The organism is Hamadaea sp. NPDC050747 (assembly GCF_040654195.1).
Taxonomy (GTDB): Bacteria; Actinomycetota; Actinomycetes; order Mycobacteriales; family Micromonosporaceae; genus Hamadaea.
The window spans coordinates 298,781-356,088 of sequence record NZ_JBFAHM010000003.1 but is presented as its reverse complement, the minus strand read 5'-3'; the positions used below and the strand labels follow the sequence as shown (position 1 = coordinate 356,088).

The following is a 57,308-nucleotide window of genomic DNA, read 5'->3' as shown; positions in this document are numbered from 1 at the left end:
GAATCCGTGCCCGGCAGCAGCGCCCGGAAGGCGTCGAGACCGGCCAGGAACAGCCGGTACGCGATCGGTCGCGCGACGAAGACGTCCCAGACGCTCACCCCGCCCCGGCCGGCCGCCTCGAGCCCGCCGACGGCGTACGCCACGTCGCCGTTGAGCGGCAGCCACAGGGTCAGCAGCAGGGCAGGCAGCAGCACCAGCGCGGGTAGCCACCGCGTTGCCCGGTTCTTCGTCTCGCCCGTACGCACCGGCTGAGTCTCGGCCGTCCGCACCGGCTCCGGTAATGACACAATGAGAGCATTATTCACCGTTTTGACCGATGTGACGGGGATAACGGGATGACTTCGCGGGGGCGAGACGTTAGTCTTGACGAAGTCGTTCACCCGAACGGCGCCCTTACGGGGGTGACAGGTTTCGACCGCGTACGTTGCGGCAGGAGAAGCGAGCCGAGGAAGTCGACGCCGTCTCGTTAATCGACGTCGAAAACCAATAAGCGCCAAGGTTAATCGCGCTGACCTCGCTCTCGCCGCCTGAGGCGAGTAGCAGGTCTGTCGGTCTAGGGACGCCTACGCCCTAGTTCACCGGCATCAGTTAGTAGGCTGGCCAATCCGGTCCTGTCGCGGGGCTGGTGCGGTGAGATCAATCGCGACTGGGCCCGCCACACCGACTCGCTCGCGTGATCGGAGGGGCCGAGAGAGGCACAGCGAGCTGCGCTCGGAGAAGCCCTGCCAAGGCGGCGAGGGACCGGGGTTCGATTCCCCGCACCTCCACTTGGCGAACGGCCCCGGACTTCGGTCCGGGGCCGTTCTCATGCCCGCGCCTGATCCGTCGCGCCCGATCCCTTTCGCGCCGGATCACGGATCCAGGTCGAATCATGCGTCAAGATTCGACCGAGAACCCTGATCCAGCGCCCGGAGGGCAAGTGCAGCGCCCGGAGGGCAAGTGCAGCGCCCGGAGGGGGCAGGTGACAGGGGGTCAGGCTTTGGTGCAGGAGGTGCCGTCGACGGTGCAGGCGGTCACTCCCCCGCTGCCGATCCCGAGCAGCGCGCCACCGCTGAAGGTCACGATGAACGCGACGTCGCTGCCCGAGTTCACGACCTTGCTCGCGTCCTTGGGCGTGATCGTGACCGTCCCTCCCGACTTCGCGACCTGCACCGAGGCCGAGTTCGAGTCCACGGTGGCCCCCGACGGGACGGTGAGGACGACGGTCCAGCCGCTGTGCGGCGAGGTGCCCGGGTTGTGCACAGTGACCGTCACCGCGACCTGGTAGCCGAGCAGGCCGGTGGAGCTCTGGGTGGCGTACTCGGCGGTGAGGGCGGGCTGTGCGAGCGGCGTACCGGTGGCCGACGTCTCCAGGCTCGGCGAGCCCGAGACGCCGCCGGAGGCGCCGGGCGACGGGACGCCGCTGGGCGTAGCGGTGCCCGGCCCGGTGGTACCGCCGGTGGGCAGGACGAACGGCGACTGCGCGGGCAGGCTGAACGCCGGGTCGTGCGTGGCCACCGGGTAGGACGCGGGCGGTCCGTCCACATGCACCGGCCGGGTGAGCCACAGCCAGCCCACGGTCACCACGATCATCGCGACGGTCACCGTGATCGCCGCTGCGCGTACCCGCTCGTGCAACGGGAACGCGGTGGCGAGCCGGCCCGCGAAGCCGTGGGGCGGCGGGGTGATCTCGGAGCTTTCCTCGTCGAGTGGCACCGGGCGGTGACCCACCCCGGCCGTGACCGCCGGGTCGCTGAGCGCCCACGGGTCGGACGGGTCGCCCAGGTCGTCGCGCGGCGCGGCCGAGGGCAGCTCGTTCTCGACGCCCACCGCCGCGACCACCGGTCGCTGCACGCGCTGGCGCGGGACCGAGCGGGGCTCGCCCGTCGCGGCCCGGTCCAGGACCGCGGGCAGTTCTTCCCCGAAGAGCTGCTGGTACGCACGACGCAGCTCGCGCCGCCGGAGCGTGCCGTTCACCCCGAGGAAGCCGGTCTGGCTGACCCGCAACCGGGTGCCACCGGTGAGCTCCTCCAGCTCCCAGCGCACCTCCGCGTGCAGCTGGTCGCCGCGCCACCGCATGACCAGCAGCCGCTCCGGGCCGACCGAGACGACCTCGATGTCGAACGGCCCGGTGAATCCGGCGATGCCGCTCGGAAAGGCGCGGCCGACCGCGCCGGGCAGCGGCTCCAGGTCGGTCTGCATGAACCAGGTGGCGAGGACGCGACGATCTGTCAGCGCCCGCCACACGCGGTGCGGTGGGTGCGGAAGATCGACATCAACGCTTATCTCGCTCACGAGCTGAAATATATTCCGTCTTCGGCCAGGGGCGCTGTCCGGCATTCGCCGGATGTCGCGTCACGCCGACGGGCAGGGAAACTGCTTTCCGTCGATGGTGCAGGTGACCGGAACGGCAGGGGTACGTCCGTCGTAGAACGCCCGGATGCCGAAGCCGACACTCTGGCCCGGCGCCAGATCCTGCACGGACGAGAACACGGCGTGAGTCTGCGTGGTGGTCTTCATCGAGGCGTTCCAGACCTGGTCGATCCGCACCGGCTTGGCGAACTCGACCTCCACCGTCCAGCGAGCCGCCGTCTTGCCGGTGTTGGTGACCACGAACTGGGCGACGTAGCCGCCGGCCCAGTCGTTGAGCGGCATCGCGGTGGCGGTCATCGTGGTGGCCGCCACCGACTCCGTCGACCGGCTGACCGACACCGTCGGGCTGGGGCTGGCCGACCGGCTCCGGGTCGGCCGAGGGCTGGCGACACTGGGGCTCGGCGTCGCGGCGTCGCTGGGCGACGGGAGCACCGTCGGCTCCAGACTGATCGAGACGTCGATCGGGCCGGGAGTGTCCGAACTCCACGGGAAGACCAGTGGATCACCGCCACCCTGCCCGCCCGCGAGCGCCCAGCCGCCGACGACCATGACGAGGGTCAGGGCGACCCCGCCCGCGCCCAAGAGCAGCGGGCTGACGGTACGGCCGCCGCGGCGCCGGCCGGCCGGTGGAACGTCGGCGAAGTCCTCGGCGTCCTCGTCAGCCGAAGCGTCACTCGCGGCGACGGCCGGCAACACCACCGTCGGATCCGCCGCGGCGAACTCGTCGTCACGCCGGTGCCTAGCCACTGCGCACGTCCTCCCAAGACCCGAGGGGATGAAGCCTCAGCGGAGATTACCGTCTGAGCGCGCCGCGAACCCTTGCCCGGTCGGCTATTCGATTCCCTTGTTCCGGCGGCCCAGCGCCCGCTGGATCTCTCGGTTGGCGTCCCGGGTCGCGAGATCCTGCCGCTTGTCGTAGGACTTCTTACCGCGGGCGAGGCCGAGTTCCACCTTGGCCCAGCCGTCGGCGAAGTAGAGGCTGAGCGGAATCAGCGTCAGCCCCGACTCGGACAGCTTCCCGAGGAGCTTCTGGATCTCGGTGCGGTGCATCAGCAGCTTCCGCGTACGCCGGGGCTCGTGATTGGTCCACGTGCCCTGCGTGTACTCCGGGATGTGCAGCTGATGCAGGTAGATCTCGCCGTCCCGCTCCTGGGCGAACGCGTCGACCAGCGACGCCCGGCCCATCCGCAACGACTTGACCTCGGTGCCGGTCAGTACGATCCCGGCCTCGAACGTGTCGAGGATGGCGAAGTCGTGGCGGGCCTTGCGGTTCGTCGCGACGACCTTGCGGCCCTTCTCCCGTGGCACGGCTGCTCATCCTCCTGCTGCTTCATCAACCGTGCGAGTCTACTCGGGCGCTAGCAGAGACACCCAGGCAAATACGGGAGCGGGTTCACCGGGCGGCCGTCAAGGCGTACCTCGAAGTGAAGGTGGTTGCCGGTGGAGGCGCCGGTGGTGCCGACCCGGCCGATGAGCTGCCCCTGGCGTACGCGTTGCCCGTCGGACACGAGGATCCGGGACTGGTGGCCATAGCAGGTGCTCATAGTCTTCCCGCCCGACCGCCCATGGCGTACGCAGGTGTAGTTGCCGTACCCCCCGGCCCAGCCGGCGTAGGAGACCACCCCGTCCGCCGCGGCGTAGATCGGCGTACCGCCGTCGGCGGCCAGGTCGACCCCGGCGTGCAACTGCCACACGTGGTAGTACGGGTCGTACCGCATCCCGAAGTCGCTGGACTTCCAGGCGTTGCGGACCGGCAGCAGCAGCCGGGCGCCCGGTCGCAGCACCGGTCCGCGATTCCGCTGCGCCGCCTCCCAGGAGCGCAGCCGAGCCGAGATCCGGTCGGACTCCTCCTGTTGTTCGCGGTACTGGCGCAGGACGGTCGCGCGCTCGGAGTCGGCGATGTCCTTGGCGGCCTTCCGCTCGGCGACCAACTGCACGAGGGCGGCCTGCGCGTCGGCCGCCTCCTGCTCGGCCGCCCGTGCCTCGGCGAGCCGGTCGTGGGCCGCCTTCTCGGCGTCGGCGGCCGCCCGCCGGGCCAGCTCGGCCTCGTTGGCGGCCTCCCGGGCGGCCAACCGCGCCGCGCGGGCCCGCCCGATCGCGGCCTGCTCGTGCTCGGTGATCCGCTGGAGGTAGCCGACCCGCTGCACCATCTCCTCGGGTGAGCGCACCTCCAGGAGCATGTTGAACTCGGCCACCGCGCTGCCGGTGTACGCCGCCACCGCGAAGGCGCTGAGTCGCTCCCGGGCCGCCGCCACCGCCTGTGTCCTCGCCTGCACGGCCGCCTCGGCCGCCTGCTGTGTCCGCGCCGCCTCGGCGGCCTTCCGCTCGGCCGTCCCCGCCTGCACCGTCGCGGCCGTCACCGACCCTTTCGCGACGGCGATCCGGTCCTCGGCCGCCGGTAGCGCCGCGACGGCCGCCTGATAACGGGTCACGGCGTCGGCGGCCCGCTGGGTGGCGCCTTCGAGAGCCGCGCCGGTCCGCTTGAGTTCGGCCTGAATCCGGCTGTAGTCCCCGCGCGGGTCGTCGGGTCTCGCGTACGCGGACGGCATGCCGCTCAGCAGGGCGACCGCCATGGCCACGAGCGCGATGACCGGCCGGTAGAACCGGTTGCGGCGTCGCATATCGGCAGCTTACCGATATACGACGCCGCAACGGCGAAATACCCCTAAAAGGGAGCTACTTCTTGATGTACGCCCGCAGCGTCACCCAGCCGGTGGCCGCGCTGATCAGGGCGCCGATGCCGGCCAGGACCGGCAGCATCAGCAACACCGTGCCCCACTTGATCGGCGTGATGATCTGTTGCAGCTCCTTGAGCGAGCTGTCCATGAGGAAGACCTTGCCGCAGACCAGGAGGAGGAAGGCTATGAGCGCGCCGAGCACCGCCGCGAAGACCGCCTCGAGCACGAACGGCGCCTGGATGAACCAGTTCGACGCGCCGACGAGCTTCATGACGGCGACTTCTCGCCGTTTGCTGTATGCCGCGACCTGGATCGTGTTCGCCACCAGCAACAGTGCCGCGATGCCCATGACGACGGAGACGATCAGGGACATGCTCTGGATCGAGCCGATGATCCCGAATATCTTCTCCAGCAGCTTCTTCTGGTCGACCACCTGTTTGATCCCGGCTATGGGCTGATCAGCCCCGGCCGCGGTGGTCGTGGTGTCGGTCGTGCCGGCGCTGGCCGCCGGGGAAGCGCCCGCGGAGGTGCTAGCCGACGGGGCCGGAGTCGCTCCCGTGGTGTCGGAGTCGCCCTGGTCGAGGCCGGCTGCCTGCTCCAGGGCCGCCGCGAACTGGGCCGACTTCTCGGGGTCCTTGAGGGTGACCCGGAACGAGGCCGGCAGCGACGCGGGCTCGACCGACTTGACCAGGTCGGGCAGGTCCTTGAACTGCTCCTTGAAGCGGTTGTACGCGGTGTCCTGGTCCTCGTAGAAGACCTTCTCGACCGCGGGGTCCTGCTCCAGCCGGGTCTTGAGGTCGGCCCGCTGCTGATCGGTGATCTCCGGGGTGAGGAAGACGGAGACCTGGACTCGGGCGTAGTACCAGTCCTTCATCTCGCCGACCTGCCAGTACAGCATCAGGCTGGCGCCGAGCATCGTCAGCGACACCGCCATCGTGATGATCATGGCGATCGTCATCGTCACGTTGCGCCACAGACCGACGAAGACCTCGGTCAGGACGTATTTCGCGCGCATCGGGGATATTCCTCCGCCAGGTTAGGGGGTTCGGATCGGTCTGCGGGTCAGGCTCAGCCGTAAACGCCTCTGGCCTGGTCACGAACGATCCGGCCGCCCTCGATCTCGATCACTCGGCGGCGCATCTGGTTCACGATGTTGGAGTCGTGGGTCACCATCACCACGGTGGTCCCGGTCCGGTTGATGCGATCGAGCAACCGCATGATCTCGATCGACGTGTCCGGGTCCAGGTTACCGGTGGGCTCGTCGGCCAGCAGGATCAGCGGCCGGTTGACGAACGCCCGCGCCACCGCGACACGCTGCTGCTCACCACCGGAGAGTTCATGGGGGTACCGGTGCTCCTTGCCGCCGAGGCCGACCAGCTCCAGCACCTCGGGCACGACGCGCCGGGCGACGGCCTTCGACTTGCCGATCACCTCGAGGGCGAACGCGACGTTCTCGTACGCCGTGCGGTTGGGCAGCAGCCGGAAGTCCTGGAAGACACAGCCGATGGAACGGCGGAACTTGGAGATGCTCCAGCCCCGGATGGAGGTCACGTCCTTGTTGTTCACGTAGACCTTGCCCCGGTTGGGGGCGATCTCGTGCAACAACATCTTGATGATGGACGACTTGCCTGAGCCGGACGGACCGATGAAGAAGACGAACTCGCCCTTCTCGATCGAGACCGACACGTCGTCCAGTGAGGGCCGGGACGCCTTCGGATAGGTCTTGGTCACATGCTCGAGCCGAATCACGGGACGAGAGTCTAGCCGGTCATCCTCGGCTGTGAACCGCCGCGGCCACTCCGCCGAGGACAAACCTTCACCCTTTCGAACAGACCTCGCTGTCCGATCAGCTGGCGGCGGCCTCCATCTGCTGCTGTTTGCGCCACCGGATGCCCGCCTCGATGAACTCGTCGAGGTCGCCGTCGAAGACCGCCGTCGGGTTGCCCGTCTCCTGCTCCGTCCGGAGGTCCTTGACCAACTGGTAGGGGTGCAGGACGTAGTTGCGCATCTGGTCGCCCCAGGACCCGGCGGCGTCCGCCTTCAGGCCCTGCAGCTTCGCCTGCTCCTCCTGCCGCTTGCGTTCGAGCAACCGGGCCTGGAGGACGCGCAGCGCCGCCGCCTTGTTCTGGAGCTGCGACTTCTCGTTCTGACAGGTGACGACGATCCCGGTCGGGATGTGCGTGATGCGTACCGCCGAGTCGGTGGTGTTGACCGACTGACCGCCCGGACCGGAGGACCGGTAGACGTCGACCCGCATCTCGTTCTCGGGGATGTCGATGTGGTCGGTCTGCTCCACGACCGGCAGCACCTCGACGCCGGCGAAGCTCGTCTGCCGGCGCCCCTGATTGTCGAACGGGCTGATCCGGACCAGCCGGTGCGTGCCCGCCTCGACACTGAGCGTGCCGTACGCGTACGGCGCCTTGACGGCGAAGGTGGCCGACTTCAGGCCAGCCTCTTCGGCGTAGGAGGTGTCGTAGACCTCGGTCGGGTAACCGTGGCGCTCGGACCACCGCAGATACATCCGCAGGAGCATCTCGGCGAAGTCGGCGGCGTCGACGCCACCCGCCCCGGCCCGGATGTTGACCAGGGCCTCCCGGGCGTCGTACTCCCCGGACAGCAGGGTCCGGACCTCGATCTCCTCGATCGCCTTGGCGAGCCCGGCCAGTTCGGTGCCCACCTCGGCGACCGCCGACGGGTCGGCCTCGGCCTCGGCCAGCTCGAGCAGCACCTGGGCGTCGTCGAGCCGGCGGCGCAGGCCCTCGATCCGGGCGATCTCGCTGTTGACATAGGAAAGCTGGGACGTCACCTGCTGCGCCCGAGCCTGGTCGTCCCACAGGTCGGGGGCGGACGCCTGCTCCTCCAGCGCTACCTTGTCCCGGCGCAACCGGTCGAGGTCGAGCACCTGCTCGACATTGCGCAGCGTGGAGTCAAGCTGCTTGAACTGATCGGCGTAGTCGGCGACTGTCACGTCAAACAAGACTACGCGGACTCGCAATCAGAAATACCTCGGTGTGGGCAGTCCGCAACCGCCCACACCGAATTAACCATGTTTACCTGGTTTTGCCGGATCGAGTCCCTACTTCGTGGGAGCCGTCTTCAACCAGGTGAGGGCGGCCTTGTGATAGGCGACGGCGAAGTCCAGCGCCGCGGCGCCGTACTCGTCCCCCTCCTTCTTCGCCTCCTTGGCCTGTTCCCTGGCGGTCGCCAGAGCCTCGGTGTGGTAGTCGTTCGCGCCCGCCATCAGCTCCTTGAGCTGACCGGCGCTGTGCTGCGACCCGAAGGCCACCCGCAGAGCGGTGGGGTTGCGCAGCAGATCGCGCCCGGGCGGCTCGGCGAGCCAGCGGGTGAACGCCCGCTTGCCGGCCGCGGTGATCGCGTAGGGCTGGCTGGCCCGGGGACCGGGCTTGCCCAGCTTGACGTAGCCCAGCTCGGCCAGAGCGGGCAGCTCGCGATAGACCTGGCTGCGAGTCATCGACCAGTATGCGCCGAGGCGCCGGTCCGCGGCGGCCATGAGCTGGCCGCCTGTCATGGGTCCCTCGTGCAGCAAGCCGAGAACGGCTGCTGCGGTTGCGTTGATTCCTGCTTCCGCCATGCCTCTACGCTGCCACTTTGTCGGTCCTCTGTCCACTATTTCCGCTCATTCCACTGTGCACTGTCTTGCGGAGACAGTCCAGGACGGACCGGACGTCCGGACGATCCGCTTGTCACGGTGTCCGATTTATCCTCTTGACGGCGCCATCCTGCTCGTTTACTCTGCCGCTATAGTTAGTCAGTTTGCCTAACAGTTCGGATCCACTAGGATCGCGCACAGCACGCCGTAGCACGCATGCCACTGCGCGAGGCGAGAGCGAGGGAGCTGGAGATGCTGCGCCACCAGCCACGGACCGAGTCCGCGGGGCGATTGGCCGGTTCGTCCAAGCTCCTGCGCGCCATGAACGAGAGCGCCACGCTCGCCCACCTGCTCGACCGAGGGACCCTCACCCGGGGTGACCTGCGCGAGCTCACCGGCCTGTCCAAGCCGACCACCTCCGACGTCCTCCGCCGGCTCACCGACGCCGGTCTGGCCATCGTGGTGGGTCATACCCGGGGCGGTCCAGGTCCCAACGCCGAGATCTACGCGGCGAACCCCGCCGCGGCATACGCGGTGGCCGTCTCCGTCAAAGAGACGACCGACCTGGCCCGACCGGAGTTCACCGCCGCCCTCGTCGACCTCGCCGGTACGGTGCACGCCCGCGTACACGACCGAGTCGACCTGGTAAAGGCGGATCCGCTGGCCGCGATCGAGGAGATCGTCGGACGGCTGACCGCGCTGGCCGGTCTGGACCGGACCGGCGTCTCGCACGTCCACCTCGGAGTGCCCGGCTCCTACGACGCCGACGGGGGCGTCATCCGGCACATCGACATCGCCGGGTTCGACCGGGCCGGGCTCGTCGCCCAGCTCGGCGAACGACTCGGCGCCTCGGTCGCGGTGGAGAACGACGTCAACCTCGCCGCGATCGCCGAACGCGGCCGCGGCGTGGCCGCCGGACTGCGTACGCCCGACCGCGGGGACCGGACCGGCGGCGATCCCGCGAGCAGCTTCGCCCTGCTCTGGTTCGGCGAAGGCCTCGGTCTGGCCATCGACCTGGGCGGCAGCCTGCTGCGCGGTGCCCGGGGCGGGGCGGGCGAGATCGGCTACGTCCCGGTCGGGCTCCCCGGTCAGGGTCCCCGGGACATGCAAGAACTCGTCGGCGGCCCGGCCGTCGTCGAGCTGGCCGCGGCGCACGGGCTCACCGCGACCGGGGCGGCCGACGCCGTCGCCGCCGCGGTCGACACCGGCACAGCCGAGGCGGAGAAGTTCCTCGACGAACTGGCCTGCCGCATGGGCCAGTGCGTCGGCGCGGTGGCCGGCGTACTCGATCCCCCGTTGATCGTCCTCGCCGGCGAGGTCGCCCAGGCGGGCGGCGAAGAACTGGCGCGCCGGGTCCGCGCCGCCATCTCCAGCACCATCCCCCTCGACATCACCATCGCGGTCACCGGCATCGCCGACGACGCGGTGCTGCTCGGCGCCGTCGACGCCGGGCTGCGTACCGTGCGGGACTCGCTGATCAACGCTCTGCGCGCCAACGTTCCGGCCGGCTGACCGGCCGGGACTCAGCACTTCAGCACCTCACCGCCTCCGGCGAGGCCATCGGGCCGTCGCCGCGGTCACCCATACCTTCTTCAGGGTTCTTCCGAGAGGAGCACCTTCGATGCGTCGTACCCGGATTCTGGCCGGGCTCGCCGCGCTGCTCGCCGTCACCGCGGCCTGCACGCCGGCGCCCGAGCCGAAGCCGATCGCCACCCCGGGCGTCGAACCGTCCGGCGAGATCGAGCTGTGGCACTTCTTCACCGACCGTGAGGCCAAGGCGATCGACGGGATCATCGCCGACTTCCAGGCCAAGTACCCGAAGGTCAAGGTGACCGTCAAAGGCGGTCAGGACGACAGCAAGGTGGTCCAGGCGATCGGCGCCGGGACCGGCCCGGACGTCGCCATCAGCTACTCCACCGACATCGTCGGCAAATTCTGCGCCACCGGCGGCTGGGTCGACCTGACGCCCTACGTCCAACGCGACGGCGTGGACCTCAAGGTCATGCCCGAGGTCGTCCGGTCCTACACCGAGTTCCGCGGCAAGCGGTGCGCGATGCCGTTCCTCGCCGACGCGTACGGCTTCTACTTCAACAAGAAGATGCTCGCCGACGCGGGCATCGCCAACCCGCCCAAGACCCTCGATGAGCTGACCGAGGCCGCGAAGAAGCTGACGGTACGCAAGCCGGACGGGACCATCGAGCGCGCGGGTTTCCTGCCGTTGTTCGGGTTCTACGAGAACTCGCCGTCGCACCTCGGTCCGATGGTCGGCGCGCAGTGGCTCAAGCCGGACGGCACCTCGGCGATCGGCGGCGACCCGCAGTGGCAGGCGCTGCTGAAGTGGCAGAAGGACCTCGTCGACTGGTACGGCTACGACAAGCTGGAGAAATTCCGGGCGAGCCTCGGTGACGAGTGGTCGGCCGACAACGCCTTCCAGAAGGGCCAGGTCGCGATGGCCGTAGACGGCGAATGGCGACTGGCGTTCCTGAAGGATCAGGCGCCGGGCGTCGACTTCGGGGTCAGCCCGCTGCCGGTCGCCGACCCGAGCCGGTACGGTGCCGGCTACATCTCCGGCAACGTCATCGGCGTCTCGCGTACGGCGAAGAACCCGGAGGCCGCCTGGGCGCTGGTGAAGTATCTGACCCTCGACCAGGGCGCGCAGGTCAAGCTCGGCAACGGCATCCGCAACGTGCCGACGCTGACCTCCGCGCTGACCGCGCCCGACCTTCAGGTCGACGCCAACTTCAAGGTCTTCCTGGACATCTTCGCCAACACCAACAGCGGCACCACTCCCCCGAGCGCCGTCGGCCCGGCGTACCAGGAGACCTTCGGAACCTTCGTCGACGCCTGGCAATCGGGGCAGAAGAAGGATCTGACCGCCGGTCTGTCCGAGGTGGACAAGCAGATCAACGACGTCGTCAAGCTGGCCGGTTGACCATGGCCACCGTCACTCTGGCGGAGGGCCGCGACACCGCGGCCCTCCGGCGGGGTGCGCGCGGGTCGCGCCGCCCCCGTCTGGTCGTGCTCACCTTCATCGGGCCGGCCCTGCTCGGCCTGATCGTGTTCCTCGCCTATCCGCTGGCCGCCGCGGTCTACTTCTCGTTCACCAGGTTCACCCTCATCAACCCGCCCGAGTGGGTCGGCCTCGCCAACTGGCGGTACCTCCTCCAAGACCCGCTCGTCGGGATCGCCGCCAAGAACACGTTGTGGCTGACGGCCGCCATGGTCCCCGCCCGCATCATCGGCGCCCTGCTCACGGCGATGCTGCTCAACGCCATGAAACGGTCGCGGAGTGCGTACCGGACGCTGTTCTATCTGCCCGCGCTCGCGCCGCCGGTGACCGCGACGATCGCCTTCGTCCTGCTGCTGAAGCCGCAGACCGGGCCGTTGGACACCATGCTGCGGTGGCTCGGGATCGACGGACCGCGCTGGTTCAACGATCCGGCGTGGGCCAAGCCCGCGCTGGTCCTGCTGAGCTTGTGGGCGGTCGGCGACCTGATGATCATCTTCGTCGCCGCGCTGCTGGATGTGCCGGTGGACCTCTACGAGGCCGCGTCGCTGGACGGTGCGAACAGCTGGCAGAAGTTCCGCTACGTGACCCTGCCGACCATCCGGCCCGTCCTCGTCTTCGCGACGATCACCGGAGTCATCGGCTGCGCCCAGTACTTCACCCAGGCCGCGGTGGCCTCGAGCGTCGCGTCCAACCAGGTCACCGGGGGAGGCGGCGTCTCGGGCACGTTCGGCTACCCGCAGAACTCCACGCTCACCTACCCGATGTGGCTCTACACCGAGGGCTTCCGCTACAACCTCTTCGGGTACGCCAACGTCCTGGCGCTGTTGTTGTTCGTCGTCTCGATGAGCATCACCGTCATCCTCATTCGCCGGTTCAAGGCGTTCACCGGAGGCGACCGATGAACCGGGCGCTGATCTTCGTGGCCAAGCACAGCATCGCGCTCGCCCTGTCGGCGATGTTCCTCGCGCCGGTGCTCTTCCTGGCCCTCACCTCGATGATGACCAGCAACCAGACCTTCACCGCCGATCTGTGGCCGCACTCCTGGCATCCCGAGAACTACGCGGAGGTCTTCTCGAAGACGCCGCTGCTGAAGTACCTCGGGAACACGGCGATGTACGCCGGGCTCGCCACCGGCGCGATGTTGCTCTCCAGCGTTCCGGCGGCGTACGCCTTGGCGAAGCTGCGCTGGCGCGGCCGCAACCTGATGATGACCCTGATCATCTGCATGATGATGCTGCCGCCGCAGGTGACGACGGTCCCGGTGTACATGCTCTGGGCCAACGGGCATCTCACCGGCACGCTGTGGCCGTTGATCCTGCCGATGCTGCTGGGCGACGCCTTCTCCATCTTCCTGCTGCGGCAGTTCCTCGTGACGATCCCGGACGAGTACCTCGACGCGGCCCGGATCGACGGCTGCGGCGAGTGGCGCACCCTGCTGAGGGTGGTGCTCCCGATGGCCCGTCCGGGCATCGCCGCCGCCGCGATGTTCCAGTTCTTCTACGCCTGGAACGACTACTACGGCCCGTTGCTCTACACCAACGAGAACGAGGAGAACTGGACCATCTCGCTGGCGCTGGCCTCCTTCCGGACGCTGCACCACGTGGAATGGCACCTCGTCAGCGCCGCCACTCTCGTCACGATGGTTCCGGTCATCGTGCTGTTCTTCTTCGCGCAGAAGGCGTTCGTGCAAGGCGTGACGCTCACCGGAGTGAAAGGTTGACATGAAGATCGCAGTGGTCGGCGGAGGATCGACCTATACCCCGGAGCTGGTCGACGGGGTGGCCCGGATCGGGCTGCCCGTCACCGAACTGGCGCTTGTCGACCCGGCCGCGGACCGGCTCGACGTGGTGGGCGCGTTCGCCGCGCGCATCTTCGCCCACCTGGGCCATCCGGGCCGGGTGACGTGGACGAGCGATCCGGTCGCCGGGCTCAGCGACGCCGACGCGGTGCTCATCCAGCTCCGCGTTGGCGGTCAGGCCGCCCGGACCAGCGACGAGACCTTCCCGCTGGAGTGCGGATGCGTCGGCCAGGAGACCACCGGCGCGGGCGGGCTGGCGAAGGCGTTGCGTACCGTGCCGGTGGTCCTCGACGTCGCGGAACAAGCCCGGCGGCTGGCCCGGCCCGGCGCGTGGATCGTCAACTTCACCAACCCGGTGGGCATCATGACGCGGGCGCTGCTCGACGCCGGCCACCGTGCGGTCGGCCTGTGCAACGTCGCCATCGGCCTCCAGCGCCGGATCGCCGCCCAGTACGCCGTCGACCCGGACGCGGTACGCCTGGACCACGTCGGCCTGAACCACCTGACCTGGGAGCGGGCCGTTCACATCGACGGGGTCGACGTGCTGCCCGGGATGCTCGACGAGAAGCTCGACGTCGACTTTCCCACCGAGGTGATCACGGCACAGCGGGCGATCCCGTCCTACTACCTGCGGTACTTCTACCACCACGACGAGGAGGTGGCGAAGGAGCGCGGCGCGCAGACCCGCGGCCAGGCGGTCGCCGAGATCGAGCGCGAACTGCTCGCCATGTACGCCGACCCGGCGCTCGTCACAAAGCCGGAGCTGCTGGCCAAACGGGGTGGCGCGTTCTACTCCGAGGCCGCCCTCGGGCTGCTGAGCTCGCTGCACGGCGTACCGGGGTTTCATTCCGTCAACGTCCGCAACCGGGGAACACTGCCGTTCCTGCCGGACGAGGCCGTCGTCGAGGTGACCGCGCCGGTGACCCCGGCCGGTCCCGCGCCCGACCCGCGTGGCTGGCTCGAACCGTCGCAGCGCGGGCTCATCTCGCACGTCAGCGCGTACGAGGAGCTGGCCGTCGAGGCTGCCGTCCATGGTGGACGCAGCCGGGTCTACCACGCACTGCTGGCGCATCCGCTCGTCGGCCAGCACGACCTCGCCGACCAGCTCACCGATCGGCTGCTCGCGGCGAACAGCGCGTACCTCCCGTGGATCCACGCGTGAGCGCGCCGATCCTGGTCGCGATCGACGGCGGCAACTCGAAGACCGACGTCGTCCTCGCCGACGGGGACGGCGCCGTCCTCGCGGCGGTACGCGGCACGACGTCGTCCCCGCACAACATCGGCGTACCGGGGACGATCGCGTTGCTGGGCGACCTGATCCACCGCGTACGCAAAGAGGCCGGACTCGGCCCGGAGGTTCCGCTCGACCGGGCGGAGATCTATCTGGCCGGGGCCGACCTGCCGATCGAGGTCGCCACATTGACGGCGGCCGTCGGCGAGGCGGGCTGGGCGCTCGACCACCGGGTCGACAACGACCTGTTCGCCCTGCTGCGGGCGGGCACCGACAATCCCGACGCCATCGCCGTGGTCTGCGGGGCCGGGATCAACTGCCTCGGCCGCACCGAAGCCGGGGCGTACGCCCGGTTTCCGGCGCTGGGCGTGGTCACCGGCGACTGGGGCGGCGGCCATCACCTGGCCCAGCTCGCCCTGTGGCACGCCGTACGCGGCGAGGACGGCCGAGGTCCGGGCACCGCGCTGACAGCGGCCATCGCAGCGCACTACGGACTACCCACAGTGGAGGATGTCGGGATCGCCCTGCACTTCGGCGACATCCCGGGCGATCGGCTCGCCGAGCTGACCCCGATCCTGTTCGAGGTCGCAGCCGCCGGCGACGGCGTCGCGGCCTGCGTGGTGCAGCGTCAGGCCGACGAAATCGTGTCGCTGGCCTCGGTCGCGGCCGGTCGGCTCCGGCTGCGCAATCGGCCGGTCGACGTGGTCCTGGGCGGCGGCGTCCTCCGAGCTCGGCATCCGCTGCTGCACGACGCCGTCGTGGCGGGGCTGGCCCAGGAGGTGCCGCGCGCCCGGCCGGTTGTGCTGGACGCGCCCCCGGTGACGGGTGCGGTCCTGCTGGGGCTGGACGCGCTGGGCGCACCTCCGCAGGCCAAGGCGGCCGCCCGTCACTCCATCTTGAACAGCCGCTCCAGGTAGGCGATCTCGGCCAGATCGTCCGCCTGGGGACGGCGCGCCTGATGCCGATGGCCCTCGGCGGAGCCGGTGGGCGGTTGGGTCAGCAACCGTTCCGCCAGCTCCTCCGGATCGGCCAGGCTCCAGCTCGCCATCTCCGGCAACTCCAGCGCGGCGGCGGCCATCCGCTCCGGGGCGGTGGCGCGGCGTACGGCGCGGTGACTCACCATGACCTCGCCGTGCAGCCCTTCCTCCACCGGGGCGAACCCAGCCTCACGCAACCGCCGCAACGTCTCGTCGGCCGCCACCGACGAGATGAGAACGCCCGCTGCGGGCTGCCAGAGGCCCAGGTCCCGCAGCCGGGTCGTCGCCGCCACCTCGGCCAGCAACGCGTCGTCGGCCGACCGGATGACGCAGCCCGCCGCGCGTACGCGCACCGCGCCGTGCCGGCGCGCCAGATCGCCGATCAGGTAGCGCAGCGGCTGTGGCAGCTCACCGGACTGGGACACCTCCGCCAACGCCTTCTCCAGCTCCGCCGGGCTCATCCCGCCGTCCAACGCCCGCCGCACCGACCCGGCGCTGAACCGCCAGACCGACGCCGCACCCCGGCCTTCGCGGTCGGCGGTGGCGTCGAGCAGATCGGCCAGGGCCGCCGACGGGCTGCCCGGGACCACGACCGTCAGATCGGCCTGGAAGATCCCGGCCGCGCTGGCCGGGCTCAACAACCGCTCCGCGGCCACCCGGACCGGGCAGTCGGGCTCCGCCGCCGCCAGGACGGCCAGCCCCACCGACGTCGGGGCGTTGTGGGCGACGAGGCCGAGCGACCGCGCCTCCGACCACAGCGACTCGAGTACGCCCTCGGCGAGGTCGGTCGCGAGCACGGGAGCGAACCACCGCACCGCACCGGCCAGGTCGGCGAATTCGGATAGCCCTCGGGGCTCGCCGTCCACGCCGACGAGGGTCTGCGCGGCGACCCCGAGAACGGTCAGCCGCAGAGCCGGCAACGGACCACCGGCGAAATAGGACAGCGGCGGCTCCTGCTTGCCTTCCGGCGGCACCCAGGTCGGCAGGGCCCCGACGGTCAGCCAGGCGTGCACGATACGGTCGGCCTGCTCGGCCGGCGGCAACGTGCGGAAGGCGTCGAACTCCTCCGTGACGAGGACGGCGGTCTCAGCGGCGTCCATGGCGAGGATCAGGCCCAGCTCCCCGGCGATCTCCAGCCACAGCCGCGCCTCCTGCTCCGGGACGTCCAGGCGTTTGGCGAGCCGCCGCACCTCGCGTACGCCGACGCCGCCCGCCTTGAGCAGGGCCACGGGATGCTGATCGCAGGCGTCGACGACGCCGATCACGTGGCCGACCGCGGCGGTCAGCGCGGCAGCGCTCTCCCGCTCGGCCAATCCGGCCGGAACCTCCACAGTGGGCACCAACGGCGGTTCGGCCGAGAAGGGCGCCTGATAGTCCGGTCCCCGTAGGGCCAGCCCGACCTCCGACGGCATCTGCAGGGCGTAACCCCAGCCGTGCCGCCGGGACAGCAGCCCACGCTCCTCCGCCCAGATGACCTCGCGGGCCGCCGAGGCGTACGCGTCGAGCAGCACCCCGTAGGGCGGGTGCACCCCACGGACGGCGATGCCTTCGAGGAGGAGCTTCGTCGCCTCCGGCGCTTGCTCGACGAGCGCCCGGATCCGGTCGGGATCACCGAAGAAGTCCAGCAGCGACGCCATCGTCTCGGCCCGCGTACGCCGGGCGGACGGCAACCCGAGCGCGTGCGCGACGGCGGTCAGCTGCGCTGCGGTGAGCGGATGCAGCACCTCGGCGGCGGGCGGGCCGAGCCGCAACGGCTCCCGGAACACCAGTCGCAGGTCGGCCGGGGCCAGCAGCACGCCGCCGGCCGGCACCAGTACGCCGATCTGCTCCAACCGCTCCAGTGCCGTGGCCAGCCCGGGGTCGTCGTCGGCCAGCCCGAGTAGCGTCGTCAGCCGGTCGCGGGCGACCGGCCCGGGACCCAGCACGGCCGCCGCCTCCGCCACCTGCAGCACGGGCGTCGGCATGCCGGATAGCGCCTCGCTCGCCGACTCGGGTTCGGTCAGCCGGCCGGCCAACTCCGCCAGCGAGGCCACCACGCCCGACGGATCGAGTCCGAGCAGCCCCGGCCGGCCCCGCAGCAGCCCGGCCAGCCGGTCGCGATCCATCTCCGTGAGCCAGTGCAGCAGAACGTCATCGGTCACGCCGCTCACTTTCACGGCACAGCCCTCGCCGGTCAATCGCCCGGCGAGGGCTGTGGACAACATCGGGGGTGACGTCACCCCGGCGGACCTGCGCGATCGCTCAGCGTAGCCCCGAGGAGGCGACGCCAGAGGTCACCCCATGTGGGGATAGCGGTAGTCCGTCGGCGGGACGAACGTCTCCTTGATCGTGCGGGGCGACATCCACCGCACGAGGTTCTGCCAGGACCCCGCCTTGTCGTTGGTGCCCGACGCCCGGGCGCCGCCGAACGGCTGCTGCCCGACGACCGCGCCGGTCGGCTTGTCGTTGATGTAGAAGTTGCCCGCGGCGAACCGCAGCTCCTTCGAGGCCCACTCGATCACCCGGCGGTCGGTCGCGAAGATCGAACCCGTGAGCGCGTAGGGCGCGACGTTCTCGGCCTGGCGTACGGTCGCCTCGAAGTCGGCGTCGTCGTAGACGTAGACCGCCAAGATCGGGCCGAAGTACTCGGTCGTGAAGATCTCGTGCGCCGGGTCGCTGCACTCCACGACAGTCGGCCGCACGAAGTAGCCGACGCTGTCGTCGCAGGTGCCACCGGCGATGACGGTGCACGCGTCGTCCTTGCCCACCAGCTCCAGCACGTTCTTGTGCTTGGCGAAGGCCCGCGCGTCGATCACGGCGCCGCCGAAGTTGCTCAGGTCGGTGACGTCGCCATAGGTCAACGCGTCGGCGGTGGCGGCCACTTCGTCGCGTACGCCCGCCTCCCACAGCGACCGCGGCACGTAGGCCCGCGACGCCGCCGAGCACTTCTGCCCCTGGTATTCGAAGGCCCCCCGGACGAGGGCCGTGACCAGCGCCTTCGGGTCGGCGCTCGGGTGCGCCACGACGAAGTCCTTGCCGCCGGTCTCGCCGACGATCCGCGGGTAGGACCGGTACTTCTCGATGTTCTCGCCGACCGTCCGCCACAGGTGCTGGAACACCCGGGTCGAGCCGGTGAAGTGGATGCCGGCCAGATCGGGGTCGCTGAGCGTCACGTCGGAGACGGCGATCCCGTCGCCGGTCACCATGTTGATCACGCCGGGCGGCAGGCCGGCCGCCTCGAACAGGCGCATGATGTAGTGGGCGGCGAACTGCTGGGTGTGGGCGGGCTTCCAGACCACCGTGTTGCCCATCAGCGCCGGCGACATCGGCAGGTTGCCCGCGATCGCGGTGAAGTTGAACGGCGTCACGGCGTAGACGAAGCCCTCGAGCGGGCGGTGGTCGAAGCGGTTCCAGATTCCGGCCGACGAGTTCGGCTGCTCACCGAGGAGCTTGTGCCCGAAGTGGACGTTGAACCGCAGGAAGTCGATCAGCTCGCAGGCCGAGTCGATCTCGGCCTGGTAGGCCGTCTTCGACTGGCCGAGCATCGTCGCCGCGTTGAGCGTGCTGCGCCAGGGTCCGGCCAGCAGCTCCGCCGCCTTCAGGAAGATCCCGGCGCGGTCTTCGAAGGGAAGTTCCCGCCACATGGGGGCGGCCTTCTTCGCCGCCGTCACCGCCGCCACCGCGTCGGCGTTAGTCGCATTGTGGGTGACTCCCAGCACGTGCGCATGCTTGTGCGGCTGGACGACCTCGATGGCCTCGCCGCCCGCCATACGCTGCTGCCCGTCGACGGTCATCGTCAGGTCTACGCGGTCGGCGGCCAGTTCGGCCAGCCGGCCTTCGAGGGCGGCCCGTTCGGGGCTGCCGGGGGCGTAGTCGCGTACCGGTTCGTTCCGGGGTTCCGGCGTGACGAACAGGGCATCCATGGTGTGCTCCCAGACGTTGGCTGCGGTGGCAAGGTCTCGCATACATCCTTGCATGCCCGTTCGTTCCTGACATCGGGTCCCGGATCCCCGTGTGACAACCGCCATCCGTCTCTCCCAGCCCGGGTCGATACGCTTGGGCCGCCCCTCATCAAGGAGATTCCATGACCAAGACCGGTATCGCCGACCGTGCCCCCGCTTCGAGCGCGCAGGACACCCCCGCGATCAAGACCGGCGTACCCACGGCGATCGCCGCCGTCGGCCTGGTCTGGCTCGCGGTCACCCTCGCGGTCGCGCGCGGGACGCTGCACGGCAGCTCCGGCGACGTCGCCCTGAGCACGGCAGCCCTCTCGCTCCCGGCCCTCGTGCAGGCGGCGCTGTTCGCCGGGATCGCCGCCGGCTTCGCGGTGACCCTCGGGATCGCCCGGACGCGTACGCGGATCCTCGCGGGCTTCGGGACCGGCCTGGTCGTCGGCGCCCTCGCGTTCGGCACAGTTCTCCTCGGCTACGGGCTGCAGCGCGGGCTGGAGACGGCGGTGGCCGCCGCGATCGGCGTCGCGGCTCTCCTGGGCGGGGGCATCGGCACCCTCCGGCCGGCCAGGATGCTGCAAGCCGGGCTGACCGCGACGCTGCCCGTCATCGTCCTGGGTTACCTCGTCGGCCACTTCTCCGAGCCGCTGCTCAAGCTGTTCGGCGACGACGGCACGGTCGCCGCCCGCTACAGCGCCTCGGGCTACATCGGCATGACGGAAGCGCTCGTCCAGGGCCTCGTCGCCGGGATCGTGGCCTTCATCCTGCTGCGCCGAGGCGGCCCGATCCGGGTCAAGGACAACCGGCTCGTCTTCGCGGCGTACGCCTTCGCCGGAGCGCTACCGGGGCTGATCATCGGCCTGGCGGAGATCTTCACGCGCGTCGGTGCGGCCCGCCTGATCGACCTGACGACCGCGTTCAGCGACTACGACAAGGTCCTCTTCGGCTGGGGCAACGGCAACCGCACGAACCAGGCACTCGTGGTCTTCTTCATCGGTGCGCTGGCAGCGCTGATTCTCTACGGCCGGACCATCAAGAAGCCGGCCGCCTGAGGCCTGCGGACCAGGCGGGGCGGATCAGAGAAGGACGGCGGCGGTCGCCAGCCAGGCCCCGTCGTCCTGCCGCTCGATGCGGAAGGCGAAGGCGATCACCGTGCCGTGCGCGTTGAGTACCACCGCGGCCTCGCCGATGCCCGGACGCGGCTCGCAGACGCGCAGGCGGCGGGGCTTCACGGCGGCACCCCGGGCGGCGTTACGCGGGCGCAGCTCGCCGACGCGCTTGGCCAGGCGGGAGATCTCCTCGGTGATCTGCACGGCTTCGGCCGGACGGCAGATCCGGGCCAGCTGGGCGCTGGGCCGGAAGCCCTGGCACACCTCGAGGCAGAGCATCAGGAAACGACGGGCGGCGGTCTGGCAGACTCCAGAGGCGCCGACGAGCGCGGCCAGGGGCAGCGCCTCCTCGGGCGCGGCGATGGCGACCGTCGCGGGTGCGATCTCGTCCGCGCAGGGTGGCTCGTGGGCCGGTGCCGGGAGCAGCCGGTGCACGGAAGTCATCGCAGACCCTCCGTTTCGCTTGAGTCGGCGACCGAGTTCCTCACTTCGCGAGTTCCCTCAGTTTGCCTCGGTTTGCCTTTACCACGATGTGGTGTAGACAGACTAGCGCGGTTTGTCAAGCTCCGGTAGATCGCCGCCCACAAATGGATTGTCGCGGATGAAATCGGCGGTCTCCGCGTACATCCTGGAGATGAAGTCTTCGAGCTTGGCGCGCTCCACGCGCCACTGACCGCGCCCACCGATCTTGATCGCGGGCAGGTCCCCTCGCCGCACGAGCGCGTAGACCTGGGCGAAGGAGATGTTCAGCTCCTCGGCCACGTCGTTCAGTTCGAGGAAACGGCGTTGTTCCATCCGGAAGACCTCACCAGCCTGCGTTTGCCTAAGTTTGCCACGCGACGGTAAGGATGCAAGCCGGTCGTGCCCGCGACGCGCGGCGGCGAGGTGTATGAAGAGCGGGGTGCAACAGACGACGTGGAGGAGGCAGGGTGGCCGAGGGCAAGGTCCGGGTCTACCTGGCGGCGACGCTGCCGATGCTCGCCGAGGCGCGCACGGCCGGGGAGGTGGCGCCGGTGGCGGCGCACGCCGTCACACCGGCGCTGCGCGAGTGGTATGTGGAAGGCGATGAGGAGGAGCTGGAGTACGTCGCGTTCACCCGCGCGGCCCAGGACGCCCTCCGGCTGCTGCACGCGGACGCCGCGGCGGCCCGCCGCCGGGTGGTGGTCTCGGCCGACGTGGCCGCCGGCGCGGTCCGGCAGCAGGACGGCGAGCTCGGCTCCAGCGCGATCCAGGTCTCGGCGGCGGTGCGGCTCACCGACGTGGCCGCGATCCACGTGGACGACGCCGACGCCGAGTCCGCCGTCGCGGCGGCCGCCGAGGTCGTCGATCAGGCGGCCGCCGGCGATCCGGACGCTCAGTTCACTGTGGACAGCGCCGAGGATCACGAACTGCTCTGGTACGCCCCCAGCGAATTGGCCGACGTCCTGGACCAGTGACGCGAAACGACCCCGCTCCGAAGTGGAGCGGGGTTGTTCGGCGTTCGATCAGGAAGCCGCGCCGTGGCAGCGCTTGTACTTCTTGCCGCTGCCGCACGGGCACGGCGCGTTGCGCGACGTGGCGACCACGGAGTCACCCGAAACGGCCTGAGCCCGCGCGCCACCTCGCGGTGACGGCTTGCGTCCCGCGGCCGCGGCCGTCCCGAGGCCGAGCGCCGGCGCCTGCTCCACCTTGGTCCCGCCGCCTTCGGACGGGGAGGTGTAGCTGAGGTTCCGGGGCTGCGAGCTGCCGCCGAGGCCCTTGGCCTTGATCTCGACGTTCGACTCGGGCATCGGCACCGCAAGGCCGGGCTGCACGGGCTCGGCCGCGGCCGGCTGCTCCTCCTGCACCTGGACCTCGAGGTTGAAGAGGAAGCCGACCGCCTCCTCCTTGATGCCCTCCATCATCTGGGCGAACATGTCGAAGCCCTCGCGCTGGTACTCCACCAGCGGGTCGCGCTGGGCGTACGCCCGCAGACCGACACCTTCCTGGAGGTAGTCCATCTCGTAGAGGTGCTCGCGCCACTTCCGGTCGATGACGGCCAGCAGGACCTGGCGCTCCAGCTCCCGCAGCGCCTCGGTGCCGAGCTGCTCCTCGCGCTTGTCGTACGCCTCGTGGACGTCCGCCTTGAGCTGCTCGAGCATGAAGTCGGGGTCGAGGTTGGACTTCTCGCCGCCCGACTCCTCCACCAGCTCGTCGACGGTGATCCCGACCGGGTACAGCTGCTTGAGGCTGGACCAGAGCTGGTCGAGGTCCCAGTCGTCGGCGTAGCCCTCGGCGGTGGCGCCCTGGACGTAGCCGGTCACGACGTCGTCGAGCATGTTGCGGACCTGGTCGTTCAGGTCCTCGCCGTCGAGGACGCGCTTGCGCTCGGCGTAGACCACCTGGCGCTGCTTGTTCATGACCTCGTCGTACTTGAGGACGTTCTTGCGGATCTCGGCGTTCTGCGCCTCGATCTGGGTCTGCGCGCCCTTGATCTGACGGCTGACCATCTTGGACTCGATCGGCACGTCGTCGGGCAGGCCCAGCCGGTCCATGACCGCCTCGACCGCACCCGACCGGAACCGGCGCATCAGCTCGTCCTGGAGCGACAGGTAGAACCGGGACTCGCCCGGGTCGCCCTGACGACCGGACCGGCCACGGAGCTGGTTGTCGATGCGGCGGGACTCGTGCCGCTCGGTGCCGAGGACGTAGAGACCACCGGCGGCGGCGACCTCCTCGGCCTCCGCGGCACAGGTCTCCTCCCAGACCGGGAGGATCTCCTCCAGGGCCTTGAGGTACTCGTCCCCGTGCTCCTCCTCGGTCAGGCCGCGCTGGCGCAGCTCGGCCGCGGCGAGGAACTCGGGGTTGCCGCCGAGCAGGACGTCGGTGCCTCGACCGGCCATGTTGGTGGCGACCGTGACCGCGCCCCGGCGACCGGCCTGGGCGACGATCTCGGCTTCCTTCGCGTGGTACTTCGCGTTCAGGACCGAGTGCGGCACACCCCGCCGGCGCAGCATCTGGGAGAGGATCTCGGAGTTCTCGACCGAGACCGTGCCGACCAGGACCGGCTGGCCCTTGTCGTGCCGCTCGGCGATGTCCTCGACGACCGCCTCGAACTTCGCCTTCTCCGACTTGTAGATGACGTCGGGCTGGTCCTTGCGGATCATCGGGCGGTGGGTCGGGATGGAGACCACGCCGACGTTGTAGACCTTGTTGAACTCGGCCGCCTCGGTCTGCGCCGTACCGGTCATGCCGGAGAGCTTCTCGTAGAGGCGGAAGTAGTTCTGCAGGGTGATCGTCGCGAGGGTCTGGTTCTCCTGCTTGATCTCGACGTTTTCCTTCGCCTCGATCGCCTGGTGCATGCCCTCGTTGTAGCGGCGCCCGTGCAGGATGCGGCCGGTGAACTCGTCGACGATCAGGACCTCGCCGTCGTTGACGATGTAGTCCTTGTCGCGCTTGTAGAGCTCCTTGGCCTTGATCGCGTTGTTGAGGTAACCGACCAGCGGGGTGTTCACCGACTCGTAGAGGTTGTCGATGCCGAGGCGGTCCTCGACGCGGCCGATGCCGCGCTCGGTGATCGCGACGGTGCGCTTGGACTCGTCGACCTCGTAGTCGCCCTCGCCGTCGACGCCGCGCTCCAGCCGGGCGACGACCTTGGAGAACTCCTGGTACCACCGGGCCGACTGCTCGGCCGGGCCGGAGATGATCAGCGGCGTCCGCGCCTCATCGATCAGGATCGAGTCGACCTCGTCCACGATCGCGAAGTTGTGGCCGCGCTGCACCAGTTCGTCCTGCGACCAGGCCATGTTGTCGCGCAGGTAGTCGAAGCCGAACTCGTTGTTCGTGCCGTAGGTGATGTCGCACTCGTACGCCGCGCGGTGCTCGGCGGCCGGCCGGTTCGGCAGGATCACGCCGACGGTCAGGCCGAGGAAGCGGTGCACCCGCCCCATCCACTCGGCGTCCCGCTGAGCGAGGTAGTCGTTCACGGTGATGATGTGCACGCCCTTGCCGGACAGGGCGTTCAGGTATGCCGGGAGCAGCGCGGTCTGCGTCTTGCCCTCACCGGTCTTCATCTCGGCGATGTTGCCGAAGTGCAGGGCGGCCCCACCCATGATCTGCACGTCGTAGTGCCGCTTGTGCAGGACCCGGCGGGCGGCCTCGCGAACCGTGGCGAATGCCTCCGGCAGCAGGTCGTCGAGGGTCTCCCCGTCGGCCAGTCGCTCCCGGTACTGGACCGTCAGCTCGCGCAGCTCGTCGTCGGTGAGGTCGGTGTAATTCTCCTCGATCGAGTTGACGGCGGTCGCGATCGCCTGAAGGCGGCGCACCATGCGACCCTCGCCGGCGCGGAGGATCTTCTCAAAAATCGACACGGGTCAGCGCTCCCCTAGATGGTCTGCCGACCCATCCTAGGCGGAGTTTCGCCGTTCACCCACCCCCGCCCGGCCGGGTGCCCCTAAAGCGGCATAAACCTCGCGTCTGGGCACACACTTATCCGCTTGCCCGAGCTGGCAGACTCGACCCATGAGCAGCCCCTACGACCAGCCGCAACCGGTGCTCGGCGCGATCACCGACCGCGGCGAGAAGATCATGTTACGGGCGGCCGAGATGCGCGACGTGGACGCCATTCTCACCGCCTGCACCGACCCCGAGAGCCAGCGGTGGACCACGCTGACCCCCGGCTATGACCGCGACCGCGCGATCGGCTTCATCACCGGCTACGCCCCCGGCTGGTGGGCCGGAGCGAAGGGCGCCGCCTGGGTGATCGCGGACGCCGACGGGGCGTACGCCGGGCAGATCGACCTCCGCGTGCTGGCCGACCCGCAGATCGCCGACGTCGGCTTCCTCACCGGACCGGCCGCCCGGGGCAAGGGGTACATGACCGCCGCGCTCCGGACGGCGGCCGCGTACGGGCTGCTGCACCTGGGACTCGAACGGGTCGAGTGGAAGGCCCACGTCGGCAACGTCGCGAGCCGCCGGGTCGCCGAGAAGGCCGGCTTCACCTTCGAGGGGACGCTGCGGGCGTACGGGAGCAAGGACGGGCGCCGGGTCGACGAGTGGATCGCCTCGCTCCTCCCGGCCGACCTGGCCGACGGCACGACGGTGGAGGTTCTCGCGTGACGTTCGCCTATCCGGAGGTCCTCGAGGCCGGCGATCTTGTCCTCCGCCGTCCCCGGGCGGCCGACGCCCCCGACGTCGCCCGGGCGCTCGACGACCCCGAAGCCGTGCGCTTCCTGCCCAACGTGCCGATGCCCATGACCGCCGAGTTCGCCGAGGACTGGGCGAGCCCGGAGAGCAACGCCCAGCTGGCCGCGGCGGGCGGCGTACGCTTCGTCGCCACCGATCGGCGTACGGGTGATCTCCTCGGCGCGGTGAGCCTCCAGCGGGCGCAGGCCGACCGGGCACAGGCCGAGACCGGCTACTGGGTGGCTCCCTGGGCTCGTGGCAAAGGCGTCGCCACCACCGCCGTACGCGCGCTGGCAGCCGGCGCGTTCGAGGCCGGGCTGGCCCGGATCGAACTCTGCACCGAATGGGAGAACGTCGGTTCCCAGAAGGTGGCGCTGGCGGCGGGCTTCCGGCGGGAAGGCGTACGCCGGTCGGCCGCCCCCGCCCGCGACGGCGGACGGCACGACCTGGTCACCTTCGTACGCCTCGCGTCCGACAGCGGCGATCCGGTCCCGCCGGGACTGCCGCCGTTGCCGGGCGGGCAGCTCACCGACGGGGTCGTGACCCTGCGGCCGCAGCGTACGCAGGACGCGGACGACCTGATGGCGCTGTTCAGCCTGCCCGAGGTGGCCGAAACGAACTTTGGCGACAGCGAGCTGACGCTGGCGAATTTGACGGCCAAGGCGGCCCGGGTGGGTTCTCTGTGGCTGGCCGGGGACCGCGCCGACATGACCATCCTGGACGCCGCGACCGGCGAGTTCGCCGGGGACATCGGCTTCTACTACTTCATGCGCGGGCTGCAGGAGGGCATGATCGGCTACAGCCTGCGCCGGGAGTTCCGGGGTCGCGGCTTCGCGACGCGGGCCGCCGACCTGGTCGCCCGCTGGGCGTTCGAGCAGGCCGGCGTGGCCCGGGTCATCGCGGGGACGGATCCGCGGAACGTCGCGTCGCAGAAGGTGCTGGAGCGGGCCGGCTTCGAGCGGGAGGCGCTCATGCGTCACCGCTTGCCCGGCCCGGACGGCACCCGGCTCGACGACATCCAATGGGTTCGCCTGCCGTGAACGGCCGCCCCACCGCGTTGATCATGGAGTTCCCGTCGCGACACACCGGCGACACCACGGTCAACTCCATGATCAACGTGGTGGGGGTGCGAGCGGCGGAGAGGTGGAGCTAGGGCGCGAGCGTGATCACGCCGTAGTCGTAGGCCTTACGCCGGTAGACGACGCTCGGCCGGCCCGATTCCTTGTCGTGGAACAGGAAGAAGTCGTGCCCGATCAGCTCCATCTGGTAGAGGGCGTCGTCGATCGTCATCGGCTCGGACGAGAACTCCTTCTCACGCACGATGTGCCACGGCTCGTCGTCCTGCTGCTCGGCGGCGCCGTCGAGGACGGCGGACTCCAGCGGCGGCGGCTCGACGAAACCGAGCCCGGCGGTCGCGGCGGCGACCGAGACCGGCGCCCGGCGCCCGCGATGCACGCGGCGGCGGTCGGCCGCCCGGCGCAGGCGCTGCTCCAGCTTGGTGCTCGCGAGGTCCAGCGCGCTGTAGAAGTCCCCCGAGATCGCCTCGGCCCGCACGACCGGCCCCCGGCTCACACAAGTGATCTCGACATGCTGGCAGCGCTCCGCCTGCCGCGGATTGCGCTCGTGGAATAGTTCGACATCGATTCGCTGGATCTTCTGGTCATATCGCTCGACCTTGCTCAGCTTGTCGGCGACATGCACCCGGTAGTGATCGGGCACCTCGACGTTGCGTCCCTTGACGACGATGTCCACGCCTGACCTCCCACGGTCTACCTGTGGTGGCGCCCCGGCGTCGCGCTCGGGGCGATGTGCTCTAAACCCCTCCCGCTGGTCCCTCACCCTCTCGGGTGGAACTGCTCTGGCCTCTGACGCTAGCTGTTCGTCGCCTTCTCGTCATCCCTTGTCTCAAGACCGTTTTACTGGGATTCGCCCGTTGGGGTCGGCACCTCCCATACCCCATGATTCGGCCGATTCTCGCCGTAGTTCGGTAGCCGCCAATGTCACCCCCGCCGCGACCTCGACATCCACCTCCGCCAGCCGCTCGGAGACGACGGCGAGCGTCGATCCCGTCGTGAGCACGTCGTCCACCAAAAAGATCAACCGGCCGCGGGCGGCTGCGCGCAAACTTTTCACTCGCGCGTCGCGTACCGCGAACGCGCTCTGCGCGGTTCTCGCCCGGTCCGAGGCGGACAGATGCGCCGAGTCCGCGCGGGGCATCGCTTTCAAGGGGTACGCGACCACGGCGGCCGTCCCGGCAGCGCGCAGTCGCCGGGCGGCCACCCGGGTCAGCCGGGCCATGTGATCGCCGTGTCGTTCCCGGGCCGCGCCCGGCGTGTCGGGCACCGGGACGAGCAGCACCGGCCGACCGGCCGCGACCTCGGCCACCACCGCCCCGAGCAGCGCACCGAGCGGCTTGGCCAGCCGATGCCGGCCCCGGTCCTTGTAGCTGACGATCATCGAGCTCAGCGGGTCGGCGTACGGGCCGAGGGTGACGCACAGCGGCAACCCGGGCGGCGCGGGCGTGGGCCGGGTCTCGTGCGGTCGCATCGCAGCTACGGTCGCGACGCAGTCGCCGCAGACTCCACTACGCAGCGCGACTCCGCCAGCACCACACCCGGCGCACGAGGTGGGGAGGATCAGGTCCGCCAATGCCTCGTACGCCCGCATGCGTCACTCCAGGAAGAAGGGGTTGATCACTTTGCCCTCGGGCTTCGGCCCGATCACATCTGCCGAGAGGGAGATCGTGTTCGTCTCGTACGCGCTGTTGTTCGCGGTGTAGACGACGCGGCCGACCCCGCCGCCACGCTCGGGATCCGGATTGTCCGGGTACGCCATGAGCGAGGTGATCGACGGAAAATTTCGATACGTCAGCCAGAACTGCCCGCCGGACCGGCCGATGAGGCCACCGTCCAGCGAGATCTCCATGATGATGGCCGCGTTGCCCCGGTGAAGGCCCGAGATGGCCAGCCAGGCCTCACCAGTGAACCCCACACCGGTGAGGTTGGTCGGCACGGTCGGCACTCGGCGGATGTCCGCCGCGCTGATCTTGTCGCCCTCGAGCTCCCGGTTCAGCGCAACCAAGAACAGCCGGTCGGCGGCGATCACCGCCAGTCGGCGGCCCTCTGGCGACAGTGCGAAAGCTGTGATCGGACCCGAGATGCCCGGAATCACGATCCGCTGCGGGCCGGTGTCGACGGTGGTCCGCACGTGGTAGAGCGCACCGTCCGCGACGGCCAGCAGGTTCTCGCGGTCGACGAAGATCGGCCGGAGGATCTTCTCCGGCTGCGAACCGAATCTGATCTGCCGTCCCTCCGAAGAGGAGTCCGTCCTCGGGTAGGTGATGAGCTTCGGTCGGCCGTTCTCGATCCGCACGACGGCGAGCGCGCCGATGTCCTCCGGGGCGTTCTTGGAGGCCAGGCAGGCGGCCCATTCGATGCCCTGGTTCTGGTTGGGCGTAGTGCCGTCGAGGAAGGTGACCGCGGGATCGACGTCCTCACGGAGACGGATCCGGCGCACTTTCCCGTCGGCCACCGCGAACAGCCGGTTGGCCGAATGCCGCGCCGCCGCCGCGTTGTAGGACTTGTACGGCTTGCCGGCATCCGCCTTGACGACGCTCTCGACCTTGATCTGGATCGGAGACGCGTCGCGCGTCGTGATCGTCTTGACCTCGGGCAGCAGGGCCCAGCTCAGCTGCGCGACCAAGGGATCGAAGAGATCGGGGTCCTTGATGTCGAACTGGCTGAGGTTGACGACGATCTTGCCGTCGTCGGTGGTCGGACTGTCCTTGAGCTTCATGTCCAAGGGCTGGGTGACGATGTCGGCCAGCCAGTCGGACGGCCCCGCGGCCAGCAGCTCGACGGTCTTCCGGTGCAACGGCCCGTCGGGTGACTTGTAGACGTAGCGGGCGTCGGGGACGAGTTCCTTGGTCGCGGTCGCCGAGAAGAAGTACAGCGTCCGGTAGTCGTAGAGCTGCGAGAGCGCGAACGAGGACAACAGCATGGTGTTCTTGATGTCCCCGGTGTCGCCCGACTTGTACTCGATCTTCGTGATGACCTTGTCGTTGCCGTTCTTCGAACGCGGCGTCACCCAGAAGTCCGCGGTGATCAGCTGGGTCGTCGGCAGCGCCGTGAGGCCCTTGGCGGTCAGCCGCCCGAGCGCGTAGAACTCGACCCGAACCACGACCGAGTCGTCCCTGCTGATCGGGCTCGCGGCGTCGAACTGCTCCTGATCCAGCCAGACGACGGTGATCTCGTTGCCCGGCTTCCAGGTCGACCGCATCTCGCCGCCGAGGTAGTTCCGGCACCGCGCGCGGGCCGGCTCCGGTCCGTCGTCGCCGGCCGGCTGGTAGAAGAAGTCCCGGATGAGCGCCTTCTCGTCCAGTCCGGGGCTCCAGGTGGGTCGCCGTACCGGCGTACCGCTCGCCGCACCGACCGGAGCCGGACCGGCGCCGTCCACGACGATGCCGTCGTGCGAGGCGATCCCGCACGCGCTCAGTCCGCCGGTGACCGCGCCCAGCCCGGCCAGGCGCAGCAGGGTACGGCGATCCATCAGGCGACTCCGGCGGGGTGAGCGGGGGTGGTCGGCTCCGCCGGGGACGGCGGCTGCGGTGTGACGACGTCGAGCAGCCCGGCGACGGCGGCGTCGGCCGAGGGCATCAGCGGCAGCGGCGACGAGGTCAGTCGGTCGCCCGCGCGCACCGGCACGGTGAGCCGGAACTGCGCGCCGTTGCCGGGCTCTCCCCAGGCCTCCAGCCAGCCACCGTGCAGCCGGGCGTCTTCCAGCGCGATCGACAGGCCGAGTCCGGTGCCGCCGGTCTGCCGGGCCCGGGACGGGTCGGCCCGCCAGAAGCGGTTGAAGACCAGCTTCTCCTCGCCGGGCTTGAGCCCGATGCCGTGGTCGCGCACCGTGACGGCGGCGGCCTGCTCGTCGATGCCGAGGGCGACCAGGACCGGCCGGCCTTCGGCGTGCTCGACCGCGTTGCCGACCAGGTTGCGGAGCACCCGTTCGATCCGGCGCGGGTCCACTTCGGCGATGACCGGCGTCTCGGGCACGACGATCTCCACCTCGACTCCGGCCCGCTCGGCGACCGATTCCAGGCGGTCGACCACGCGCCGGACGATCGGGCCGAGGTCGGTCGGCTCGGCGTCGAGCATGGCGAATCCCGCGTCGAACCGGCTGATCTCCAGCAGGTCGCTGAGCAGGTTCTCGAACCGGTCGAGCTCGTGCTGGAGCAGCTCGGCGCTGCGGGCGACCGCGGGATCGAAGGTGTCGCGTTCACTGTGGATCAGGTCGGCGGCCATCCGCACCGTGGTCAGCGGCGTACGCAGCTCGTGGGAGACGTCGGAGGTGAAGCGACGCTGCAGCCGGGACATCTCTTCCAGGCGCACGATCTGGCGCTGAAGGCTGGCGGCCATCTGGTTGAACGAGGACGCCAGCATGGCCAGGTCGTCCTCGCCGCGGACTTCCATCCGCTGGTCGAGCAGTCCGGCCGACAGCCGCTGCGCGGTCCGCGCCGCGATCCGGATGGGGTTCACGACCAGCCGGGTCACCAGCATGACGACCAGGACGAGCAAGGCCACCAGCAGGACGCCGAGCAACGCCATCGACGTCCGGAAGTCGCTGGTGATGCTCTCGGCGTTGTCCATGGGCTGGAAGTAGTAGAGCTGCAGGTAACCCCAGCCCGTGGGCACCGGGGTGCCGTAGACGAGGTAGGTGCGGGTGCCGTTCTGGCCGATGTCGGCCGAGACGATCTGACTGGCGACCTTGTGGTTGACCGCCACCTCGCGGCGCAGCCCGGGACTGATCGCGGTGCCGACCGAGGCCTTGTCCGGATAGACGGCGTTGGCGGCCTCGCCGGTGTCGTCCAGCAGGGCGATGACCACGCCGCCCCCCTGCTCGGGCGTGATCTTCAGCTGGTTCACGATCGCGGTGATCTGCCGGTCGGCCGCGGTGCCCCGATACGGGTAGTTGGACAACTGGTCGCGGGCGTACTCGGCGCCGAGGCGCAGCTGCTCACGGGTGGCCTGCCGGACGCCGTCGAGCTGGGCCGTGGTGTTCCGGTCGGCGACGAGGAGCCCGAATCCGGCCACCAGCGAGCCGGACAGGACGAGGGTGATCAACCCCATCCGCAGCTGCAGCGACCGACGCCAAACCCGATGGGCCGCCGTCAGGGCTCTCGCCGTCCGCCGACCGGCCGGCCCGGCCGCGCGCAGCGCCCGTTTGACGGCCACGACGACGGCCCGGCGCACCTGCTGGGCCGGGCTGGACTCGGTCACGGTCGAGGGGTTGTCCATGGGGCACCCAGCCTAGTTCCGTTTCCGCGCCGAGCCACCTGGACATTTGGGTGAATCTTCGCGTAGCTGGCGCGATCAAGGGGTGGAACCGGACTTTCAGCTTGTTCCGGCCTTGTAACCCACGCCGCGGACGGTGAGGATGATCTCCGGTCGCTCCGGATCGGGCTCGATCTTGGCCCGCAGCCGCTGCACATGCACGTTGACCAGGCGGGTGTCGGCGGCGTGCCGATAACCCCAGACCTGCTCCAGCAGCACCTCGCGGGTGAAGACCTGGCGCGGCTTCCGGGCGAGCGCCACCAGCAGGTCGAACTCCAGTGGAGTCAGCTTGACCTCTTCGCCGTCCCGGGTGACGGTGTGCGCCGGGACATCGATGGTGATCTGGTTCCCGGGCGGCCCGATGGTGAGCAGCTCGGGCGCCGAGTCCTCACCCCGGCGCAGCCGCGCCCGTACTCGCGCGACCAGCTCCTTCGGCTTGAATGGCTTGACGACGTAGTCGTCGGCGCCGGATTCGAGGCCGAGCACCACGTCGACGGTGTCGCTCTTGGCGGTCAGCATCACGATCGGGATCCCCGATTCGGCCCGGATCGCGCGGCACACGTCGATGCCGCTCATGCCCGGCAGCATCAGGTCCAACAGCACGATGTCGGGCCTGGCCTCGCGGAACGCGGCAAGCGCCCGCTCGCCGTCGGCTACGAAGGCGGGCAGGAATCCCTCGCTGCGCAACACGATGCCGAGCATCTCGGCGAGCGCGGGATCGTCGTCGACTACCAGGACCCGGGGTCTCATGGCGTCCAATATTGCACCCTGGCGTGCCAATCCCGCAGCCGCCGGGCGGATCTTCCGCATCGGCCGATCGATATTTCCGGCATTTCACCCAGAAATAGAGCGCGGACCCCCACGACTGGCGCCATCGTGCCACGATGTCCGCCGTGCGCTCCCCCTCCCTGCCTCTTCGCCCGTTGACCGTGGGCGAGCTTCTGGACGCCGCCATGGAGGTGACCCGCGGCGCCGGCCGGGCGCTGTTGCCGGTCGCCTTCGCGCTGGCCGTCCTGGAGCAGCTGGCGATGGTGTGGATCCGGGTGGCCTTCTTCGACGGCTCGACCTTCCCGTGGATCGGCGACATCGTCGGCCCGGCCTGGCTCGGGGTCGCCCTCGGCACCGGCATGGAGGCGGCCGTCATCGCGTTCCTCGGCGTACCGGCGGCTCGGGCGGTCGCGGCGGCCGCCGCCGGCGTCCCGGTTCGGGCCCGGGACCTGCTCCGGCTGCGCCGCATCGGCTCCGCCGCGTTCCTCGTGCTCCTGACCTTCGTGGTGACCTGCGCTCTCACTCTGCTGCCCCTGGGATGGCTTCCGGCGTACCCCTTGTTCGGACTGGCCGTCGCGGCGCTCGTGATCGACGGAGTCGGACCACTGCGGGCAGTGGGCCGGGGCGTCAAGATGGTCCTGCGAGTGGGCGCCCGCGCGGCCGCGGTCCGCCTGGTGGGGTATTTCGCCTGGCTGTTGCTGCGCCTCGGGTTCGGGTTCGGCGCAGCGAGCGCGCTCGGCCTCGTCGGGGCCGACGGGCTGTGGGCCACCGCGGCCTGTTTCGCGCTCGTCAACACCGTCGCGTACGCGAACCTCGCGAGTCTGGACGCGGTCCTGCACCTGGAGACGCGGATCCGGACCGAGGGTCTGGACATCGCGCTGACCCGGGTGCCGGACGCCCTGACGCCTCAGCACCTGGTGGTGGCCCGGTGAGCCGGAGCTGGACGGAGTTCGTCGCCCTGCTGAGCGACTGGCTGTCGCTGCCGCTGATCCTGCTGATCCTGCTGGTCACGGCGGCTGTGGTCGCACTGCTCTGGTACTTCTACCCGGCCTGGCTGCCGCGGCGGCGCCGAGGCGACAAGCGGCGCTGGCGGCTGCGCTGGCCCAAGTGGCGCTGGCGCTGGCGGCGCCCCAAGTTCCGCTGGCCGTGGCGGCGCAAGCGCAAGACGAAGTCCGTCAACGTCGAGCAGCAGATCGATGAGCTGATCGCGTCCGAGGAGGAGCTGCCCGAGGTGCCGCCCGCCGTCTACCAGACGCTGGCCGACCGGCTCGCCGCCGAGGGCCGGTACGCCGAGGCGCTGCGCGAGCGGTACCGATCGGCCGTCCGCGACCTCGTGCAGCACGGCGTGATCGACAACCGTCCGGGATGGACGGTGACCGAACTGGCCCAGGCGGCCGGATCGGCCCGGCCACAGGTCGACGGGTCGCTGCGGTCGGCGACGACGCTGTTCAGCGAGGTCTGGTACGCCGAACGCCCCGCCACCTCCGCGCACGACGAACGCATGCGGACGCTGGCCGACGAAGTGCACCAGACTCTGGTGGCGCCGCGATGACCGTTCTCGAGAAGCCGGTTCCGGCAGCGGCGAAGCCGGTGACCAAGCGGAAGCGTCGCTGGCACCGGATCGCCGTCCCGTTCGGCGTCGTCCTGGCGTTGATCGTGGCGACCCTGGTCTTCCACGCGCTCAACGAACCGGACACCGACGACCCGGACTTCCTGTCCCCGATCAGTTCGGCCGCGCTCGGCTCGGCCACCCTCGCCGACCGGCTCGTCGAGCGTGGCGTACGCGTGGAGCGACAGACCCGTACGTCGGACGCGCTCCTGTCGGCGTACCAGGGGAATGCGACTCTGCTGATTCCGGTGCCCGCGTTGATGCATCGCGACTATCTGCGGATGCTGCGATCGATGCCGCCGTCGACCCGAGTCGTCCTGGTGGAGCCGGGCAACGGAGTGCTGGCCCGCTCCGGCGCGCCGCTCGAACAGGTCGACCGCCGCTGGGCGACCGCCGCCGTGCCGCCCGGGAGCTGTCCGATCACCGGTCTGCAGCAGGCCGGGCCGGCCGCGGTCCGGCACTCGGCATACGCCCCGTATGACGAGGGGCGCTCCTGCTACGAGCAGGGTGTGCTGCAGGTTCGCTGGCAGCTCGCCGAGGTGATCGCGGTGGGCTCGGCCGAGCCGTTCCGCAACGACCGCCTCACCGAGCACGACAATCTCGGCTTCGCCCTCGGCCTGCTCAGCCAGCAGCCGCGCCTCGTCTGGCTCGACGTGCACGAGACCGAGCCCGGCCCGAAGGTCGACCCCAACGCCACGCCCGGCTCGGACGGCGTACCGCCGTCGCTGGCCCCGGGCGGAGACGGGTCCGGTGAGGGCGAGGGATCCGGCGACGGCCAGGGCTCAGGCTCGGGCTCCGGATCGGGAACCGGATCGGGAGAGACCGACGAAAGTTCCGGCGAGCCGTCCGGTCAGCCGGGAGGCAGTGCGTCCCAACCCGATCCGCCGACCCTGTTCGACGCCCTGCCACCGTGGTTCTGGGCGACCCTGGCCGGCTTGGCCGTTCTCGTCGTGCTGCTCGCGGTGGCGGCCGCCCGACGCCTCGGCCCACCCGTCCCCGAGCCGCTGCCGTTCCGCGTACGCGGAGCCGAGACGGTGCTCGGCCGGGCCCGGCTCTATCAACGGGCCGGCGCCATGCTGAGCGGCGTACAGACCCTCCGGCGTACCGTCGGGCCGCAGATCGCGGTCGCCGTCGGCCTGCCGCCGACCGCGGAGGCCGAGGAACTGGCCGCCGCCATCGCCGCCCGCCACGGTGGCGATCCCGCCGACTACCTGGCCGTCCTGTCCGACGACCTGCCCAAGAAGGACGCCGAGCTGGTGGCGCTGGCCGCCCGGCTCGACGCCCTGCTGGCCCTGGTGACCGCACCACCCCGAGGAGAGAACCGTGGTTGAGCTGAACACCGCCGAACCGGCCACCGCCCCGGTGGACGCGGCCCGAGCCGCCTTCGCGAGGCTGCGCGGCGAGGTCGGCAAGGCCGTCGTCGGGCAGGACGGCACCGTCGCGGGTCTGGCGATCGCGCTGCTCTGCGGTGGGCACGTGCTGCTGGAAGGCCCGCCCGGAGTGGCCAAGACGCTGCTGGTGCGGTCGTTCGCGGCGGCGTTGTCGCTGGACTTCAAGCGGGTGCAGTTCACCCCCGACCTGATGCCCGGCGATGTCACCGGCTCGCTGATCTACGACCCGCGGGGCGCGAACTTCCAGTTCCGCGAGGGCCCGGTCTTCACCAACCTGCTGCTCGCCGACGAGATCAACCGGACGCCGCCCAAGACGCAGGCCGCCATGATGGAGGTCATGGAGGAACGGCAGGTCTCCGTCGACGGCCTCGCCCGAAAGCTGCCCGACCCCTTTCTGGTCGCGGCGACCCAGAACCCGATCGAGCACGAGGGCACCTATCCCCTCCCGGAGGCGCAGCTCGACCGGTTCCTGCTCAAGCTGACCGTGCCGCTGCCCACGCGTGAGGAGGAGCTGGGCGTCGTCCGCAATCACCACCTCGGATTCGATCCCCGCGACCTCGGCGGCGCCGGGCTCACCGCCGTGGCAGGCGCGGCCGACCTGGCCGGCGCGCGGGACGCGGTGCGCAAGGTGACCGTGGCCGACGGCGTCCTGGCGTACCTCGTCGACCTGTGCCGGGCCACACGCGTGACGCCGAGCGTCGAGCTGGGCGCGTCGCCGCGTGGTGCGACGAGTCTCATGAACACGGCCAAGGCCTGGGCCTGGCTCTCCGGCCGGGACCACGTCACCCCCGACGACGTCAAGATCATGGCTCGGCCAACCCTGCGGCACCGGCTCCGGTTGCGGCCCGAGGCCGAGCTGGAGGGCGTCACCCCGGACGCGGTGCTCGACACCGTCCTCGCCGGAGTGCCGACGCCGCGATGATCACCTGGCGGCCCGCGCTGTTGTTCGGGCTGGGACTGGCCACTGTGTGGATCTGGCCCTGGCCCTGGCTCGCCCTGCTCGGCGTCCTCGTCGTGGTGGCCGGCGTGTGCCTGCTGGACCTGCTGCTCACCGCCGATCCCGGCGCGATCCGGCTCAGCCGGGCGGGAACGACCGTCTTGCGCCTCGGCGAGACCGGCGAAGTCCAGCTCCTCCTGCACAACCCGACCGGGGACGCGTACCGGCTCGACGTCCGCGACGCGTGGACCCCGTCTGCGGGCGCCACGCCCTACTCGCATCGGGTCGAGCTGACCGGCCAGGCCACCGCGGCGGTCACGACCGTGGTCACGCCCACGCGCCGCGGTGACCGCCCGGCGGTCCGCGTGACACTGCGCTCCTACGGGCCCTTGGGCCTCGCCTTCCGACAGGTACGCCACGCGCGGGCGGATGCGATGACTCCACCTTGGACGGTACGCGTCCTGCCCCGGTTCGAGTCCCGCAAACACCTGCCGGAGAAGCTGGCCAAACTGCGTACGCTCGACGGGGCCACCGCCGTTCGCGGGCGCGGCCAGGGCACGGAGTTCGACGCCCTGCGCGAGTACGTCGTCGGCGACGACGTCCGATCGATCGACTGGCGCGCGACGGCCCGGCGCAGTGACCTGGTGGTGCGTACGTGGCGGCCGGAGCGGTCCCGCCGAGTGGTCTGCGTCCTGGACACCGGGCGTACCAGCGCGGTCCGCATCGGCGACGAGCCCCGGATCGAGCACGCGATCGAGGCGGCGTTGCTGCTCGCCACCGTCGCCCAGCACGCCGGCGACCAGGTGGACCTCATCGCCGCCGACGAACGCGTACGCGCCCAGGTGACCCGGTCGACCGGGCGTACGCTGCTGCCCCGGTTGGTCGACGCGCTGGCGCCACTGCACCCCGCGACCGCCGAGACGGACTTCGAACTGGTCATCAGCGAGGTGCTGCGGACCGAACGCAAACGCAGCCTCATCGTGCTGTTCACGGCGCTGGAACCGGGTGCGCTCGGCGAAGGACTGCTGCCGGTGCTGCCCCGGCTGGCCGCCCGGCACACCGTGCTGGTCGCCGCGCTCCACGACCCGATCATCAGCGAACTGGTCGCCACGGCCCCGGCCGACGCCACCTCCGTCTACCGTCGCGTCGCCGGACTGCGGGCGAAGGAGGACCGCGACCGCGTCGTCCGCTCGCTCACCCGGCACGGCGTACGCGTCCTCGACGCCGCGGCGGACGTCTTCCCGTCCCGGGTCACCGACGCGTACCTGGAGCTGAAGGCGACCGGCAAGCTCTGACCTAGCTACCGGTGTCGACGTCGGCGTCGAAGGACTCCGCCTCGGCCGCCCGGCCCCGGATCGTGACGTACGCGAAGAAGCCGAGCAGCACCACGACGCCGATCGCGTCCTTGACGATCAGCGGCAGCGGCGACGGCGTGACGAAGGCTTCGAGCGAGGCGGCGACGGCGAACACGGCCACCAGCCCCAGGACGCCGACCATGCCCGTTCGGGCGGCTTGGGCGACGGCGGCGCCCCGGCTCAGCTCCGGCCCGGGGGCGATCGCGGACCAGCCGATGCGCAGGCCGAGTCCGGCCGCGACAAAGATGGCGGTCATCTCCAGGAGGCCGTGCGGTGCGATGAGCCCGAAGAAGAGGTCGCCTCGGCCGCGGCTGACCATGAGGCCGCCCATCAGGCCCAGATTCAGCGCGTTCTGGAAGAGCACGTACGCCGCCGGCAGCAACAGGATGCCCCCGGCGAACGACTGCGCGCCGACCCAGGCGTTGTTGGACCAGACCTGGGCCGCGAAGTTCGGTGCGGCGTAAGTGCTGTAGTAGTTCTCGAACTCGTCGTCCACGACCGCCTGGGCGGTGTCGTCGGACATGAGGACGGCCAACGCCTCGGGATGGGTGCCGAACCAGAAGCCGAAGAACCCGGCCACCGCGACGAAGATCAGCGCGACGCTGATCCACCAGCGGCGGGACCGGTAGACGACCAACGGGAAGCCGTGGGTGAAGAACCGGCCGACCGAACGCCAGGAGAACGCCGAGCCCCCGGTCACCGCCGCCCGCGCGGCGAGCACCAGGCGGGAGAGCCGGGCGACGAGCGACGGATCGGGCAGCCTGCTGCGAACGACCGACAGATGGGTGGCGGCGCGCTGGTAGAGCACCACGAGCTCGTCGGCTTCCCGAGCGGACAGCCGACGCCGCCGGCTGAGCACCTCCAGTCGCCGCCACTCGGCCGCGTGCTCCGCGACGAACGCGTCAAGATCCACTTGTCCTCCCCGAGTTTGGCAGGCACAGCGTAGACTGCGGCTGCTCGCTCGGCAGACCCTCGCGGTTGGTCTGCGTACGACATGGGGAGACGGATGACCACGGCGATCGCCGAGCCGCCCACGGACGGCTTGGTCAGCGGCGAGGCGGTGCACCTGGACATCCGGGTGGCGCGCGCCGGATCGCGTGTGCTGGCCCTGCTCATCGACATGATCTCGCAGTTCGCGACGTTCGTCGTGCTGTCGTTCGTGGCGCTGATCGCCCTGTCCGCGTCCGGGCTGGGCGACCCGGCGCTGGGCGGCACCGCTTGGGTGCTGATCGTCGTCACCGTCTTCGTCGGGCATCAGGCCGTGTGGGAGACGCTGACGCAGGGCCGGACGCCCGGCAAGCTCGTGATGGGACTCCGCGTCGTCCGCGACGACGGCGGGCCGATCAGATTCCGGCACGCGGTCGTCCGGGCGCTGATCGGCGCGGCGGTCGAATGGCCCGGCCTGCTGATGCCGCTGGTGACCTGGGCCGCCAGCCTCATCACGATGGCGACGAACCCGCAGAGCAAACGCCTGGGCGACCTGGCCGCCGGGACCCTCGTCATCCACGAACGATCCCCGGCGACCTGGGGCTGGATCCCCGTCACGCCGCCGCCGCTGGCCGCCTGGGCCGCCACCCTGGACCTGACCGGGCTCGACGACGAGCTGGCCCTGTCGGTACGCCACTTCCTGGCCCGCAGCCGGGAACTGCGCGAACCGTTCCGCACCAAGCTCGGCATGCGCCTGGCCGGCGAAGTGCTCGCCAAGACGAACCCGCCGCCCCCGCCGAACACGCCAGGCTGGGCGTACCTGGCCGCGGTGCTGGGTGAACGGCATCGCCGGACCGCTGCGCGGCTCTCGGCCGCCCGAGCCGCCCACGCGACCCTGTGGCCCGAACTGTTCCCCCAGCTCAATGCGGTCGTGCAGCAACCATGGACGGCACCGGCCCCGTGGCCGACGGCATACCCGACCAGCGCCCCGGTCGCGGGCGTACCCGGACCGCGCCCAGCCGCGCCCCGCTCCTAACCCGCGCCCCCCACTCGCCCCGCCCCCTCACCGCGCCCCGCTCACCGCTGCGTTTTCGGCGCTGGATCAGGGATCCGGGTCGAATCTTGGAGCAAGATTCGACCGAGAACCCTGATCCACCGCGGGGAACCGAGCGGCCGGTGCCGACGCGAGCCGGTCAGGCGAACAGCGTCCGGCCCCAGAAGTCCTGCGGTCCGGTGACCCCGGGCGGACAGGCCCACACCGCGCTGGACTCGTGCCGGATGTACTCGTTGAGCGTGTCCGACTTGGCCAGGTTGCGCTGCACCGCGACGAACTGCTTACGCGGATCCCGCTGGTACGCGATGAAGAACAAACCCGCGTCCAACCGGCCGAGTCCGTCCGACCCGTCCACGAAGTTGTAGCCGCGCCGGAGCAGGCGTACGCCGTTGTTCTGTTCGGGGTGGGCGAGCCGGACGTGCGCGTCCATCGGAATGGCCGGGGCGCCGTCGGGTCCCTTGCGCGCGAAGTCGATCTGGTCGAACTCCTTCGCGTGGCCGAGTGCTGCGCCTTCGCCCTTGTTCCGGCCGATGATCGCCTCCTGCTCGCCGAGCGAGGTGCGGTCCCAGGTCTCGATGACCATCCGGATCTTGCGAGTGACCAGGTAGCTGCCGCCGGTCATCCAGTCCGCGCCGTCCGAGGACGCCGCCCACAGGTGCTCCGTGAGCAGGTCGCCGTCTTCCGCCTTGAGATTGTTCGTGCCGTCCTTGAAGCCCATGAGGTTGCGCGGGGTCGCCTGGCTGCGCGACGTCGACGACGTACGCCCGAAGCCGAGCTGCGAGTAACGCACGGTCACCTTGCCGAAGCCGATCCGGGCGAGGTTGCGGATGGCGTGCACGGCGACCTGCGGATCGTTGGCGCAGGCCTGGATGCACAGGTCACCCCCGGAGATCTCCGGCTTCAGCGCGTCGCCCCGGAACGCGGGCAGGTCGGCGAGGGCGGCCGGACGCCGGGCGGCGAGGCCGAAGCGGTCCACCCCGTCGGCCGTCCGGAACAGGCTCGGGCCGAACCCGATGGTCAGCGTGAGCCCACTGGCCGGCAGGCCGAGCGCCTCGCCGGTGTCGTCCGGCGGGGCCTCGGCGATCCCGCTGACCGCGCCGATGACCCCGGCGTCGTGGCCCGCGGTCATCCGGGCCGCCGCCGCCGTCCACTTCTGCAGGAGTTCGATGAGGTCGGCGCGATCCTTGGTGATCACGTCGAACGCCACGAAGTGCAGCCGGTCCTGCGCAGGGGTGACGATGCCGGCTTGATGTTCGCCGTAGAACTCGATCGCGTCCGCCGCCGTGCCGGACGCGGTCGCGGACTCACCGCCGCCGCTGAGGACCGACGCGGTGGCGGCCACGCCGGCCGCGCCCGCGACGCCGACACCGGCCAGGGTCAGGGCCTTCCGTCGAGAAACCATGCCGACTCCCCCGCTTACTTGATCGCGCCCGCGACCTGGCTGATCGGCTCGGCCAAGGCGTTGATCACGTCCGACAGTTCCTTCAACTCGGCCTGGCTGAGCTGGTTGTGCAGCTTCCAGCCGTCGCCCGCGCGGTGCTTGGCCAGGGTCGTCTCCACCGTCTTGAACGCGGCGTCCAGCTTGGTGACCAGATCGGGGCTGCGCTCCTCCAGCGCCGGGCGCAACGCGGCGACGGCCGCCTTCGACCCCTCGACGTTGGCGGCGAAGTCCCACAGGTCGGTATGCGAGTAGCGGTCCTCCTCGCCGGTGATCTTCCCGGTGGCCACCTCGTCCAGCAGCTCCTTCGCGCCGTTGGCGAGCTGGAGCGGGGAGAGCTTCTCGGCGTTGGCCTTGGTCACGATCTCCTTGACGTCGGTCAGCAGCTGGTCGGCGATCGGGCCGTCCTTGCTGATGTCGCCGGTGGTCCAGAGGTCCTTCTCGATCCGGTGGAACCCGGTGAAGGCCATGCCCTCGGCGACCACGTCCTCCCGGCCGTCGATCTTCGGGTCGAGGTCGCCGAAGATCTCCGCCACCGGCTCGATGCGCTCCCAGTACGTGCGGGCCACCGGGAACAGCGCCTTGGCCTTGGCGACGTCGCCGGCCTTGACGGCGTTGACGAACTCCTCGGTCTTGACCAGGAGGGCGTCGGTCTGGCTCTTGACGTACCGCTGGTAGCTCGTGGTCGCGTCGGCGAGCTTCTGGTCCGAGGTCAGCGGCGCGGCCGACCCGGTCACGGTGAACTTGCTGCGGATGCCGTCGCCGACCATGCCCGGCTTGCAGGCCGCCTCATAAGTCCCGGCCGGCAGCTCGACGTGCAGTTCCACCGGTACGCCCGGCAGGATGTTCTCCTTCTCGCCCATCACCCGGTCGCCGGAGGCGTAGATGTAGAACTCGTTGACCTTCGAGCCGGTGTTGCTGATCTTGAAGCTGACCGTCCCGGCGGCGCTCTCCGACCGGGCCACCTCACAGGCGGAGTCGCTGGCGGTGACCGCGATCGGACCGTCGGCCCCGGTCGCGGCGGGCTCGTCCTTGCCGCACCCGGTCAGGCCGAACGCGGTCAGGCCCAGCAGGGCGGCCGGTACGAGGAGGTGCTTGCGCATGATCGGTCTCTCCAGAGATCAACGAGCGGACGTGGGAGCGGCTCCGGCGGGCTGCCCGGCGGGGGCAGGCCGCTTGGCCCGGGTGGGGAGCAGGAACAGGATCAGCACCGGGATCACGTAGGCGATCCAGGCGACGACCTCGAGCACGGTCGGCTCCGGGGTGATGTTGAACATTCCGGAGAGCAACGAGGCGTACCAGGTGGTGGGGTCGAGCACGCCGCTGATGTCGAACGCCTTGGCCGACAGCCCCGGCAGGACGCCGGCCTCCTGGAAGTCGTGGACGCCGTACTTGAAGATGCCGGCGGCGACCAGGATCAGCAGCAGCCCGGTCCAGGTGAAGAACTTGGTCAGGTTGATCCGCAGGATGCTGGCGTACAGGCCGAAGCCGAGCGCCGCCGCGGTGAGGAGTCCGCCGGTGATGCCCAGGACCGGCCACACGGTCGGCGACTGCTGGACGATGCCCATGAAGATGACGGCCGTCTCCACGCCTTCCCGGGCGACCGCGAGGAAGGCGACGACCACCACGGCGATCGGGCCGAGGTTGATCGCGTCGGTGAGCTTGGCGCGCAGCTGACCGGCGATCGACCGGGCGGCCTTGCGCATCCAGAAGATCATCCAGGTCACGAAGACGACGGCGACGACCGAGGTGATCGCCTCGAACAGCTCCCGGCCCGGCCCGGTCAGCACTTCGGAGGCGTAGCCGAGGGCCAGCACGACACCGACGGACAACGCGGCGGCGACCCCGACGCCGGCCCAGACGAGCGGCAACTGGCGACGGCGGTCGGACTTGACGAGGAAGCCGACGAGGATCGTGACGACCAGCGCGGCCTCCAGCCCCTCACGCAGACCCGTGAGGTACGCCGGAAGGAAGACGTTGCCGGACATGGCGCACTCCGGAAGATCGAGGGACGTTAGCTGAACCTAAGTTAGGGCAGCCATACCTTAAGGCCAAGGGTCGGGGTGGCGTCAAGCCGACGTCGAGGATCGGCACATGAACCGCACCACACCGGACACCGCGGCGAATTTTCCGTTTTGCTTGACATGTTCCTTACGTGGTGTGAGTCTGTAACCACGCAGCGTTAACCCGAGAGTGATCTCGGGGGCACGCGCGGGGGAACCAAACCGGGGGGATGTACGCCGGTGGTCGCCCGATCGTGGAAGGTCCACGAGCGGCTCGGCCACCGGCGTACGCATGTCTGTCGGTCAGTTGACGTGAGCACCTGCCGAGAAGAGGCGGCCCTAGACCGGCCGGTACGCTCAATTCGGCAAGCACCGCCGGTACGACCGGCACTGGTCAGCCGACCGACAGGAGTTCTGTACATGACCCGCATCCTGACCACTGGTGACTACAAGGTCGCCGACCTCTCCCTCGCCGCCTTCGGGCGTAAGGAGATCCAGCTCGCCGAGCACGAGATGCCCGGCCTGATGGCCATGCGCCGGGAGTTCGGCGAGACGAAGCCGCTGCGCGGCGCGCGGATCACCGGCTCGCTGCACATGACCATCCAGACGGCCGTCCTCATCGAGACGCTCGTCGCGCTCGGCGCCGAGGTGCGCTGGGCCAGCTGCAACATCTTCTCCACTCAGGACCACGCGGCGGCCGCGGTCGTCGTCGGCCCGGAGGGCACCGTCGAGCAGCCCTCGGGCGTGCCGGTCTTCGCCTGGAAGGGCGAGACGCTGGAGGAGTACTGGTGGTGCACCGAGCAGATTCTGCTCTGGCCGGGCGGTGACGGCCCGAACATGATCCTCGACGACGGCGGCGACGCCACCCTGCTCGTCCACAAGGGCGCGCAGTTCGAGGCGGCCGGCGCCGTCCCGTCGCCGGACACCGCCGACTCCGAGGAGTACGCGATCATCCTCAAGGTGCTGCAGCGGTCGCTCACCGAGGACGCGAAGCGGTGGACCACGGTCGCCGGGCAGATCAAGGGCGTCACGGAGGAGACCACCACCGGCGTGCATCGCCTCTACGAGATGCAGGCGGCGGGTTCGCTGCTGTTCCCGGCGATCAACGTCAACGACTCGGTCACCAAGAGCAAGTTCGACAACAAGTACGGCTGCCGCCACTCGCTGATCGACGGCATCAACCGCGCGACCGACGTGCTGATCGGTGGCAAGGTCGCGGTCATCGCGGGCTACGGCGACGTCGGCAAGGGCTGCGCCGAGTCGCTGCGCGGCCAGGGCGCCCGGGTCATCGTGACCGAGGTCGACCCGATCTGCGCGCTGCAGGCCGCGATGGACGGCTACCAGGTCGCCACGCTCGAGGACGTGGTGTCCACTGCGGACATCTTCGTCACCTCGACCGGCTGCAAGGACGTCATCACCGCCGACCACATGGCGCAGATGAAGCACAACGCGATCGTCGGCAACATCGGCCACTTCGACAACGAGATCGACATGGCCGGTCTGGCCAAGCTCCCCGGTGTCCAGAAGGTCAACATCAAGCCGCAGGTCGACGAGTGGGTGTTCCCGGACGGCCACTCGATCATCGTGCTGTCCGAGGGCCGCCTGCTGAACCTCGGCAACGCGACCGGTCACCCGAGCTTCGTGATGAGCAACAGCTTCACGAACCAGACCATCGCCCAGATCGAGCTGTTCACCAAGACCGACCAGTACCCGATCGGCGTCTACGTGCTGCCGAAGCACCTGGACGAGAAGGTCGCCCGCCTGCACCTGGACGCGCTGGGCGTCAAGCTCACCCAGCTCACCAAGGACCAGGCCGACTACCTGGGCGTACCGGTGGAGGGCCCGTACAAGGCCGACCACTACCGCTACTGAGAAACCGTCACTGAGAAACCTCAGCCAGGAAAACCTCTCCGGCGCCGGCCAGCTCCAGCTGGCCGGCGCCGGCGTTGCCGAAGGCGGCGTACCCGGGCTTCAGGTCCACGCTGCCCTCCCGGTCCGCGGCCACGACCTCGCCACGCAGGCACAGAAGGGTACGCGGGCCGACCGGGTCGAGGCGCACCGCTTCCCCGGCCAAGGTGACCCGGCGCAGCGCGAAGTCCTCGATCGGAACCGGCCACGTGTCGACCGACCACCCTTCGCCCTCGGCCAGCCGTACGGGACGCAGCACTGGGTCGGGCAGCGGCTCGAAGACGAGCACCCGCAACAGTTCCGGCACGTCGACGGGCTTGGGCGTGAGACCGCCCCGCAGGACGTTGTCGCTGGCCGCCATGATCTCGACGCCGGTCCCCCGCAGGTACGCGTGAAGGTTGCCGGCGGGCATCCAGATACCCTCGCCCGGCTGCAGCGTGACGAAGTTCAGCAGCAACGCGACCACCACGCCGACGTCACCCGGGTAGTAGGCGGCCAGCCGCCGGGCGACCGCGTACTCGGGGTGTTCTCCGGCGGCGGCGACGACGTCGGCCACCAGCCCGGCCCGATCCGGCTCCGGCCAGGTGAGCACCTGCTCGACCGCTGACCGGAGCTCACCGGCCGCCAATGTGCGTACCACTTGGTCGAGCTTGGCGACCTGGAGACCGGCGAGCCGTGAGGCGCCCACGGAGGCCGGCTGGAAGCCGCACAGCGCGTCGAACTCGGTGACCGCGACCAGCAGCTCGGGCTTGTGATTGGCGTCCACATAGCTCGGATGCCCGGCCGCGAACGCCGCCTGCGCGGTCGGCAGGTCCGGGTGAGCCTGCAAGGACAGCGGCTGCTCGGCGGCGAGCACCTTGAGCAGGTACGGCAGGCGTGGGCCGAACCGGTCCAGGGCCGGGCCGAGCGTCGGCCGCGGATCGGCGGCGATCGCCTCGTCCAGCCCGCGACCGTCGGGCAGTCGAGCCGGGGCGCTGGGATGCGCCCCGACCCACAGCTCGGCCTCCGGACCGGCGCTGGGCGCGGACCGGCCCTGCAACTCGGCGAGGGCGGTCCGCGAACCCCAGGCGTAGGGCTGGATCGGGCTGGCGAGGGGACGCATGCTCAGGACTTCCTCTGTGCTTCTCGGTGCTCGGCTGTGCTTTTCAGTGTTCCTCGACGGCCTGCTTCGGCTGGCGGCCCGCCTCGTAGATGTCCGGCTCCAGATAGATGACCCGGGCGATCGGCACCGCGTCGCGAATGCGCTGCTCGATGGCGTCGATGCCGTGCGCGATGTGGTCGGCCGAGTCCTCGTGCCGGATGGCGATCTTCGCGGCGACCAGCAGCTCCTCGGGCCCGAGGTGCAGCGTACGCATGTGGATGATCCGCTCGGCCTCGTCGCCGGCGAGGATGGCCCGCTCGATGGCGGCGACGTCGGTGTCCGTCGCGGACTCGCCGAGCAGCAGGCTCTTGGTCTCCACGGCGAGCACCACCGCGATCGCCACCAGCAGTACGCCGATCATCGCCGTGCCGGCCGCATCCCAGCGACCGTCGTCGGTCAGCAGCGTCATCGAGACGCCGAAGAGGGCAAAGACCAGACCGATCAGCGCGCCCAGGTCCTCGAGGAGGACCACCGGCAGCTCCGGCGCCTTGGCCCGGCGGATGAACTGCACCCAGCCGACCTTGCCCCGGATGAGGTTGGACTCCTTGATGGCGGTCCGGAACGACATGCTCTCCAGGACGATCGAGACCACCAGGACGGCGACCGGCAGCCACGCCCACGACGTGATGGGGTGCGGGTCGTGCCACTTGTGGTACGCCTCGTACAACGCGAACAGGCCACCGACGCTGAAGAGCACGATCGAGACGATGAAGCTGTAGATGTAGCGCTCCCGCCCGTACCCGAACGGGTGCTGCGGCGTCGCCGCGCGCTGGGCGCGCTTCCCGCCGAACAACAGCAGCACCTGGTTGCCGGAGTCGGCGACCGAGTGGATCGCCTCCGCCAGCATCGACGACGACCCGCTCAAGGCCGCCGCGATGAACTTCGTGGTCGCGATGCCCAAGTTGGCGGCCAGTGCCGCCACGACCGCTTTGGTGCCTCCACCAGCGCTCACGCTTGCTTCATTCCCTCTCTGATCACGTGCCTCCGGCTCCCCCCGGCGGCAGAACAGGGTCCAGTGTCGGATCTTGCGTCAACACTGAACCCTGATCCGGCGCTTTATCAGCCGCGCAGCTTTTCCTTCAGTTCCGTGACGGCCGGCACCGCCATCGGGTCGAGCCCGTGTGCCAGGCTCAGGTAGATCGAGGCGAAGTCGGGCACGGCCACGAGCGAGGCGAACCGCTCCAGCACCGAACCACCCTCCGCGGTGAGCAGCGTCCACCGAATCCCCCGGCGGTCGCAGATCTCCTGCACGGCCTCGATGCGGCGCTCCTCCACTCCGGCCGGCGCGCTGATCTCGTCGTCGGCCAGACCGCCATCCTGCAGCAACGTCACGGAGAGGCGACTGCTCGCCTCGGCCTCGTCGTCGGGGTCGGCGAAGATGTCGCGCTGCGACTCCGCCAGCGCGCCGAAGTAGCCGTCGAGCAGACCGACGCGGCCCCGGCCGGCCTCCCCGAGTTCGCCGGTGACCACGGGATAACGCGCGTTCGCCGACAGCGTGTCACCGAACCGGCGGGCCGCCATCGTCGCCAGCGGCGACGAACCCCAGACGACCGGCACCGAACCAGCCAGGGACAACGCCATCGCCTTGGCCGGGTTCACGAAGCTCTCCGCCGTCGGGCGGCACCGGTCGGCGTCGGCGTCCAACCGGGACGCCGTCTCGGCGAGGTCCGCCTCCGTGATCTTCACCAGGCCGAGCGCCCGAGCCGCGAGCAGCACCGGAACGGTCAACGCCCAGAGGCTGGCCCGAGCCGGCGCGCGTCGCGGCACCGGGACGAACGGGGACCTGCCCCGCTCGGCGACCGACTGCAATGGCGAATCTGGCGCACCGATCGCGACGAGACGGGCACCTCGCCGCGTGGCCGCCTCCGCCGCCGCGAGGGCCTCAGGGGACCGGCCACTGGCCGACACGGCGATCACGACGTCGGCCGCGCCGACCCAGCCCGGTACGCCGGAACTGCGATGCGCCAGCACCGGCACCGGACACCGCGGCCCGGCGACGGTGGCGAGCACGTCGCCGCTGCGGGCGGCCGTCCCGGCCCCGGCGATGACGATCGCGCGCGGGCGCCCCTCGTCGGCCAGCTGACCGAGATTGACCTCGGCCGTCAGCGCGGTCGCCTCGCGTACCTGCGCTCCGGCGCCGGCCGTCGCGCGCATCATGCCGCCCGGGTCGTTGGACTCCAGCGCGGCGACGTCGTCGAGCAGCGCCTCGTCGAGGTGCCGATGCCCGCGTACGCCGGCGGAGCCGTCTATCGGAGCGCCCATCCCTTAGATCACCTCGTCGAGCAGCAACACCGGAAGACCGTCGCGGACCGGGAACACCCGGCCGCACGACGTGCAGGTCAATGTCTGCGCGGCCGCGTCGTAGCCCAGCGGGGCGTGATCCGGCGCCGGGCAGGCCAGCACCTCGAGCAGCTGCGGGTCGAGGGTCGCCGAGTTCGTCGCCGGGGAGTGCTCGCGCGAGCCGCCAGGAGTGCGGTCAGTCTCAGACATGGCCAGAGCCTACCCGCGCACGATCGCCAGCACGTCGTCGCGGAGCTGCGCTACGCGCTCGGCGGACGGCGCCTCGATGTTCAGCCGCAGCAACGGCTCGGTGTTGGACGGGCGCAGGTTGATCCAGGCCCCGTCGGCGAAGCTCACCGTGAGGCCGTCCAGCTCATCCTGCTCGGAGTCGGCGAAGGCCTGCTTGACCTCGTCGAGCTTCGCCCGCTGATCGGTCACCGTGGAGTTGATCTCGCCGGAGGCGGCGTACCGCTCGAACCGGGCGGCCAGCTCCTTCAGCGGCTTGTCCTGCTCACCCAGCGCGGCCAGCACATGCATCGCGGCCAGCATGCCGGTGTCGGCGCCCCAGAAGTCGCGGAAGTAGTAGTGCGCGGAGTGCTCGCCGCCGAAGATCGCGTCGGTCTTCGCCATCTCCGCCTTGATGAAGGAGTGGCCCACCCGCGTACGCACCGGGACCCCACCGTTCTCGGTCACGATCTCGGGCACCGCCCGCGAGGTGATGAGGTTGTGGATGACGGTGCCGCCGGGGTGCTTGGCGAGTTCCCGCGTCGCGACCAGCGCGGTGATCGCGCTCGGCGACACCGGGTCGCCGTCGGCGTCCACGACGAAGCAGCGGTCGGCGTCGCCGTCGAAGGCGAGGCCCAGGTCGGCGCCGTTCTTCACGACCGCCGCCTGGAGGTCCACGATGTTCTTCGGCTCCAGCGGGTTCGCCTCGTGGTTCGGGAACGACCCGTCCAGCTCGAAGTACATCGGGACGATGTCCAGCGGCAGCGCGGGCAGCACCGCGTCACCGAGCACCGCCGGGACGGTGAACCCGCCCATGCCGTTGCCGGCGTCGACGACCACCTTCAGCGGGCGGATGCCGGACAGGTCGACCAGACCGCGAAGATGCTCGGCGTACGCCGGAAGCATGTCCCGCTCTTCATAGCCGCCGCGCAGCCCGCCGACCTCGGTCGCCGCGCCGCTGTCGAGCAGGTCCTGCGCGATCTCCTTGATCCGGGCCAGCCCGGACTCCTGCCCGACCGGCTTCGCCCCGGCGTAGCAGTGCTTGATCCCGTTGTACTGCGCGGGATTGTGACTCGCCGTGAACATGGCGCCCGGCAGGTCGAGGATGCCCGAGGCGTAGTACAGCTCGTCGGTCGAGCACAGGCCGACGTTGACGACGTCGAGCCCGACCGAACGGAGGCCCTCGGCGTACGCCGCGACCAGGCCGGGACCGGACTCGCGCATGTCGTGGGCGACCACGACGGCGGTGGCTCCGGTGCCCTGCTCGGCCAGCACCCGGGCGAACGCGATGCCGACTGCCCGCGCCACGTCCTCGTTCAGCTGATCGGGGACGGTGCCCCGGACGTCATAGGCCTTGATGATCGCGGAAAGGTCCGTCACGACATGTCAGCCTAGTCAGTGACGGCTGCTGTGACCTCGCGGCCCCGCCGGTCGGCCCTGATCATTGCGTCAGCCATGCTGCTTCGCGCGGCAATTTGCCCGTTGATACAGCATGGCTGACGCAATGATCACGCAAGAATCAGAGGTCGAGGCCGGTCAGGACCATGACCTTCACGTCGGTGTAGTCCTCCATCGCGCTGCGCAGCCCTTCCCTGCCCACGCCGCTGCCCTTGAGCCCGCCGTACGGCATCTGGTCGGCGCGGAAGGAGGGCACGTCGCCGACGATGACCCCGCCGACCTGCAATTCCCGATGTGCCCGGAAGGCCGTCTGCAGGTTGTGTGTGAAGACGCCGGCCTGCAACCCGTACGCCGAGTCGTTGACGGCCGCGAACGCCTCGGTGTCGCCGGCCACCTCGGTCAGGACGAGGACCGGGCCGAACACCTCTTCGCAGCTGACCTTCGCGTCGGCCGGAACCTCCGCCAGCACGGTCGGCGCGACCGTGGAGCCGTCGCGTTTGCCCCCGGTGAGCAGCCGGGCTCCTGAGGCGACCGCCTCGCCGACCCACTGCTCGATCCGGTCGGCCGCCGCCTCCGAGATGACCGGCCCGACCTGTACGCCCTCCCCGAACGGGTCGCCGACCTTCAACGCCTCGACCGCCGCGACCAGCTTCTCCCGGAAGCGACCGGCCAGGGCGGCGGGGACGATCACGCGTTGGACCGCGATGCAACTCTGCCCGGCCTGATAGTTGCTGAACAGGGCGATCCGCTGGGCGGCCCAGTCCAGGTCGGCCTCGCTCGCCCAGTCCTCGCAGAGCACCGCCGCCGCGTTGCCGCCCAGTTCCAGCGTGACGTGCTTGTCGGGGACCGACCGCCGGATCTGCGCGCCGACCGGGCCGGACCCGGTGAACGAGACCACCGGCAGCCTCGGGTCGGCGACCAGCGCGGGCGCGGCGTCGTTGGCGATCGGCAGGATCGAGAACATCCCAGCGGGCAGGTCCGTCTCGGCGAGGATGCCGCCGAGCAGCAACGCCGTCAGCGGGGTCGCCGGAGCGGGCTTGACCACGATCGGGGCGCCGACCGCGAGCGCCGGGGCGACCTTGTGCGCCACCAGGTTCAGCGGGAAGTTGAACGGCGTGATGCCGAGGACCGGGCCCTTCGGGAAACGGCGTACGACCGCCATCCGGCCCGCCGCGGCGGCGTCGGTGTCCAGCCGTTGCAGCTCGCCGGAGAAGCGGCGGGCCTCCTCGGCGGCCCAGCGGAACGTGGAGATCGCCCGGCTGACCTCGGCCCGCGCCCAGATCAGCGGTTTGCCGTTCTCGGCCGTGATCAGGCGGGCCACTTCCTCGGCCCGCTCGCCCAGCCGGCGGCTGATGTGGTCCAGCGCGGCGGCTCGGGTCGCGGCGGGCAGCGCGGCGGCCTCGGCGGCGACGTCGGCGGCGGCCTGCACCGCCCGGTCGACCTGCTCCGGGGTGGCCAGCGTGGTCCGGCCCACCTCGCCCCCGTCATAGGGTTGGTTGACGACGAGATCATCGGTCCCGTGCTCCGGCGTACCGGCGATCCAGAAGGGCTCAGCCATGATTTCGAGCCTAGACTATTGCGGATACCGTGGCCTAGGGTCTTCCCTACGACGAAATCAGTTGTGAGGATGGCCATGGACCGAGTTCTGCGCAACTTCATCAACGGGGAGTGGGTGGCCCCCGTCGACGGGCGCCACGCCGACCTCATCGACCCCACCACCGGCGAGGTCTTCGCGAGCGCTCCGGTCTCCGGCGCGGAGGACGTCGACCGCGCCATGCGGGCCGCGGCGGCGGCCTTCGAGACCTGGCGCGACACCACGCCGTCGGAACGCCAGCGCGCCCTCCTCAAGATCGCCGACGCGGTCGAGGCCCAGGCCGAGGAACTCGTCGCGCTGGAGAGCCAGAACACCGGCAAGCCGATCGCGCTGACGATGAGCGAGGAACTCCCGCCCGCCGTGGACCAGCTGCGGTTCTTCGCCGGCGCCGCGCGTGTCCTCGAAGGACGGTCCGCCGGGGAGTACCTGGCCGGCCACACCAGCTACGTGCGCCGCGAGCCCATCGGCGTCTGCGCCCAGGTCACCCCGTGGAACTACCCGCTGATGATGGCGATCTGGAAGTTCGCCCCGGCCATCGCGGCCGGCAACACCGTCGTGCTCAAGCCCTCGGACACCACTCCCCTGTCCACTCTGCGGCTGGCCGAGATCGCCGCCGAATTCCTGCCGGCCGGCGTACTCAATGTGGTGACAGGAGATCGCGACACGGGCCGCGCGCTCGTCGCGCACCGCACGCCCCAGTTCGTCTCGATCACCGGCTCGACCCGCGCGGGCATGGAGGTGGCGGCGGCCGCCGCGCCGGACCTCAAGCGGACCCACCTGGAGCTGGGCGGCAAGGCGCCGGTCCTGGTCTTCGACGACGCGGACGTCGCGGCCGCGGCCGAGGCCATAGCGGTGGCGGGCTACTTCAACGCGGGCCAGGACTGCACCGCGGCCACCCGCGTGCTGGTCGCGCCGGGCGTCCACGACGACTTCCTGGCCGCGCTCACCGAACAAGCCAGGGGTACGCGCACCGGCGCGCCCGACGACGAAGACGTCCTGTACGGGCCGGTCAACAACGCGAACCAGCTGGCCCGGGTGCAGGGTTTCGTGGAGCGGCTCCCGGGGCACGCCACGGTGACCGCCGGAGGCGAACGCGTCGGCGACCGCGGCTACTTCTTCGCCCCGACCGTCGTCGGCGGCCTGCGGCAGACCGACGAGATCATCCAGGACGAGGTCTTCGGGCCGGTCATCACCGTGCAGCGGTTCACCGACGAGGCCGAGGCGGTGGCGCTGGCCAACGACGTCCGTTACGGACTCGCCTCCAGCGTCTGGACCAGGGATCACGGCCGGGCGATGCGGGTGTCGCGCGCGCTGGACTTCGGCTGCGTCTGGGTCAACACGCACATCCCGCTCGTGGCCGAGATGCCGCACGGCGGGTTCAAGCACTCCGGGCACGGCAAGGACCTGTCGATGTACGGCCTGGAGGACTACACGCGGGTCAAGCACGTCATGCACAACATCGCCGGCTGAAAGGGAGCGAGCGAATGCGCAGCGATTTTCTGGCCGGCCGGCAGCTCGGGGCGTGAGATGACCTCGGCAGAGATTCACAAGCGCCGGGTCGCGGCGGTCGCCCGGGGCGTCGGCTCCACCATCTCGTCCTATGTCGACCACGCGAGTGGTGGCACCCTCACCGACGTCGACGGCCGGGAGTGGATCGACTTCGCCGCCGGGATCGCCGTGACCAGTGTGGGCAACAGCGCTCCCCGAGTGATCGAGGCGGTCCAGCGGCAGGTCGAACGGTTCACCCACACCTGCTTCATGGTCGCCCCCTATGAGGCGTACGTGGCCGTGTGCGAGCAGCTCAACGGGCTGACTCCGGGCGCCTTCGAGAAGCGGTCGGCGCTGTTCAACTCGGGCGCGGAGGCGGTCGAGAACGCCGTCAAGATCGCCCGGTACCACACCAAGCGCCCCGCCATCGTCGTCTTCGACCACGGTTACCACGGGCGTACGAACCTCACCATGGCGCTGACCGCGAAGAACATGCCGTACAAGAACGGGTTCGGCCCGTTCGCCCCGGAGATCTACCGCGCCCCCATGTCCTACCCGCTGCGGGACGGGCTCGACGGACCGGCCGCGGCGGCCCGTGCGATCGACATGATCGAGAAGCAGGTCGGCGCGTCCAATGTGGCCGCAGTGCTCATCGAGCCGATCCAGGGCGAGGGCGGCTTCGTCGTGCCCGCGCCCGGCTTCCTGCCGGCGTTGGCCGAGTGGACGCGGGAAGCGGGCGCGGTGTTCATCGCCGACGAGATCCAGACCGGCTTCTGCCGGACCGGTTCCTGGTTCGCCTCGTCGCACGAGGACGTCGAACCCGACCTGATCACGACGGCCAAGGGCATCGCCGGCGGGCTTCCCCTGGCTGCGGTCACTGGTCATGCATCCATCATGGACAGTGTGCACGTCGGCGGACTCGGCGGCACCTACGGCGGCAATCCGATCGCCTGCGCCGCCGCCCTCGCCTCCATCGAGACGATGCGGGAGCTGGACCTCGCCGGCGCGGCCCGCCACATCGGATCGCGGATCACCGCCCGGCTGTCCGAGCTGGACCACCCCGCGATCGCGGAAGTACGCGGCCGCGGCGCGATGATCGCCGTCGAGCTGCCCGACGCCTCGACGGCCGCGAGCGTCGCCGCGCAGTGCCACGCGAACGGACTCCTCGTCCTGACCTGCGGAACCTACGGCAACGTGCTGCGCTTCCTGCCACCCCTGGTGATGCCGGACGACGTCCTCGACCGGGGTCTCGACATCCTCACCGCCGCTCTCACCTCCCGCTAGCCGCTTTCGGGCGCCAGATCGGGGTCATGCATGCTTCCCGAGGTGTCGGGAAGCATGCATGACCCCGATCTAGTGGCGATGGCTAGTGTGCATCCATTGTGGACTCGGAGTCCGAATGATCCACAGAGATGCGCTTGGGTATGGGCATTTCAGCCCGGAGAAGTGTCCGTAGATTCGCAGGTCACAAGAGGTATAAGCTCTCTTCGCGGGGCGGCGCCGAACCCGACACTCGGACAGCGCGAGCAAGGGAGTTGCACAGCGTGACAGGGACTATCGAAGACGAACTCCGAAAGCTGCGAGAGAACGACGATGCTCTGCTCGACCGGACGAACCAGGTCCACAAGGGCGTCTGCACCGTTGGTCAGAAGGTTCACGACCTGCACCAAGCGATGGACCACGAGTTCGTGGGAGTGCACACCAGCCTGAAGATCTTGAATTCTCATGCGCGTGTGGTGGACAGCCGCCTTGAGAAGATCGAGGACCGGCTCGAAGGCATCGACAGCAGGCTCGACGGACTCGACAGCAGACTCGACCGACTCGACAGCAGACTCGACCGACTCGACAGCAGACTCGACGGAGTCGACAGCAGGCTCGACGGACTCGACGGCAGGCTCGACGGTCTCGAGGGCGACATGGTCGAGGTCAAGGGCCAGCTGACCAAGCTCATGGCCCACTTCAGCATCAACTGACGACCATCGAGCGGCGGCGTCCCTGATGCGATCAGGGACGCCGCCGCAATGCTATTAGTGGGTGGCGAGTTGGGAGCCGCCGACTCGCAGGCCCCACGGAGTGCCGTACTCCTTGAGCTTGTCGAGGAAGGCAGTCGGCTCGAACGCCTCCGGACCCAGGACGCCGACGCCGGACCAGGTCCCCGCCGCGAGCAGTTCCAGCGCGATCACGGGGTTCACCGCGGTCTGCCAGACCACCGCCTGATGGCCGTACTCCCGCATCGACCATTCGTTGTCGACGACGTGGTAGAGGTAGGCCTCCAGCGGTTCACCGTCGCGGCCGACCCCGGTGACCAGGGTGCCGGCGCAGGTCTTGCCCCGCATCCGGTCGCCCAGGGTCGCCGGATCGGGCAGCCGGGCGGCCAGCACGTCCCGTGGGGAGACGTCGACGCCGCCGACGCGTACGGGTTTGGTGGAGTCCAGGCCGAGCTTGTGGATCGTCTTCAGCACGTCGATGAACTCCGCGCCCAGCCCGTATTTGAAGGTGACCCGCCGCGCGTCCACCCATCGCGGGATCAGCAGAACCTCCTCGTGCTCGACGTTGACGCACTCGACCGGGCCGATGCCCTCGGGGAAGTCGAAGACCTCCGGCTCGGAGAACGGTTCGGTGGTGAACCAGCCCCGGTCCTTCTCCCACACCACCGGCGGGTTCAGGCACTCCTCGATCGTCGTCCAGATCGAGAAGCTGGGCGCGAACTCGTAGCCGTCGACGGTGATGTTCGACCCGTCGCGTACGCCGATCTCGTCGATCTCGGTGAACAGATGGTCGGCGGCGTACCGGGCGAAGACGTCGGAGAGCCCGGGTTCGACGCCGATGCCGACGAGGGCGAGCCGGTCGGCCGCCTGCCACTCGACGGCTGCGGCGAACTGTTCGTCGCCCAGTTTGACGCCGGTCCGCTCGTAGGGCAGCGACGGATGGGGCTGAGACAACGACATCGCCATGTCGAGATAGTGGGCGCCGGCGGCGTACGCCCCGTCGAAGATCGGCATGACGAACCGGGGATCGACTGCGTTGAGGACGTGTGTGATTTCGTGCTCGCGGCAGAGAGCAGCGATCGCGTACGCGGACGAGGCGTCCACCTGCGCGGCTTGGAACCGCTTGTCCAGTCCGGAGACGGCTCGCTGGGCGCGGGCCAGGGAGTAGTCGGCGACCACCAAGAGGTCGAAGAAGTCGCGGCGGGCTGCGATGGCGGCGGCGGCGCTGCCGACGCCGCCCGCGCCGACGAGAAGTATGCGCATGATCAAGTTCCTTCTGGGAGGAGCGCGATCATGGATCTACGGACACGACACGCCGGTCGAGCACGTCCGTTAGCTCATGATCGCGCGCAAAAAAACTTAGGAGTCGAAGCCGAGGCCGGCGCGGTCGAGGGTGCGCAGCCACAGGTTGCGGCGGCCCTGCCGAGCATCGGCACGGGCCAGCGACCACCGGGTCAGTCCGATGCCGACGGAGCGGAAGGGCTCGGGCGGGAACGGAATGGGCCGCGTACGCACGAACCGCAGGCGCGTGCGTTCCGAGTCGGCCCCGCTCAGCAGGTCGAGCATGACCTGAGCGCCGAAGCGGGTCGCCCCGACGCCGAGCCCCGTGTATCCGGCGGCGTACGCCACTCGCCCGGAC

The 57,308-nt window shown here is 70.0% G+C and carries 51 protein-coding genes and 1 other RNA gene (2 of these 52 running past the window's edge); 21 read left to right on the top strand and 31 right to left on the bottom strand.

The genetic code is table 11. The features are described 5' to 3' along the window. A protein-coding gene (locus AB0H43_RS08035; protein ID WP_359998206.1) for a hypothetical protein crosses the window boundary here: on the bottom strand, positions 1-287 show its 5' end (the start). The gene continues 1,423 nt to the left of window position 1, outside the view; 287 of the gene's 1,710 nt are visible here — the first part of the coding sequence; its start codon is at positions 285-287; the stop codon falls past the left edge of the window. A gap of 110 nt (positions 288-397) precedes the next feature. Between AB0H43_RS08035 and ssrA the strand changes: the two genes are divergently transcribed. After that, positions 398-770: a transfer-messenger RNA gene (gene ssrA, locus AB0H43_RS08030) on the top strand. Between the two features lie 202 nt (positions 771-972). Here ssrA and AB0H43_RS08025 read toward each other — a convergent pair. From AB0H43_RS08025 to AB0H43_RS07990, 8 genes are all read right to left on the bottom strand, one after another. Continuing rightward, positions 973-2,274, bottom strand: a complete 1,302-nt coding sequence (locus AB0H43_RS08025) for an SRPBCC domain-containing protein (RefSeq protein ID WP_359998204.1) — start codon at positions 2,272-2,274, stop codon at positions 973-975. Between the two features lie 60 nt (positions 2,275-2,334). Continuing rightward, positions 2,335-3,099 (bottom strand): cellulose binding domain-containing protein, encoded by a 765-nt coding sequence (locus AB0H43_RS08020; RefSeq protein WP_359998202.1) that lies wholly within the window; start codon positions 3,097-3,099, stop codon positions 2,335-2,337. Between the two features lie 84 nt (positions 3,100-3,183). Beyond that, positions 3,184-3,660, bottom strand: a complete 477-nt coding sequence (gene smpB, locus AB0H43_RS08015) for an SsrA-binding protein SmpB (protein WP_359998200.1) — start codon at positions 3,658-3,660, stop codon at positions 3,184-3,186. Between the two features lie 50 nt (positions 3,661-3,710). Beyond that, complete coding sequence (locus AB0H43_RS08010) at positions 3,711-4,973, bottom strand: M23 family metallopeptidase (RefSeq protein WP_359998198.1); 1,263 nt, start codon at positions 4,971-4,973, stop codon at positions 3,711-3,713. Between the two features lie 55 nt (positions 4,974-5,028). Further along, positions 5,029-6,045, bottom strand: a complete 1,017-nt coding sequence (locus tag AB0H43_RS08005; RefSeq protein ID WP_359998197.1) for a permease-like cell division protein FtsX — start codon at positions 6,043-6,045, stop codon at positions 5,029-5,031. Between the two features lie 53 nt (positions 6,046-6,098). Then, entirely contained in the window at positions 6,099-6,779 is a 681-nt protein-coding gene (gene ftsE / locus AB0H43_RS08000; protein WP_359998195.1) for a cell division ATP-binding protein FtsE, read from the bottom strand. Positions 6,780-6,876: 97 nt separating this feature from the next. Further along, positions 6,877-7,998 (bottom strand): peptide chain release factor 2, encoded by a 1,122-nt coding sequence (gene prfB, locus AB0H43_RS07995; protein WP_359998193.1) that lies wholly within the window; start codon positions 7,996-7,998, stop codon positions 6,877-6,879. Between the two features lie 108 nt (positions 7,999-8,106). Then, positions 8,107-8,622 carry a PadR family transcriptional regulator gene (locus tag AB0H43_RS07990; protein ID WP_359998192.1) on the bottom strand — a complete coding sequence of 172 codons (516 nt, stop codon included), beginning with the start codon at positions 8,620-8,622 and terminating at the stop codon, positions 8,107-8,109. Between the two features lie 270 nt (positions 8,623-8,892). On the opposite strand from AB0H43_RS07990, the gene AB0H43_RS07985 reads away from it, so the two are divergent. The 6 genes from AB0H43_RS07985 to AB0H43_RS07960 all read left to right on the top strand — a co-directional run bounded on the left by AB0H43_RS07985 (position 8,893) and on the right by AB0H43_RS07960 (position 15,596). After that, on the top strand, positions 8,893-10,152 hold the full coding sequence (locus tag AB0H43_RS07985; RefSeq protein WP_359998190.1) for an ROK family transcriptional regulator: 1,260 nt from the start codon (positions 8,893-8,895) through the stop codon (positions 10,150-10,152). A 109-nt stretch (positions 10,153-10,261) separates the two neighbouring features. After that, entirely contained in the window at positions 10,262-11,572 is a 1,311-nt protein-coding gene (locus AB0H43_RS07980; protein ID WP_359998188.1) for an ABC transporter substrate-binding protein, read from the top strand. A 2-nt stretch (positions 11,573-11,574) separates the two neighbouring features. Beyond that, positions 11,575-12,552 (top strand): sugar ABC transporter permease, encoded by a 978-nt coding sequence (locus AB0H43_RS07975; protein WP_359998186.1) that lies wholly within the window; start codon positions 11,575-11,577, stop codon positions 12,550-12,552. Further along, a complete protein-coding gene (locus tag AB0H43_RS07970; RefSeq protein ID WP_359998184.1) occupies positions 12,549-13,370 on the top strand; it encodes a carbohydrate ABC transporter permease in 822 nt (273 codons plus the stop codon). Before AB0H43_RS07975 ends, AB0H43_RS07970 begins: the two co-directional genes overlap by 4 nt. 1 nt (position 13,371) lies before the next feature. Then, positions 13,372-14,610, top strand: coding sequence for a 6-phospho-beta-glucosidase (locus AB0H43_RS07965; RefSeq protein WP_359998182.1), 1,239 nt, complete (start codon positions 13,372-13,374; stop codon positions 14,608-14,610). Beyond that, the gene (locus AB0H43_RS07960; protein ID WP_359998180.1) at positions 14,607-15,596 is read left to right on the top strand and encodes a BadF/BadG/BcrA/BcrD ATPase family protein; all 990 of its coding nucleotides are present in this window, start codon (positions 14,607-14,609) and stop codon (positions 15,594-15,596) included. The genes AB0H43_RS07965 and AB0H43_RS07960 overlap by 4 nt, the downstream gene beginning before the upstream one ends. Here the strand turns inward: AB0H43_RS07960 and AB0H43_RS07955 are convergent. Further along, positions 15,566-17,797, bottom strand: coding sequence for a helicase-associated domain-containing protein (locus tag AB0H43_RS07955; RefSeq protein WP_359998178.1), 2,232 nt, complete (start codon positions 17,795-17,797; stop codon positions 15,566-15,568). The genes AB0H43_RS07960 and AB0H43_RS07955 overlap by 31 nt on opposite strands. 132 nt (positions 17,798-17,929) lie before the next feature. Then, complete coding sequence (gene pruA, locus AB0H43_RS07950) at positions 17,930-19,558, bottom strand: L-glutamate gamma-semialdehyde dehydrogenase (RefSeq protein ID WP_359998616.1); 1,629 nt, start codon at positions 19,556-19,558, stop codon at positions 17,930-17,932. A gap of 161 nt (positions 19,559-19,719) precedes the next feature. On the opposite strand from pruA, the gene AB0H43_RS07945 reads away from it, so the two are divergent. Continuing rightward, positions 19,720-20,637 (top strand): hypothetical protein, encoded by a 918-nt coding sequence (locus AB0H43_RS07945; RefSeq protein WP_359998176.1) that lies wholly within the window; start codon positions 19,720-19,722, stop codon positions 20,635-20,637. A gap of 24 nt (positions 20,638-20,661) precedes the next feature. Here AB0H43_RS07945 and AB0H43_RS07940 read toward each other — a convergent pair whose 3' ends face one another. Together AB0H43_RS07940 and AB0H43_RS07935 are read right to left on the bottom strand one after the other, a co-directional pair. Beyond that, positions 20,662-21,138 (bottom strand): Rv3235 family protein, encoded by a 477-nt coding sequence (locus tag AB0H43_RS07940; protein WP_359998175.1) that lies wholly within the window; start codon positions 21,136-21,138, stop codon positions 20,662-20,664. 102 nt (positions 21,139-21,240) lie between these two features. Then, the gene (locus tag AB0H43_RS07935) at positions 21,241-21,489 is read right to left on the bottom strand and encodes a helix-turn-helix domain-containing protein (RefSeq protein WP_359998173.1); all 249 of its coding nucleotides are present in this window, start codon (positions 21,487-21,489) and stop codon (positions 21,241-21,243) included. A 134-nt stretch (positions 21,490-21,623) separates the two neighbouring features. Here AB0H43_RS07935 and AB0H43_RS07930 point away from each other — a divergent pair, with 134 nt between their 5' ends. Further along, a complete protein-coding gene (locus AB0H43_RS07930; RefSeq protein ID WP_359998171.1) occupies positions 21,624-22,130 on the top strand; it encodes a hypothetical protein in 507 nt (168 codons plus the stop codon). A 48-nt stretch (positions 22,131-22,178) separates the two neighbouring features. Here AB0H43_RS07930 and secA read toward each other — a convergent pair whose 3' ends face one another. Then, complete coding sequence (secA, locus tag AB0H43_RS07925; RefSeq protein ID WP_359998169.1) at positions 22,179-25,022, bottom strand: preprotein translocase subunit SecA; 2,844 nt, start codon at positions 25,020-25,022, stop codon at positions 22,179-22,181. Positions 25,023-25,173: 151 nt separating this feature from the next. On the opposite strand from secA, the gene AB0H43_RS07920 reads away from it, so the two are divergent. After that, complete coding sequence (locus AB0H43_RS07920; RefSeq protein ID WP_359998167.1) at positions 25,174-25,770, top strand: GNAT family protein; 597 nt, start codon at positions 25,174-25,176, stop codon at positions 25,768-25,770. Continuing rightward, on the top strand, positions 25,767-26,876 hold the full coding sequence (locus tag AB0H43_RS07915) for a GNAT family N-acetyltransferase (RefSeq protein ID WP_359998166.1): 1,110 nt from the start codon (positions 25,767-25,769) through the stop codon (positions 26,874-26,876). The genes AB0H43_RS07920 and AB0H43_RS07915 overlap by 4 nt, the downstream gene beginning before the upstream one ends. Before the next feature lie 109 nt (positions 26,877-26,985). Here the strand turns inward: AB0H43_RS07915 and raiA are convergent, their stop codons facing one another. From raiA to mtrA, 5 genes are all read right to left on the bottom strand, one after another. Further along, positions 26,986-27,588, bottom strand: a complete 603-nt coding sequence (raiA, locus tag AB0H43_RS07910; RefSeq protein ID WP_359998164.1) for a ribosome-associated translation inhibitor RaiA — start codon at positions 27,586-27,588, stop codon at positions 26,986-26,988. A gap of 153 nt (positions 27,589-27,741) precedes the next feature. Continuing rightward, complete coding sequence (locus AB0H43_RS07905) at positions 27,742-28,503, bottom strand: phosphoribosyltransferase family protein (protein ID WP_359998162.1); 762 nt, start codon at positions 28,501-28,503, stop codon at positions 27,742-27,744. A gap of 3 nt (positions 28,504-28,506) precedes the next feature. Beyond that, the gene (locus AB0H43_RS07900; protein WP_359998161.1) at positions 28,507-30,384 is read right to left on the bottom strand and encodes an LpqB family beta-propeller domain-containing protein; all 1,878 of its coding nucleotides are present in this window, start codon (positions 30,382-30,384) and stop codon (positions 28,507-28,509) included. Beyond that, positions 30,384-32,129 carry an MtrAB system histidine kinase MtrB gene (gene mtrB, locus AB0H43_RS07895; RefSeq protein WP_359998159.1) on the bottom strand — a complete coding sequence of 582 codons (1,746 nt, stop codon included), beginning with the start codon at positions 32,127-32,129 and terminating at the stop codon, positions 30,384-30,386. Before mtrB ends, AB0H43_RS07900 begins: the two co-directional genes overlap by 1 nt. 96 nt (positions 32,130-32,225) lie before the next feature. Then, the gene (gene mtrA / locus AB0H43_RS07890) at positions 32,226-32,915 is read right to left on the bottom strand and encodes an MtrAB system response regulator MtrA (protein ID WP_253760207.1); all 690 of its coding nucleotides are present in this window, start codon (positions 32,913-32,915) and stop codon (positions 32,226-32,228) included. Positions 32,916-33,058: 143 nt separating this feature from the next. Between mtrA and AB0H43_RS07885 the strand changes: the two genes are divergently transcribed. The 5 genes from AB0H43_RS07885 to AB0H43_RS07865 are packed head-to-tail and all read left to right on the top strand — an operon-like array spanning position 33,059 to position 38,165. Continuing rightward, positions 33,059-33,865, top strand: coding sequence for a hypothetical protein (locus tag AB0H43_RS07885; protein WP_359998157.1), 807 nt, complete (start codon positions 33,059-33,061; stop codon positions 33,863-33,865). Next, a complete protein-coding gene (locus tag AB0H43_RS07880) occupies positions 33,862-34,485 on the top strand; it encodes a DUF4129 domain-containing protein (protein WP_359998155.1) in 624 nt (207 codons plus the stop codon). Before AB0H43_RS07885 ends, AB0H43_RS07880 begins: the two co-directional genes overlap by 4 nt. Then, the gene (locus AB0H43_RS07875; RefSeq protein WP_359998154.1) at positions 34,482-35,873 is read left to right on the top strand and encodes a DUF4350 domain-containing protein; all 1,392 of its coding nucleotides are present in this window, start codon (positions 34,482-34,484) and stop codon (positions 35,871-35,873) included. Before AB0H43_RS07880 ends, AB0H43_RS07875 begins: the two co-directional genes overlap by 4 nt. 1 nt (position 35,874) lies before the next feature. After that, positions 35,875-36,855: a MoxR family ATPase gene (locus AB0H43_RS07870; RefSeq protein ID WP_359998614.1), complete on the top strand. Its 981-nt coding sequence runs from the start codon at positions 35,875-35,877 to the stop codon at positions 36,853-36,855. Beyond that, positions 36,852-38,165: a DUF58 domain-containing protein gene (locus AB0H43_RS07865; protein WP_359998152.1), complete on the top strand. Its 1,314-nt coding sequence runs from the start codon at positions 36,852-36,854 to the stop codon at positions 38,163-38,165. The genes AB0H43_RS07870 and AB0H43_RS07865 overlap by 4 nt, the downstream gene beginning before the upstream one ends. A gap of 1 nt (position 38,166) precedes the next feature. Here AB0H43_RS07865 and AB0H43_RS07860 read toward each other — a convergent pair whose 3' ends face one another. Further along, positions 38,167-39,138: a stage II sporulation protein M gene (locus tag AB0H43_RS07860; RefSeq protein WP_359998151.1), complete on the bottom strand. Its 972-nt coding sequence runs from the start codon at positions 39,136-39,138 to the stop codon at positions 38,167-38,169. Between the two features lie 93 nt (positions 39,139-39,231). Here AB0H43_RS07860 and AB0H43_RS07855 point away from each other — a divergent pair, with 93 nt between their 5' ends. Beyond that, a complete protein-coding gene (locus AB0H43_RS07855) occupies positions 39,232-40,188 on the top strand; it encodes an RDD family protein (protein ID WP_359998150.1) in 957 nt (318 codons plus the stop codon). A 157-nt stretch (positions 40,189-40,345) separates the two neighbouring features. Here the strand turns inward: AB0H43_RS07855 and efeB are convergent, their stop codons facing one another. The 3 genes from efeB to efeU are packed head-to-tail and all read right to left on the bottom strand — an operon-like array spanning position 40,346 to position 43,632. Further along, positions 40,346-41,608, bottom strand: coding sequence for an iron uptake transporter deferrochelatase/peroxidase subunit (efeB, locus tag AB0H43_RS07850; protein WP_359998148.1), 1,263 nt, complete (start codon positions 41,606-41,608; stop codon positions 40,346-40,348). 14 nt (positions 41,609-41,622) lie between these two features. Then, positions 41,623-42,747: an iron uptake system protein EfeO gene (efeO, locus tag AB0H43_RS07845; protein ID WP_359998146.1), complete on the bottom strand. Its 1,125-nt coding sequence runs from the start codon at positions 42,745-42,747 to the stop codon at positions 41,623-41,625. 18 nt (positions 42,748-42,765) lie between these two features. Further along, on the bottom strand, positions 42,766-43,632 hold the full coding sequence (gene efeU / locus AB0H43_RS07840) for an iron uptake transporter permease EfeU (RefSeq protein ID WP_359998144.1): 867 nt from the start codon (positions 43,630-43,632) through the stop codon (positions 42,766-42,768). A gap of 435 nt (positions 43,633-44,067) precedes the next feature. On the opposite strand from efeU, the gene ahcY reads away from it, so the two are divergent. Next, the gene (ahcY, locus tag AB0H43_RS07835) at positions 44,068-45,519 is read left to right on the top strand and encodes an adenosylhomocysteinase (RefSeq protein ID WP_359998143.1); all 1,452 of its coding nucleotides are present in this window, start codon (positions 44,068-44,070) and stop codon (positions 45,517-45,519) included. A gap of 7 nt (positions 45,520-45,526) precedes the next feature. Here ahcY and manA read toward each other — a convergent pair whose 3' ends face one another. The 6 genes from manA to AB0H43_RS07805 form a co-directional block, all read right to left on the bottom strand. Beyond that, on the bottom strand, positions 45,527-46,657 hold the full coding sequence (manA, locus tag AB0H43_RS07830; protein WP_359998141.1) for a mannose-6-phosphate isomerase, class I: 1,131 nt from the start codon (positions 46,655-46,657) through the stop codon (positions 45,527-45,529). A 43-nt stretch (positions 46,658-46,700) separates the two neighbouring features. After that, positions 46,701-47,648, bottom strand: a complete 948-nt coding sequence (locus AB0H43_RS07825; RefSeq protein WP_359998139.1) for a cation diffusion facilitator family transporter — start codon at positions 47,646-47,648, stop codon at positions 46,701-46,703. Positions 47,649-47,755: 107 nt separating this feature from the next. Next, positions 47,756-48,958: an SIS domain-containing protein gene (locus AB0H43_RS07820; protein WP_359998138.1), complete on the bottom strand. Its 1,203-nt coding sequence runs from the start codon at positions 48,956-48,958 to the stop codon at positions 47,756-47,758. A 3-nt stretch (positions 48,959-48,961) separates the two neighbouring features. Next, entirely contained in the window at positions 48,962-49,108 is a 147-nt protein-coding gene (locus AB0H43_RS07815) for a Trm112 family protein (protein WP_359998612.1), read from the bottom strand. 87 nt (positions 49,109-49,195) lie between these two features. Further along, the gene (locus tag AB0H43_RS07810; protein ID WP_359998136.1) at positions 49,196-50,581 is read right to left on the bottom strand and encodes a phosphomannomutase/phosphoglucomutase; all 1,386 of its coding nucleotides are present in this window, start codon (positions 50,579-50,581) and stop codon (positions 49,196-49,198) included. 139 nt (positions 50,582-50,720) lie between these two features. Then, positions 50,721-52,157: an aldehyde dehydrogenase family protein gene (locus tag AB0H43_RS07805; protein ID WP_359998134.1), complete on the bottom strand. Its 1,437-nt coding sequence runs from the start codon at positions 52,155-52,157 to the stop codon at positions 50,721-50,723. A 69-nt stretch (positions 52,158-52,226) separates the two neighbouring features. Here AB0H43_RS07805 and AB0H43_RS07800 point away from each other — a divergent pair, with 69 nt between their 5' ends. The 3 genes from AB0H43_RS07800 to AB0H43_RS07790 all read left to right on the top strand — a co-directional run bounded on the left by AB0H43_RS07800 (position 52,227) and on the right by AB0H43_RS07790 (position 55,654). After that, a complete protein-coding gene (locus tag AB0H43_RS07800) occupies positions 52,227-53,663 on the top strand; it encodes a gamma-aminobutyraldehyde dehydrogenase (RefSeq protein WP_359998132.1) in 1,437 nt (478 codons plus the stop codon). 57 nt (positions 53,664-53,720) lie between these two features. Continuing rightward, entirely contained in the window at positions 53,721-54,965 is a 1,245-nt protein-coding gene (gene gabT / locus AB0H43_RS07795; protein WP_359998131.1) for a 4-aminobutyrate--2-oxoglutarate transaminase, read from the top strand. A 251-nt stretch (positions 54,966-55,216) separates the two neighbouring features. Then, positions 55,217-55,654, top strand: a complete 438-nt coding sequence (locus AB0H43_RS07790; protein ID WP_359998129.1) for a hypothetical protein — start codon at positions 55,217-55,219, stop codon at positions 55,652-55,654. A gap of 54 nt (positions 55,655-55,708) precedes the next feature. On the opposite strand, the gene AB0H43_RS07785 is transcribed toward AB0H43_RS07790, so the two are convergent. Together AB0H43_RS07785 and AB0H43_RS07780 are read right to left on the bottom strand one after the other, a co-directional pair. Then, a complete protein-coding gene (locus AB0H43_RS07785; RefSeq protein WP_359998127.1) occupies positions 55,709-56,932 on the bottom strand; it encodes a saccharopine dehydrogenase C-terminal domain-containing protein in 1,224 nt (407 codons plus the stop codon). Positions 56,933-57,028: 96 nt separating this feature from the next. Continuing rightward, positions 57,029-57,308: the final stretch of an FAD-dependent oxidoreductase gene (locus AB0H43_RS07780; RefSeq protein ID WP_359998125.1), read on the bottom strand. Its footprint extends 1,148 nt past the window's final position; only the last 280 of its 1,428 coding nucleotides appear in the window; the start codon falls outside the window, past its right edge — the gene reads right to left on this strand; the stop codon is at positions 57,029-57,031.

What these genes read in the sequence shown, in the direction of transcription:
- mtrA (WP_253760207.1), bottom strand. Translation starts at nt 32,915, where the DNA reads ATGAGACCCCGGGTCCTGGTAGTCGACGACGATCCCGCGCTCGCCGAG.
- AB0H43_RS07940 (WP_359998175.1), bottom strand. Translation starts at nt 21,138, where the DNA reads ATGACTTCCGTGCACCGGCTGCTCCCGGCACCGGCCCACGAGCCACCC.
- AB0H43_RS07970 (WP_359998184.1), top strand. Translation starts at nt 12,549, where the DNA reads ATGAACCGGGCGCTGATCTTCGTGGCCAAGCACAGCATCGCGCTCGCC.
- gabT (WP_359998131.1), top strand. Translation starts at nt 53,721, where the DNA reads ATGACCTCGGCAGAGATTCACAAGCGCCGGGTCGCGGCGGTCGCCCGG.
- AB0H43_RS07875 (WP_359998154.1), top strand. Translation starts at nt 34,482, where the DNA reads ATGACCGTTCTCGAGAAGCCGGTTCCGGCAGCGGCGAAGCCGGTGACC.
- AB0H43_RS07965 (WP_359998182.1), top strand. Translation starts at nt 13,372, where the DNA reads ATGAAGATCGCAGTGGTCGGCGGAGGATCGACCTATACCCCGGAGCTG.
- AB0H43_RS07905 (WP_359998162.1), bottom strand. Translation starts at nt 28,503, where the DNA reads ATGCGGGCGTACGAGGCATTGGCGGACCTGATCCTCCCCACCTCGTGC.
- manA (WP_359998141.1), bottom strand. Translation starts at nt 46,657, where the DNA reads ATGCGTCCCCTCGCCAGCCCGATCCAGCCCTACGCCTGGGGTTCGCGG.
- efeO (WP_359998146.1), bottom strand. Translation starts at nt 42,747, where the DNA reads ATGCGCAAGCACCTCCTCGTACCGGCCGCCCTGCTGGGCCTGACCGCG.
- AB0H43_RS07900 (WP_359998161.1), bottom strand. Translation starts at nt 30,384, where the DNA reads ATGGATCGCCGTACCCTGCTGCGCCTGGCCGGGCTGGGCGCGGTCACC.
- AB0H43_RS07865 (WP_359998152.1), top strand. Translation starts at nt 36,852, where the DNA reads ATGATCACCTGGCGGCCCGCGCTGTTGTTCGGGCTGGGACTGGCCACT.
- AB0H43_RS08010 (WP_359998198.1), bottom strand. Translation starts at nt 4,973, where the DNA reads ATGCGACGCCGCAACCGGTTCTACCGGCCGGTCATCGCGCTCGTGGCC.
- AB0H43_RS07805 (WP_359998134.1), bottom strand. Translation starts at nt 52,157, where the DNA reads ATGGCTGAGCCCTTCTGGATCGCCGGTACGCCGGAGCACGGGACCGAT.
- AB0H43_RS07855 (WP_359998150.1), top strand. Translation starts at nt 39,232, where the DNA reads ATGACCACGGCGATCGCCGAGCCGCCCACGGACGGCTTGGTCAGCGGC.
- AB0H43_RS07985 (WP_359998190.1), top strand. Translation starts at nt 8,893, where the DNA reads ATGCTGCGCCACCAGCCACGGACCGAGTCCGCGGGGCGATTGGCCGGT.
- efeU (WP_359998144.1), bottom strand. Translation starts at nt 43,632, where the DNA reads ATGTCCGGCAACGTCTTCCTTCCGGCGTACCTCACGGGTCTGCGTGAG.
- AB0H43_RS07980 (WP_359998188.1), top strand. Translation starts at nt 10,262, where the DNA reads ATGCGTCGTACCCGGATTCTGGCCGGGCTCGCCGCGCTGCTCGCCGTC.
- AB0H43_RS07945 (WP_359998176.1), top strand. Translation starts at nt 19,720, where the DNA reads ATGACCAAGACCGGTATCGCCGACCGTGCCCCCGCTTCGAGCGCGCAG.
- pruA (WP_359998616.1), bottom strand. Translation starts at nt 19,558, where the DNA reads ATGGATGCCCTGTTCGTCACGCCGGAACCCCGGAACGAACCGGTACGC.
- AB0H43_RS07935 (WP_359998173.1), bottom strand. Translation starts at nt 21,489, where the DNA reads ATGGAACAACGCCGTTTCCTCGAACTGAACGACGTGGCCGAGGAGCTG.
- AB0H43_RS07820 (WP_359998138.1), bottom strand. Translation starts at nt 48,958, where the DNA reads ATGGGCGCTCCGATAGACGGCTCCGCCGGCGTACGCGGGCATCGGCAC.
- AB0H43_RS07975 (WP_359998186.1), top strand. Translation starts at nt 11,575, where the DNA reads ATGGCCACCGTCACTCTGGCGGAGGGCCGCGACACCGCGGCCCTCCGG.
- AB0H43_RS07990 (WP_359998192.1), bottom strand. Translation starts at nt 8,622, where the DNA reads ATGGCGGAAGCAGGAATCAACGCAACCGCAGCAGCCGTTCTCGGCTTG.
- ahcY (WP_359998143.1), top strand. Translation starts at nt 44,068, where the DNA reads ATGACCCGCATCCTGACCACTGGTGACTACAAGGTCGCCGACCTCTCC.
- efeB (WP_359998148.1), bottom strand. Translation starts at nt 41,608, where the DNA reads ATGGTTTCTCGACGGAAGGCCCTGACCCTGGCCGGTGTCGGCGTCGCG.
- AB0H43_RS08005 (WP_359998197.1), bottom strand. Translation starts at nt 6,045, where the DNA reads ATGCGCGCGAAATACGTCCTGACCGAGGTCTTCGTCGGTCTGTGGCGC.
- AB0H43_RS07785 (WP_359998127.1), bottom strand. Translation starts at nt 56,932, where the DNA reads ATGCGCATACTTCTCGTCGGCGCGGGCGGCGTCGGCAGCGCCGCCGCC.
- AB0H43_RS07920 (WP_359998167.1), top strand. Translation starts at nt 25,174, where the DNA reads ATGAGCAGCCCCTACGACCAGCCGCAACCGGTGCTCGGCGCGATCACC.
- AB0H43_RS07800 (WP_359998132.1), top strand. Translation starts at nt 52,227, where the DNA reads ATGGCCATGGACCGAGTTCTGCGCAACTTCATCAACGGGGAGTGGGTG.
- mtrB (WP_359998159.1), bottom strand. Translation starts at nt 32,129, where the DNA reads ATGGACAACCCCTCGACCGTGACCGAGTCCAGCCCGGCCCAGCAGGTG.